Raw genomic sequence first — 55,597 nt, 5'->3', positions numbered from 1 at the left:
GCGCCTATGGACCGATGCTGTGGCGGGACTTTGCCATCTTCTCGTTCCTGGTTCTGCTGCTCGTGCTGACACGCAGGGAGCAGTTTCAGCCCTGACTTGTCCGCCTGATCAAGCCTTCGACCAGCGATCCCAACCGGCGGTCATTGAGACCAGCGGTCCCTTGCGCTGTCGTCGTCATCCTTGGCGCTGACCCAGCCACCGGTGCTGCCATCGGCTGCATGTTCCTTCTTCCAGAACGGGGCTGCGGTCTTCAGAAAATCCATGATGAAATTGGCGCCGTCGAAGGCTGCCTGCCGGTGCGGCGAGGCGGTGACGACGAGGACGATGTTTTCGCCGGGTGCGATTCTGCCGTAGCGATGGATGGCGGTCACCGCCTGCAGGGAAAAGCGGGCGGCGGCCTCGTGGCAGATCCGGGTGATCTCAGCGGTGGCCATGCCGGGATAGTGCTCGAGTTCAAGGGCGCTGAGCGTGCCCGCCTCGTCGCGGCAAAGGCCGGAAAAGGTCACGACAGCCCCGATATCGTGGCGGCCGGAGGACAGCGCGCCGGCTTCCGCAGCAAGATCGAAATCGCCGCGCTGGACGCGAACCGTGACAGGCACGCCGCTCAATGTCTCAGCCCCCGGTCATCGGCGGGAAAAGCGCGATTTCCCGCGCCCCGGCGATGGTTTCGTGGTGCTCGACATGTTCCTGGTTGATGGCCACGCGGATGACGTTTTCATGTTCGAGCGCCGTCTCGTATTCCTCGCCAAGCGTCTTCAGATGGGTCAGCAGATCGCCGGCGGTGACGACGGTGTCGGGAAGCTCCAGCGTTTCCTCGCCCCGGCCGATCCGCTCACGCACCCAGGCGAAATAGACGAGGTTGACGCTCGCCATCAGTCGACCATGTGCTTGAGGCCGGCGCGAAAATAATCGTAGCCGGTGTAAAGCGTGATGGCGGCAGCCAGCCAGAGAAGGCCGATGCCCATTTCGGTCGTGTAGGGAAGCACCTTATCGCCGGCGGGGCCTGCCAGCAGGAAGGCGATGGCGACCATCTGGATGGTCGTCTTCCACTTCGCAATGCGGGTAACCGGCACGCTCACCTTCAGCGCGGCCAGATATTCGCGCAGGCCCGACACCAGGATTTCACGGCACAGGATGATGATCGCAGCCCAGATCGACCAGCCGGCGATCGTGCCGTCGGCAGCCACGAGCAGCAGCACGGACGCGACGAGAAGCTTGTCGGCGATCGGATCGAGCATGCGGCCGATATTGGAGGTCTGCTGCCAGATCCGCGCCAGATAGCCATCGAAGAAATCGGTGATCGAGGCAACGGCGAAAAGCCCCAGCGCCGTCCAGCGGGCGGTATCCGAGCTCTGCAGCCTGCCTTCGATGAAGAAACACAGGACGATCAGCGGCACGGCTAGAATACGGCCATAGGTCAGGAGATTGGGAATGTTGTAGGCGGCAGGCGTGGTGGACATCGATTCGGGTTCTCTGCGAGTTCTTTGACGACAGATGAAGGACTTTGTGACAGCGGCGTCAACCGGTCATTAGAGATCGGCTTGAATTATGGCGGAATTCGTCTGAACGCAGTGTGAACTAAACCCCCTATTTTTAGTGGGTTTGACGCATTGTCCTTGGCAAAACCGCTATCCTTAGGGCACTATCGAATAAATGCTCCAACAAAGAGCAGATAATGTCCGATGCGATGACGCTGATCGACCGAATCTACGAAGCCGCCGTGATCCCCGAGCTGTGGCCGGACGTCTGCGCCAGCCTGGCCGAGGAAATCGGCAGTTTCTCCGCCGGCATCATGACCATCGATACGGATTCGACGCTCCGCTGGGTCTGTTCGCCCAATATTGCCGAACAGATGGATCTCTATGCGGCGAGCGATCTGAAATTGCCCAATCCTCGTCCCGAGCGCTCGATGCAATTGTCGCCGATGGCATTTGCCCGCGATATCGACCTGATGACCCCGGAGGAAATTGCCGCCGATCCCGTCTATAACACATATCTGCGGCCGAAGGGACTGGGCTGGAGCATGGGGGCGGTCATGGTGGAGCCGTCCGGCCACACGCTGATCTTCGACATGATCGGCCGCAGCAGTGACGGGCCTTTCTCGGCCGGCGCGCTCGAGCGTGCCAACAGCCTGAAAGGCGACCTGTCCCGCGCCGCGTTGATTGCGTCGCGCATGGTGTTCCGGCAGGCGGAAAGCATCGCGGCAACGCTTGCATTGATCGGTCTTCCCGCCGCAGTTCTTGGAAGCGACAATCGGGTTCTGGCGATGAATGCGGATATGGAGGCGCTGTCGCCGCGCATTCGCACCGGTGCCGGCGACAGGATTTCCCTGAAAAACCCGACGGCAAACAGCCTGGTTCTGGCGGCACTGGAGCAATTGGTGCTGGCGCCGGCCTCCAACGTCCAGTCCATCCCGCTTTCGGCGGAACAGGGCCTGCCGGCGCTGATCCTGCATCTGCTGCCGGTCCGGCGAAAGGCCCGCGATGTCTTTTCCAGGAGCCTTGCGGTGCTGATCGCAACCCCGGTCGGCCAGGCCGGTCCGCCCGATATGCGGGTGCTGAGCGGCCTGTTCGATCTGACACCCGGCGAGGCAAGGGTCGCCCGCGAACTGGCTTCCGGGGTCAGCCTGGAGGCCGTGTCGATCAAGCTCGGCCTGAAGCTGGAAACGGTCCGGACCTACCTGAAGCGCATCTTCCTCAAGACCGGCACCCGCCGCCAGGCGGAACTGACCTATATGCTCTCGGGCCTCGGGCGGCTCTAATCTTAGACTGCTGACAAACCGTGAATAGAATTATTTGCAAGAGGGATACCCACTCGCCCTCATCCTCGCCCTTGTGGCGGGGATCTAGCGACCCGACGTCCGTCGGGTCAAAAGACTCTTTCAGCTCAAGGACTTGAGCTAACTGGGTCCCCGCCACAAGCCCTCGGGGTAAACCCGAGGGGAGGAAGAGGGAGAGTTTGGCAATCCGCTCAGTTTCCCGAGTGACCTGCAGGATTGCTAGATAATGCTTCTGTCAGCAGTTTGAGGCGCGCCGTGCCTATTTTTTCGCGCTGTCCTCATGGAAATGGTCATAGACCAGCCGCGCCACCGCCTCCGAAATACCCTCGACGGATGTGAGGTCGTTGATCCCGGCGCGTGACACGGCCTTGGCGGTGCCGAAATGATGCAGCAGGGCGCGCTTGCGCGTCGGGCCGATGCCGCCGATCTCGTCGAGCGGGTTTTTGATCATTTCCTTCTTGCGCCGCGCCCGGTGCGAGCCGATGGCAAACCGGTGCGCCTCGTCGCGCATGCGCTGGATGAAATAGAGCACGGGATCGCGCGGCGGCAGCGAGAAACCGTCGCGGCTGCCCGCCGGCGGAAAGAACCGCTCGCGTCCGGCCTCGCGATCGACGCCCTTGGCAACGCCGATGGCGATGACGCAATCCTCGATGTCCAACTCTTTCAAAATGGCGCGCACCGCCGTCATCTGCCCCTGGCCGCCATCGATCAGGATCACATCGGGCCAGGCCGGAAACGCGCTATCCTCGTTGGTCTCGATGCTGCGGTCGGGCTTGCCCTCTTCCTTCAACAGGCGTGAAAACCGCCGCATCATCACTTCCTTCATCATTCCGAAGTCGTCGCCGGGAGTGATGTCGGTCGATTTGATGTTGAACTTGCGGTACTGGCTTTTGACGAAGCCTTCCGGTCCCGCCACCACCATGCCGCCGACGGCATTGGTGCCCATGATGTGGGAGTTATCGTAGACCTCGATGCGGCGCGGCGTGCGCTCAAGCTTGAACGTCGTGGCAAAGCCCTCAAGCAGCCGCGACTGCGAGGCGGTTTCGGCCAGCTTGCGGCCATGCGCCTCGCGGGCATTGGCAACGGCATGATCGACCAGATCCTTCTTCTCGCCACGTTGCGGCACCAGGATCGCGACCTTGTAGCCGGATTTTTCCGTCAGCGCCTCGCCGAGCAGATCCTGTTCCTCGACGGTCTCGCAAAGCAGGATCTGCCGCGGACAGGGTTTGTCGTCGTAAAACTGGGCCAGGAAGGCGCTGAGCACCTCGGCCGATGTGAGCGTCGGGTCGGCTTTCGGGAAATAGGCGCGGTTGCCCCAGTTCTGGCCGGTGCGGAAAAAGAACACCTGGATGCAGGAGACGCCGCCCTCGTGGTGGATGGCGAAGACATCGGCCTCCTCGACCCCGGAGGGATTGATGCCCTGGTGGCTCTGGACGTGCGAAAGCGCAGCCAGCCGGTCGCGGTAGAGGGCGGCCCGCTCGAAATCGAGATTTTCAGACGCCTCGCTCATCGCAGCCGAAATCGTCGCCTTCACCGCCTGGCTCTTGCCCGACAGGAAATCCTTGGCCTCGGTGACGAGCTCGGCATAATCGGCGTCGCTGATCTCATGGGTACAGGGCGCGGCGCAACGCTTGATCTGGTGCAGCAGACAGGGGCGGGTGCGGCTTTCAAAGACGCTGTCGGTGCAGGTGCGCAGGAGAAAGGCGCGCTGCAGCGAATTGATGGTGCGGCCGACGGCGCCGGCGGACGCGAAGGGGCCGAAGAAATCGCCCTTGCGGCTGCGCGCGCCGCGATGCTTGTAGAGTGCGGGTGCCCGGCTGTCGCCCGTCACCAGAATATAGGGAAACGACTTGTCGTCGCGCAAAAGCACGTTGAAGCGCGGCCGCAGGCGCTTGATCAGGTTGGCTTCGAGCAGCAGCGCCTCGATCTCGGTGCGCGTCGTGACGAATTCCATATGGGCGGTTTCGCGCACCATCTTGGTCAGCCGGTTGGAATGCAGCCGGCCTTGCGCATAGTTGCTGACGCGCTTCTTCAGGCTGCGCGCCTTGCCCACATAGAGAACGTCGCCCGCCTCGTTGAACATGCGGTAGACGCCGGGGCTGTTGGGCAGGCGCTTGACGAAGGCCTGGATCAGGTCGGCGCCGCGCAGACCGTCGGGAATGGCGCTGGTCTCCGCCCAATCGAGAATGGGCGCCGGCGCAGCCGCGTCCGGCACTTCAATCAGGTCTTCCTCGTCGCTGGCATTTTCATCATAGAGAATGCCGCCATCATTGGGCACGCGCCCGTTCATTCCACAATCTCCAAAATATCCGGCGTTTGCCAGGCCAGATGCTGGCCGCCGTCAAGGGCGATCATCTGCCCGGTGATCGACGGTGTCTCAAACAGAAACCGGATCGCCCGGCCGAATTCGTCCAGTTGCGGCCCGCGCTTCAGGATCAGCGTCTCCACCTGCTTGTCGAAATCCACGCTATTTTGCCGTTCGTTCGGCAAAGTCGGGCCGGGCCCGATGCCGTTGACGCGGATCGCCGGTGCCAGCGTTTGTGCCATGGTTTTCGTCGCCGTCAACAGAGCCGACTTCGACAACATATAGGAATAAAATCTCGGATTGGGAGCCCAGACCCGCTGATCGATGATATTGACGATCAGCCCGGAATGGTCCTGCGGCAACTGGGCGGCAAAATCACGCGCGAGCAGGGACGGCGCTTTGACATGGACGGCAAAATGCCGGTCCCAGATCGTCTCGTCGAACTCGTCAAGGCTATCCTTCTTGAACAGCGAGGCATTGTTGACGAGAAGGCCGACCGGTCCGAGCGCGGCATTGGCCTTTTGCAGCAGCATCTGCGTCGAGGCGCTATCGGCAAGATCGGCGGCCACTGCCGCAGCCTGACCACCGCGCGCGCGAATTCCGTCAGCCAGCTCTTCAGCGTCTGCCAGCGACGTATTGGCGTGGATGGCGACGGCAAAGCCATGCGCCGCCAGATCCTCGACGATAGCCTTGCCGATGCGCCGGGCACCGCCGGTGACCAGCGCCGTCTTCAAGGGTGTCCTCATCTTGCCAATGTGCGATTCGTCGTTGTGCATGCGTGAAGGATATAGGAGGCGCAACGTTATTGCGAAACCGGTGGAGTGCATTCGTTTCGGAAAAATTAATGCAAAAGCGGTAAATTGAATTATTTCGAGTTGTTATAGTATATATTTCATTAATACTGTTTCATAGTTAATAATTACCCTGTGGCTTTGAAGCAACAACGAACTTTAGCCATGCTTCTGCCTTTAAAATTTCACATTTTAGCTCTTGAGAATCCGCATTTGATTGGCAATTTCTCCATCAACCGGGCGGGGTTATCTAGAAATTTCCCGATGTATCAGTTTGGGACCGCGAGGGTCCGGAACATCGGTTCGTAAAGGAGACTTTAATGCGTACTCTCATCACCACTCTTATGGCATCTGCCGTATCCCTCATCGCTTTCTCCGCCGTTCAGGCCGCTGATGCGATCGACGAAGTTCCGGCGGCTCCGGCTGCCGAATACAATGAACCGGCCATCAAGAACTGGTCGGGTGCCTATGTCGGTGGTACCGCCAACTGGGCCCGCGGCGAGTATGACGCAACCGGCGGCCGTGGTGCGGCTGGCTTCGGCGGCGGCCTCTATGGCGGCTACAACATGCAGAGCGGCAATATCGTTTACGGTGCGGAAGCCGATGTCAATTACGGCGACAACGACACCCGTAACAATGCCCGCCGCATGGAACAGGGCGTCAATGGTTCGGTCCGTGGCCGCGTCGGTTACGACCTGAACCCGGTCCTTCTCTATGGTACGGCCGGTGTGGCCGCCACCAGCGTCAAGGCAACTGCCAATGGCGGCGGTTCGGACAAGAACACGCTGATTGGCTGGACAGCCGGTGCCGGTGCCGAAACATTCGTCACCGACAACGTCACGGCCCGCGTCGAGTATCGCTACTCCGACTACGGTTCGAAGAACTTCAACACCGGCGGCAGCCGCGTTTCGTCGGGCTACGACGAACACAGCGTTCGCGTCGGTATGGGCGTAAAGTTCTAATCCATCCGATATGACTGACAAAAAGGCCGGAGCGATCCGGCCTTTTTTGCGTTTCAGGCGCTGAGCGGCCGCCGCATCTCGAAGGTGGGGCACAGAATGCTGTCGATGACAACGGGCGCGCATGGCAGCATGCCGATCTTGGTCAGGACCCGCTGCGATGCCGCGTTATCAGGATGGGTAAACGCGATGAAGCGATCCGAAAATCCTTTCTCGAAAAACCAGTTTGCCAAGGCCCCGGCGATCTCTGTCGCATAGCCCTTGCCCCAGGCTTCGTGACGAAGGGAATAGCCGAGTTCATAGGCATCGCCGAGCAGGGAAAATCCCGCCCGGCCAATGAACGCGCCGTCTGCGCGGGCAAGTAGCTTGTATTTGCTCGTGCCGTCGCGTTCGGCTTCCTTGAACCAGGTCTGCAGGCGTTCCTGCGCGCGCTCGCGGCTCCACGGGGCGGCACCGGACAGATAGCGTGTGGTCTCGATCGAGGAATGCAGCGCCTGGATCAGCCCGGCATCGTCCGGCTCCCATGTCACCAGGCGCAGGCGCGGCGTTTGAAGGATGATCTCAGCCATGGTTCCCTTTCATGGCGCCGCTCCCGGTGATCCACGGATCAGATCTTGAACTGCGCATAATCCGGGAAGAACTTTTCGAATTTCTGCGGCCAGTTCTTCAGCTTCGGGCGGCCTTTTTGCCATTCGCCGGCAAAGCGCAGCTCGAGATAGCGCAGCAGTGCCGCCAGTGCGAAATGGCCCGCATGCAGCTTGGCGCCGGTTTTCGGCATGTTGGCATTGAGGAGGTCGAGGCCACGGCCGGCCTTTTCCCATTGCCTGTCGATCCAGGGCTGGTGAACCTTTTCCGGCGGATGGAAACGCTTTTCGTAGACGATTGCCAAAAGGCAATCGCAGACGCCGTCGCACAGGGCTTCCAGCAGTTCCACGTCGGTGCGCTTGCCGGGATTGCGCGGATAGAGCTTGCCCTTGGTCTCGCGGTCGATGAAATTCATGATGACGCGGCTGTCATAGATCGCCTTGCCATCGGGTGTAACCAGCGTCGGAATCTTGCCGAGCGGATTGCTGGCGATCAGGTCCTGCGGATTGCCGTTGGTGTCGGTCAGCACGCTTTCGGTGGCAAGACCCGCATAATGGGCCGCCATGCGCACTTTGGTCGAATAGGGCGAGGTGGGGGAATAGAAGATCTTCATGCGAGCTTTCTTTCGCTGGATGGCAGTTCTTGAAGTTTAAGGCGTGGCCGGAAGGCTGAGGCTTTTGACCTTGCAGCCGCCACGATCGATCTCTTCGCAGGCGCGGAAGCTGAGATCCTTGTTGAGGCAGATGCGGACTTCATCGACGCGGCCGGACGTGCAGGTGACCGCGAGTGCGTCCGTGCGCAGGCCCGGATTGGCCGATGTCAGCGCCGTCTCGATCTGCGCCGCACTGGTCCGCTGGTCCGAGGCGACCGATTGCAGCGCCGGAGGGATCACCAGCTTTTCGCGGGCAGCGCGCACAACGGTGAAATAATCCTTCTGGCCCAGTCCCGAGCAGGAGCCGTGTTTGCGCCATTCATGGCCGATCAAGCCCATCGACGGCATGATGTCGAACAGGGTCCGGCCGAGCGCGTCGGGCACCCGGTCGGGGTCCCGCGTCCGGCAGAATTCCGGATAGCCCTTGCTGTTTTGCGGCCAGAGCCCGTGAACGATGAAGCCATGCTTGTTATCGGGGTCGCATTGCATCGAGCGCCCGGACGGATCATTGTCCAGGCACCAGCTCGGCGACCAGGACAGCGACAGGACGTAGAAATCAAAGCCGCTGCCCAGTGGCACCGGGGCCGGGGGTGCCTTGTTGCCCGTGCCCGTTGCCTTCGTGCCGGCAATCGGCGTGTTGGCGGCCGTGGTCTCTACGGCGGGCGCGTCTTTTTTCGCCGCAGGGGTTTTCTCCTCGCCACTGCACGCCGCAAGCGCCAGAAGCCCGGCAAGGGCGGGGATCACAAGGCGGAAACGCGGCATTGCAGCCGTCACCGCAACGAGGCGCATTGCGCACCATAGACATACCAGGGATCAAGACCGCTCACGCAGAACTCGATGTTCGAGCCGACACCGGCAAAGCCGAAGCCGCGTTCGATCAGATACCAGAGTGCCCGCTTCTGGCCATCGGTGGTGAGCGCCGTGGCATGGCAATATTCGCGCTCGACCGGGTGGGTTTCGTCGCGCAGCACAAGGCGTGCCTGCCGCATGCCGCGGATTTCGGCGATGGCAATGTCCATGTTCAGATAGGTGGCGGCACGGCTGCCGAAATCCGAGGTGATGAAGCCAAGGACCTGCGGGCTACGGCAGGCATCCGAGATGCGTCCTATTCCGGAGTCGAGCGGGCCGGACGCCGCAACCGGTACCGCGCTGAATGCCATCACGAGCGAGACGATAACGGTGCGCGCAAGCTTTCCTGTCATGATCCTGTCTCCCGGCTATCCCGCAGAGTGCGTCTCTTGCGGGCGAACCGTCAAGCCCCGTTTCCTTGCCTCCTGTCCGGCGTCCGCTCAGTCGCGCTCCAAAACCTCCTCGCCGCGCAGCCAGAAGGCGCGGGCGGATGCATGACGGTCCTGTTTCAGCCGGTCCTTGAGGAAGGGAAGCAGGATATCCAGTTCGCCCTTCAGCGTGAACGGCGGATTGACGATGATCAGGCCGGAACCGGACAGCCCGGCCGTGTCGCGGTCGCTGCGCACCGACAGTTCGGCACACAGCATCTTGGGGATTTCCAGGGCCTGCAGCGCGGCATGGAATTCGGCGATCGGCGCGCCCTGCTTCAGCGGATACCACAGGCAGAACGTGCCGCCGGAAAAGCGCCGGTAGGCCTTGTGCAGACCATCCGCCAGCCGTTCATATTCGCCGGCAATCTCGAAGGGCGGATCGACGAGCACGATGCCGCGCTTTTCCTTGGGCGGCAGATGGGCGCCGAGCGCCAGCCAGCCGTCGAGCTCGGTGATGCGGCTCTGGAAATCGCCGTCGAACAGGCGGTGCAGCGTCTCGTAGTCGTCGGGATGCAGCTCCATTGCCGACAGGCGGTCCTGCGGCCGCATCAGCATGCGGGTGAGCTTTGGCGAGCCGGGATAGAGCGTCAGGCCACCACCCGGATTGAGATCGCGGATGGCCGTAAGGTAGGGTTCGAGGATCGCTTTTGCCTTGGCCGGAATATCGGTGTTGAGAATGCGGCCGATGCCATCCACCCATTCGCCGGTCTTTTGCGCTTCTTCGCTCGACAGGTCGTAAAGGCCGATGCCGGCATGGGTGTCGAGCACGCGAAACGCCTTGTCCTTCTGCGCCATATAGACGATCAGCCGGGCCAGCACGGCATGCTTGAGGACATCGGCGAAGTTTCCGGCGTGGTAGATGTGACGGTAATTCATTCGCGTCCCTTACGTCCCGATGAAAAATTGGAATGGATGGTGAAGGGGACTGTGAGACCCTTTCGCGATGCCATATAGAAAAGCCATGAACGTTGCGACCCCCATCAAACCACAAATGTCCGTCGGCCACACTGTCTGTCCGCACGACTGTCCCTCCGCCTGCGCGCTGGAGGTCGATATCACGCAAGAAGGCCGGATCGGCCGGGTGCGGGGTGCCGGCGCCAACACCTATACGGCCGGCGTCATCTGCGCCAAGGTCGCGCGCTATTCCGAGCGGATCTACCATCCCGGCCGCCTGATGGTGCCGCAGCGCCGCAAGGGCGAAAAGGGCGATGGCAACTGGCAGCAGCTGTCCTGGGAGGATGCGCTGGACGAGATCGCCGGTGCCTTCGTCAAGGCCGAGCAGCAACATGGCTCCGAAGCCGTCTGGCCGTATTTCTATGCCGGGACGATGGGGCAGGTGCAGCGCGATTCGATCGACCGCCTGCGTCATGCCAAACGCTATTCCGGCTTTTTCGGCTCGATCTGCACCAACCTTGCCTGGACGGGGCTTGCCATGGCGACCGGTTCGCTGCGCGGCCCCGATCCGCGCGAGATGGCGAAATCCGATTGCGTGGTGATCTGGGGCACCAATGCGGTCTCGACCCAGGTCAACGTCATGACCCACGCGATCAAGGCCCGCAAGGACCGAGGCGCCAAGATCGTCGTCATCGACATCTACGACAACCCGACGGTCAAGCAGGCCGATATGGGACTGGTGCTGAAGCCCGGCACGGATGCGGCCCTTGCCTGCGCCGCCATGCATATCGCCTTTCGCGACGGCTATGCCGACCGTGCCTATCTCGCCCGATATGCCGATGATCCGGCAGGGCTGGAAGAGCACCTGAAGACGCGCACGCCGCAATGGGCCTCCGGCATCACCGGGCTGCCGGTCGAGGAAATCGAGGCGTTCGGCCGGCTGATCGGCACCACGCCGAAAACCTATTTCCGCCTCGGCTACGGCTTTACCCGCCAGCGCAACGGCGCGGTCGCCATCCACGCCGCCGCCTCCGTTGCGACCGTGCTTGGCGCCTGGCAGCACGAGGGCGGCGGCGCGTTCCACACCAACAACGATATCTTCAAGTTCGACAAGCGCGAACTGGTCGGTTCCGCGATGATGGATCCGGAGATCCGCATGCTCGACCAGTCGCAGATCGGGCGGGTCCTGACCGGCGATGCCGAAGCGCTGCGCCATCGCGGCCCGGTGACGGCCATGCTCATCCAGAACACCAACCCGGTCAATGTCGCCCCCGAACAGCGGCTGGTGAAGCGCGGTTTTCTGCGCGATGATCTTTTCGTTGCCGTGCACGAGCAGTTCATGACCGACACGGCCAAGCTCGCCGACATGGTGTTGCCCGCCACCATGTTTCTCGAGCATGACGATCTTTATCGCGGGGGCGGGCACCAGCACATCCTGCTCGGCCCCAAGGTGGTCGAACCGCCATCGACCGTGCGCACCAACCTGTTCGTCATCGAGGAGCTGGCAAAGCGCCTCGGTGTCGCAGAGAAACCCGGCTTTGGTCTGACCGAGCGCGAGCATATCGACCATATCCTCGTCAACCACGGCACCGATTTCGAAGGGCTGAAGCGGGACAAGTGGCTGGATATCCAGCCTGATTTCGACACGGCCCATTTTATCGGCGGTTTCGGCCATCCCGACGGAAAATTCCGCTTTAAGGCGGACTGGACGGGCACACCGGCCCCGAACCGTCCGCCAAAGGCGCTTGGCGTCTTCGGGCCGCATGCGCAATTGCCAAAGTTTCCCGACCATGTCGATCTCATCGAGGTGGCCACCCCGGCACATCCGTTCCGGCTGGCGACATCACCGGCCCGGTCGTTCCTGAATTCCACCTTTGCGGAAACGCCGTCCTCGCTGCAGAAGGAAGTCCGCCCGCAGGTGATGATCCATGTGGACGACGCCGAAGCTCTCGGCGTTGCCGAAGGCGATATCGTGCGGATCGGCAACGGGCGCGGCGAAATCCGCCTGCATGCCAAGCTTGGCGGCGGTGCGCGCCGCGGCGTGGTGATCGCCGAGGGGCTCTGGCCGAACGACGCGCATCTGGACGGCGAGGGCATCAACGTGCTCACCGGCGCCGACGCGGCCGCTCCCTATGGCGGAGCCGCCTTTCACGACAACAGCGTATGGATGCGCAGGGATTAGCAGGCGATGACGAAATTTGAAAATGCCGGGGTCGAGATCCTCAAGGATGAGACCCTGTCGAAGAACTGGTACCATCTGCGCAATGTCACCTTCAATTATACCGGATCGAACGGCACCACCACGACGCTGAAGCGGGAGGTCTATGACCGCGGCAACGGCGCCACCATCCTGCTCTACGATCCCCGGCGTGACAGCGTCGTCCTGGTGCGGCAGTTGCGCATCCCCGCCTACCTTAACGGCCATTCCGGCTGGCTTCTGGAAACACCGGCCGGCCTGCTTGACGGCGACCAGCCGGCCGAAGCGATCAAACGCGAGGTGATGGAAGAGACCGGATATCTGGTGACGGACGTAAAACCGCTCTTCCACGCCTTCATGTCACCCGGCGCCGTCACCGAAACCGTCCATTTCTTCGCCGCCGTCATCGACGTGACCGTGCGCGCCGAGGACGGCGGCGGGGCAGCGCACGAGGACGAGGATATCGAAGTGCTGGAAATCCCGCTCGATGAGGCCATGACAATGATCGGCACCGGCGAGATCTGCGACGGCAAGACGATCATGCTGTTGCAATGGGCGATGCTGAACAGGGCGGAGCTGGGCTAATCAAACGCCGTCAATCCTGATACACGCGCTGCTGCATCAAGCTTGCGGTCAAGGGTGACGAGCGGGGCGTTTTGAGCGATGGCCAAGGCAAGATAGGTTGCATCATAGCCTGAAAGCCGGTGCTCCCTGGCCAGTTTTAGGATACCGGAATCCTCATTCATACTGGTAATGATGAGTGGAACTTTTCGTAGTGCCACCAGGATACTGACGGACCCGTCGGCGGTAATGCGGTTGCGTCTTTCAGCAATGACTAGAATATTACGAATTTCGTGCAGGAGCAGGTCGGGAGCGAGCGCATCTTCGCTTGTCATCGCCAAGCGTGCCCGCTCGGCCAGTTCGTTGCTTTCATCCGGAAGAAGCCAAGCCGCAACGATGGAGGCATCGACAACGAAGCTCATCGTCAGTGGCGGCCTTCTTCACGCCATTGGCGGATTTCTTCGCTGGTCACGGGTTTGTTGCGCGCCCGCGCCGCTTTCAACGCTTCGATGGTTGCGATCCGCTCTTCCCGCACGTCGATCCGGATGAGGCGGGCAACCGGCTCGTCTCCACGCGAAATCACCACGTCTTCTCCGGCCTCCACCTTGGAAAGCAACTCGGTAAAATGCGTCTCGGCATCTGCAATTTTGACTTCGATGGTCATGGGGCTTCTCATCGTTGACCCGGTTGGGTTTCAACAAGATAAGAATGATCGTCAAAAGGGTCAAGGTGATGAGCGGATCACGAGGGATCGTTCACAAAGCCGCCTTCGCCGCCCGAACCACCTTGCCGCCATCCATCCGCACCTTGCCCTCGGCCATCAGGCGCAGCGCCTGCGGATAGGATCTGTGCTCTTCGACCAGCACGCGTGCGGCCAGCGTATCCGCCGTGTCGCCCGGCAGGACCGGGACTTTTGCCTGCAGGATGACCGGGCCTTCGTCCATGCCTTCGGTGACGAAATGCACGGTGCAGCCGGCCTCGGTCATGCCGGCGTCGATGGCGCGCTGATGGGTGTGCAGGCCGGGGAAGAGCGGCAGGAGGGAGGGGTGGATATTGATGATCCGGCCTTCATAGGCGTTGATGAAGGTGGCAGTCAGCAGGCGCATGTAACCGGCCAGGCAGATGATATCGGGCGACAGGATCTCAAGCGCCGACAGGATGGCGGCTTCGTGGGCGTCCTTGCTGTCGAAATCCTTGCGGACGAACGAGAAGGTGGCGATCCCGAGCGCTGCCGCTTTCGCCAGGCCTCCCGCATCCGCCTTGTCGGCGATGACGGCGACGATGTCGGCGGGGTAGTCTTCCGCAGCCGTTGCCCGGACCAGCGCCAGCATATTGGAGCCGCCGCCGGAAATGAACACCACGACCCGCTTGCGGGCCGCTTTCGACGTCCCGTTCATAGAGTGAGCGTGCCCTTGTAGATCGTGCCGGCAGCGCCTTCGTCGCGGGCGACCATGCGGCCAAGGGCAAACACGGTCTCGCCTTCGGCCTTCAGCACCGAGGTCACCTGATCGGCATCTTCGGCGGCCACGACGACGATCATGCCGACGCCGCAGTTGAAGGTGCGCAGCATTTCGTTGGCGGCAACGCCACCGGTCTTGGCAAGCCAGGAGAACACGGCCGGTGCCTGGATGGCGCCAAGGTCGATTTCGGCGGCGAGATGCTTGGGCAGCACGCGCGGGATGTTTTCCGGAAAACCGCCGCCGGTAATATGGGCGAGCGCCTTCAGCTTGCCGGTCTCGCGGATCGCCTTCAACAGCGGCTTCACATAGATGCGTGTCGGCGTCATGAGAACGTCCGCCAGCGTGCCTTCGCCGAACGGGGCAGGCGCGTCCCAGGCAAGGCCCGAGAGCGAAACGATCTTGCGCACCAGCGAATAGCCGTTGGAGTGGACGCCGGAGGAGGCGAGGCCCAGAATGACGTCGCCTTCGGCGATATCGCCGGCCGGCAGCAGCTGGCCGCGCTCTGCAGCGCCCACGGCAAAGCCTGCGAGATCGTAGTCGCCGCCAGCATACATGCCGGGCATTTCGGCGGTCTCGCCGCCGATCAGCGCACAGCCTGCCTCGCGGCAACCCGCCGCAATGCCGCCGACGATGGCCGCACCCTGGTCGGGGTCGAGCTTGCCGGTGGCGAAGTAGTCGAGGAAGAACAGCGGCTCGGCGCCCTGCACGACGAGGTCGTTGACGCACATGGCGACGAGGTCGATGCCGACCGTGTCGTGCTTGTTGGCGTCGATGGCGATCTTCAGCTTGGTGCCGACGCCGTCATTGGCGGCAACCAGGACCGGATCCTTGAAACCGGCCGCCTTCAGGTCGAACAGGCCGCCGAAGCCGCCGATCTCGCCATCGGCGCCCGGACGGCGCGTCGAGCGCACATGCGGCTTGATCTTTTCCACCAAAAGATTTCCGGCGTCGATATCCACACCTGCATCGCTGTAGGTCAGACCGTTCTTTCCTGGCTCGCTCATGGCTTGATCTCCGCCGGCTCGTCATATTTGGATTGCGATTGGCATGGTGGTGGCGCAAGTGCAAGCATATTGCCCGGATTACTCCCGCTTTTTTGATGTTTTGCCCGTGATTGCCGGCCCTTTTGCGCCACAGGCTTGACCATGGTCGGTGCCCCATCCTATCTCCAGCACTGGAAGCAGCGCCCGGCAGCGTCTGCGGCAAGCAATCGGAACAGCGGCATGGTCAACAAATTGAGCGGCAGCGGGCTGCAGCGCCAGATCATCTTCTGGCTGCTTTTCCTCGCCGGGTTTATCGCCTTCCTGATGGTGTTCTCCACCATTCTCCTGCCGTTCATCGCGGGCATGGCGCTTGCCTATTTCCTCGATCCCGTCGCCGACAGGCTGGAGCGCATCGGATTGAGCCGGCTGATGGCGACGGTGGTGATCCTGATCGGTTTTGTCGTCGTCTTTGCGCTATCGCTGGTGGTGATCATCCCGATCATCTTTACCCAGGCATCCGACTTCATCCAGAAGATGCCTGGGTACGTCTCGAAGCTGCAGGAATTCCTGACCAGCCCCGATGCCGCCTGGCTGCCCGACTGGGTGTCCGGCCAGATGGACACGATCAAGCAGAATTCCGCCAAGCTGCTCGAACAGGGTGCCGGCTTCCTCGGCACGCTGTTTCAGCAATTGTGGAATTCCGGCCTGGCGCTGCTCGATATCATCTCGCTCTTCGTGATCACGCCCGTGGTCGCCTTCTATCTGCTGCTTGATTGGGATCGCATGGTGGAACGGGTCGATAGCTGGATCCCGCGCGATCACGTTGCCACCGTGCGCCAGATTGCGCGCGACATGAACGCCACCATTGCCGGTTTCGTGCGCGGGCAGGGCTCGCTCTGCATCATTCTCGGCCTGTTCTACGGGATTTCGCTGACCTTTGCCGGCCTGAATTTCGGCCTGCTGATCGGCCTGTTTGCCGGCATGATCAGCTTCATCCCCTATGTCGGCTCGATGGTCGGCCTGGTGCTGGCCGTTGGCGTGGCGCTGGTGCAGTTCTGGCCGGATTACCTCAATATCATCATCGTCGCGGCAATCTTCTTTGCCGGCCAGTTTATCGAGGGCAACATTCTGCAGCCGCGGCTGGTCGGCAAGAGCGTCGGCCTGCACCCGGTCTGGCTGATGTTTGCGCTGCTCGCCTTTGGCGCGCTGTTCGGGTTTGTCGGGCTTCTGGTGGCGGTGCCCTGTGCTGCCGCCATCGGCGTTCTCGTCCGCTTCGGTATCGGCCGCTATCTCGATAGCGCGCTCTATCACGGCCACCGCCACATCCTGACGATCGAGCCGGAACATCATCGGACGCAGCATCAAAGCCCCGAGTTCAAGCTTCCAGAGTAACCGCGTATGGTCCGCAAGTTCGAACAGTTGCCGCTCGTTTTCAAGCACGAGCCCCAGACCGGCCGTGACGACCTTCTTGTGTCCGAACGGCTGAAGGCGGCTGTCACCATCATCGACAGCTGGCCGCGCTGGCCGTCGCCGGTGGTGATCCTGGCCGGTCCCGTCGGATCCGGAAAGTCGCATCTGGCAGCGATCTGGCGGGAAAACAGCGCGGCCGTCGCCATTCATCCGACCGTTGATAGCAATGCCGCCGAGATCGCGGCGGCAAATGCCGTCCTGTTCGAGGATGCCGATCGTCAGGGCTTTGACGACCGGGCGCTGTTTCATGTCATCAACAGCGTGCGCGAAAACGGCACCAGCCTGTTGATCACCAGCCGGCTCTGGCCGATGTCCTGGCCGGTCGAACTGCCGGATCTGCGCTCGCGCCTGAAGGCGGCAACGGTGGTGGAGATCGGCGAACCCGATGACGAGCTCCTGGCGCAGGTTCTGGTCAAGCTTCTGGCCGACCGCCAGCTGGCCGTCGATGACAGGCTGATCGGCTATATCGTCGCCCGCATGGAGCGCTCGCTCGAAGCCGCCCAGACGATCGTCGAGCGGCTCGATCATCTGGCATTGGCGCGCGGCACGCGCATCAACCGGGCGCTCGCGCTGGAAGTGCTCGACACCCTTGGAAAGACACGCGAAATCGATTGACTGTCATAGTTAGGTCGTCAAACTGAGCTAGCTGCTTCGAGAAAAGCAAAAACGCAGATCAAAGCAAAAACGCAGACCAAAGCAAGAAAAGCGGGCCAAGGCGGAATCGGGGATATGGACAGTTTGACATCTGCAACGACTGCAAACGCGCCGGTGGCCGAAGACATCGACCTGATGAACAGCCCGGAGCGCTTCATCAACCGCGAATTTTCCTGGCTTCAGTTCAACCGCCGCGTCCTTGAGGAAACCCTCAACACCGCCCATCCGCTTTTGGAGCGGGTGCGCTTCCTGTCAATTTCGGCGGCCAATCTCGACGAGTTCTTCATGGTGCGCGTCGCCGGTCTCGAGGGCCAGGTTCGCCAGGGCGTCGTCGTGCGCAGCCCGGATGGCAAGACGCCGGTCGAGCAGCTGCAGGATATCCTGAAGGAGATCGACAATCTGCAGATGGAGCAGCAGGCGTCGCTCGCCGTGCTGCAGCAATATCTCGCCAAGGAAGACATCCTGATCGTGCGGCCGATCTCGCTGTCCGCGCAGGATCGTGGATGGCTTGCAACCGAATTCGATCAGGCGATCTTCCCGGTCCTGACGCCGCTGTCGATCGATCCCGCCCATCCGTTCCCGTTCATTCCGAACCTTGGCTTTACCATGGGCCTGCAGCTTGTCAGCACGCGCGGCCGCGAGCCGATGACGGCGCTTTTGCGCCTACCCGTGGCACTCGACCGGTTCATCCGTCTGCCCGATGCAAAATCGGTGATCCGCTATATCACGCTGGAGGATGCCGTCAGCCTGTTCATCGAACGGCTGTTTCCGGGCTATGAGGTCAAGGGGTCCGGCACGTTCCGCATCATCCGCGACAGCGATATCGAGGTCGAGGAAGAGGCGGAAGATCTGGTCCGGTTCTATGAGACCGCGCTCAAGCGCCGCCGGCGCGGATCGGTGATCCGCATCGAGATCGATTCGGAAATGCCTCTGGAACTGCGCCAGTTCGTCGTTGGCGAACTCGGCGTTCCGGAAAACCGCGTCGCCGTCCTGCCGGGGCTTCTCGCCCTCAATACTCTCTCCGAAATCACAAAGGCGCCGCGCGAGGATTTGCGCTTCGAGCCGTACAATGCGCGATTTCCCGAACGTGTCCGCGAACATGCCGGAGACTGCCTCGCCGCCATCCGCGAAAAGGACATGGTCGTCCACCACCCCTATGAGAGCTTCGACGTGGTGGTCCAGTTTCTGCTGCAGGCTGCGCGCGATCCGGACGTTCTGGCGATAAAGCAGACGCTGTACCGCACCTCCAACGACAGCCCAATCGTGCGCGCCCTGATCGATGCGGCCGAGGCCGGTAAATCGGTGACGGCGCTGGTCGAGCTGAAGGCCCGGTTTGACGAGGAAGCCAATATCCGCTGGGCGCGCGATCTCGAGCGCGCCGGCGTGCAGGTCGTGTTCGGCTTCATCGAACTGAAGACGCATGCCAAGATGTCGATGGTGGTGCGCCGCGAAGAGGGCAAGCTTCGCACCTACTGTCATCTGGGCACCGGCAACTATCACCCGGTGACGGCGAAGATCTACACCGACCTGTCCTTCTTCACCTGCAATCCGAAGATTGCCCATGACATGGCTAATATCTTCAATTTCATCACCGGCTATGGCGAGCCGGAAGCCGGCATGAAGCTGGCGATCTCTCCGCACACGTTGCGCCCGCGCATCCTGCAGCATATCGGCGAGGAAATCGTCCATGCGGAGGCTGGCCGTCCGGCCTCTATCTGGATGAAGATGAATTCGCTGGTCGATCCGGAGATCATCGATGCGCTCTACCGCGCCAGCCGCGCCGGCGTCGAGATCGATCTGGTGGTGCGCGGCATCTGCTGCCTGCGGCCGCAGGTTCCCGGACTATCCGACAAGATCCGCGTCAAGTCGATCGTTGGCCGCTTCCTCGAGCATTCGCGCATCTTCTGTTTCGGCAATGGCCATGGGCTTCCATCCGAGCACGCGCTCGTCTATATCGGTTCGGCGGACATGATGCCGCGAAATCTGGACCGGCGGGTGGAGACCCTTGTGCCTCTCATCAACCGGACTGTGCATGAACAGGTCCTGTCGCAGATCATGCTGGGTAATCTCATCGATAACCAGCAGAGCTACGAGATTCTTCCGGACGGAACATCGCGGCGCATGGAAGTCGCCAAGGATTCCGAACCGTTCAATGCACAGGTCTATTTCATGACCAATCCCAGCCTGTCCGGGCGGGGAGAGGCTTTGAAATCCAGCACGCCGAAGGTAATTGCCGGCTGGGATAGTGGCCGCAGAAGATAAACTGGAATTGCATGGTAGAGTCTGAAGCCCAGGGGCGTTTGCCTGGAATTGCCCCGGTCTCCGTCGTGGACATTGGGTCGAACTCGATTCGTCTGGTGATCTATGAGGGACTGAGCCGGTCGCCGGCCGTTCTGTTCAACGAAAAAGTCATGTGCGGCCTCGGCAAGGGCATCGATGCCACCGGCCGGATGGACGCCGAAAGCGTCGAACGGGCGCTGAAGGCGCTGCACCGGTTCCGGGCCTTGTCGACGCAGGCGCGCGCCTCCACGGTCTTCGTCCTGGCGACGGCGGCTGCGCGCGACGCATCGAACGGCCCCGATTTCATCCGCAGGGCCGAAATCATCCTCGGCCAGAAGGTCCGCGTCCTGACCGGCGAGGAGGAAGCCTATTTCTCCGCGCTGGGGATCATCAGCGGCTATCATGATCCCGACGGTGTCGTCGGCGATCTCGGCGGTGGTTCGCTCGAACTGGTCGATGTCATCGGCCCCAAGGTCGGCAAGGGCATCACCCTGCCGCTGGGCGGCATCCGTCTGTCGGAACATGCCGAGGGATCGGTCGTCAAGGCGCGCAGCCATGTGCGCCGCTACCTGAAGGGCGCGCAGGTGCTGCAAAACACCAGCGGCCGTACCTTCTACGCCGTCGGCGGCACCTGGCGCTCGATCGCCAAGCTGCATATGGAGCTGCGCAACTATCCGCTGCACATGATGCAGGGCTATGAAATTTCCTACGACGAGGCCATGGCGTTTTTGCCGGAGGTGATCGAGCCGAAGGATATCAAGTCGCCGGCCTATGCGCATATTTCCAAGAGCCGCCGCGCCCTGCTGCCATTCGGCGCCGTCGCCCTGCAGGAAGTCATCGCCCAGATGAAGCCGTCGATGATTTCGTTTTCAGCACTCGGCGTGCGCGAAGGTTATCTCTATTCGCTGCTGTCGGACGCGGTGCGCGCTCAGGATCCTCTGCTGGTCGCCGCCCGCGAGATCGCCATCCTGCGGGCACGCTCGCCCGAACATGCCCGCGAGCTTGCCGAATGGAGCGGCCGGATGGTGCCGCATTTCGGCATTACCGAAACCGACGAAGAGGGGCGCTACCGCCAGGCAGCCTGCCTGCTGGCCGATATCAGCTGGCGCGCCCATCCCGACTATCGCGGCCTGCAGGCGCTCAACATCATCGCCCACAGCACCTTTTCCGGCATCACCCATGCCGGCCGCGCCTATATCGCCCTTGCCAATTATTACCGTTTCGAGGGCCTGAACGACGACGGCGCCACCGAGCCCCTGGCTGCGATCGCAACGCCGCGGCTTCTCGAACTGGCAAAGCTCCTGGGCGGCCTGCTGCGCGTCGTCTATCTCCTGTCGGCATCCATGCCCGGCATCGTCCGCAACCTGAATATCCGGCCCTCGGCGTCCCCAGACCTCGACCTCGATTTCATCGTTCCCTCCGCCTATTCCGAATTCGCCGGCGAACGCCTCGACGGCCGCCTGCAGCAGCTTGCCAAGCTGACCGGCAAGCGGATCGGGTTCCGGTTCGAGTAGCCGCCGGAATACGCATGACCGGGAGTGTGGTTTCGCTCCCGTCAAATGATCATATTTTGGATGTGTCAGCAGAATGACCCCGCAACTTCAGTTGCGGGGTCATTCTCTTCGATCAGGCTTACTTCGCGTTCAACAGCTCGCCGACTTCGAGCAGGACGAACTCGTTGTCATCAGCCTTGTCGAGCGAGCGGCCGGCTGAAAACGGCAGGTTGTTGTCGTTGCCGACGATGATATGGGTGTCATCGACGCGGTCGACATTTTCGATGGTGACGAACGGCATGTCGTAAAAGCCTTCGCCGCCGCCCTGGCGCTTCTTGTTGTCGGGATCGGCGATCTTGAGCAGGTCGATATAGCCGATCTTGCGTACCGCCTTGCCGGCGTTCTCGTCGGTCATTTCGATCTTGTAGACGCGCTTGACCTTGGAGCCGACGGCAAAGCAATCCGGCGTCGGGGCCTTCGGGTCGGCGCAGGCTTTATCGACGGTACCTGCGCCATTGTCGCGTTCGATCACCAGAGCTGTCGTGGCGTCGAGCATGTTGAAATCGCCGATGGCTTCGCCGCCTTCGGCCAGCGGATAGAGCCAGCTGCGGCCGGTCCAGGCCTTGGAAGCGACGTCGAGTTCGATGATGCGCAGCGCTGGGCGGCCTTCGGCCTGTTCGACATTTTCGGCATCGGTCCAGAGCGGGCCTTCGAGCAGGCCGTAGAGCTTGGTGCCATCCTTCGACAGGGCGAGGCCCTCATAGCCGCCGGAGCGCTTGACGTTCAGCGCCGGCATTGGCTTGGACGGATCGGCCTGAACGGCCAGCGTCGGATTGTCGGGCGACAGGACCGGCTTGCCGTTGACGGTGGTGGCGATGACGTCGGTCAGCTTGCCGTCGAGATCGAATTTCAGGATATAGGGGCCGAACTCCTCGCCGACCCAGAAACCGTCGGCAACGGGCTGGATGGATTCGACGTCGAAATCAGCGCCCGTCAGGTAGCGCGTTGCGGCACCTTCCATGACGATCGGGAAGGGGGCCTTCTTGCCGGGATCGGAGAGGAACAGCGTCTTGACGGCTTCGACCTTGCCGGCATCCCAGTCGATCTTGATATTGTGCAGCATCAGCATGGTGTCGGACGAGTTCAGCTTGGAGCCGAAGCCGTTGTCCGACATGCTCCAGAACGTGCCGTCCGCCATGGTCTTGATGCCGGAAAAACCCTGCATCGGCTGGCCGTCGAAGGGAAGCGACAGGCCGGTCAAGCGAACGCCGTCCTTGCCGGGAACGGTGCCGAGCGCTTCGGTGCGCTTGCGGTCGGCGGTCGTGAACTTGCCCGACGTTTTCAGGTAATCGGCCGCATCGGCAGGGGCGGCGATGATCGTGTTGGCGGGCAGGATGGCGTGGGCGGCGAGCTTGGCCGGGAAGACCGTGTCCTCGGCAAGCGCGGCCGATGTCATCAAAAGGCCGAAAGCCACGGAAGTCAAAAGAGCGTTTTTCATCATGTCCCCATTGAGCGGTTGAAACGAGACGTTCCGCTTAGCAGGGCATTGATGTCGGTGAATTGACGGCTGGATGAAGCTTTGGTGACGGCCACCGTATGAGCCGCAAGCTTTCGCTATTCGGCCGGGACCGGCAGCGGCAATCTTTGCACCACTTCGACTTTTTGCAGCTGTTTCAAAGCCATGACACCCAGCGTCTGGCCGCGGCCCTTGACCGCATGGGCGCCGAGATCTTCGATATCGAGCGTCTTCGGCAGCTTCATGCGCTGCGCAAGCTCACTCGAGATCAGCACCTGTTTGCCCAGCGACTTGCACAGGGATTCCAGCCGTGCGGTCGTGTTCACCGTATCGCCGAAAAAAGCGATCTTGTGATGATCGACGCCGATTTCCGCCGTGATGATGACGCCGCCGTGCAGGGCGGCGCGCAGCCTCGGCACCTGGCCGAAACTCGCGCGCCACTTGGCCTCATTGGCCTCGATGTCGTCGAGAATATCGAAGACGCAGCGGATGCAACGGGCCGATTTGATGCCTCTTTCCAGCGGCCAGGTGACGATTGCGGCATCGCCGACATAATCGTCGATCGCGCCCTTGTGGCGCCGCACCGGCTCGGCAAAAGCGGCAAACAGGGCTTTGAGATATTCCTGCGCCCGCAGGTCGCCGTGTTTTTCGGCAAAGGAGGTGGAATCCGCGAGGTCGATGAACAGGAATACCCGTTCCTCCTTCACCGGCCGCCGGTAGCGGCTGATCAGCATGCTGGTAAAGACTTCGCGTCCCAGGAGGTCGCGGACCCGCAGGATGAAGACGATCAGCGCGCAGACGGCCAGCGCATAGAGGAAGACATGGAACGGCATGATGAGGATGTCTGAAATGGCCTTGGGGTTGACCAGGTTCAGCGACCACAATAGCAGGCCTGCGATCGCATAACCGGCGCTCATCAGGAGTTCGTAGATCAACAGCGCGACGATAATATAGGCCAGCGTCGGAAGCCGCTCGATGCGCCGGTGGAGCGGCCGCAAAAAGATACGCCGCTCAAACGCGATCATCGGCAAGCCCATCAGGACGGCAAAGACCGCGCCGATGATCACCGGTTCGCCGGGAAAAGCAATGAGCCCGTAGATCACGCCGCTCAGCGCCATGCTGAGCGTGATCAGCAGCCAATTCTCTGTCGAGGATATTTCTCTCATGAATCGGCTCCTCGCCCCGGATACATGCGCGTTATTGTTGCCCATGCCTGCCTTGGGTCAAGCATTTTTGTGTATCAATCTGTCGCCATTTCTACCAAGGCCCGTCTTGCAAACAGCGCGCTAAGCCCTGCGGCAAAGGCTCTCCCAGCGTCCGGGCGTCATTCCGTGCGCCTTCTTGAAGTGCCTGTTAAAATGCGCCTGATCGGAAAAGCCGGTTTCAAGCGCGATCTCGACGAGGCTCCTGCCGCTGCCGATCAGGCCACGGGCTCTCTCAAGCCGGCGCATGACGAGATAGCGGTGCGGGCTGGTTCCAAGACTTGCGCGGAATTGCCTAGATAGCGGGAAACGGTCAAGGCCGGTGACGGCTTCGAGTTCATCGGAGTTTAACTGGCGGTCAAAATGCACCTGCAGGAAGTCGCAGGCCCGGCGGATGGCCGCCTGGTCGTATGTCCGGCCCCGTTTTGTCGCATCCCCATCCGCATGCCGCACCAGCGCGTCGGCAATGCCTGTCAGCACGTCATTCAGCTGCAAACCGTCGATTACGCCATCGAGATCGCGCATCGCGTCCGCAAGGCTTGCGGCAAAGGCACGGTCGGCAATGACGGGCGAGGGGACGAAGGGCAGGCCGGACCGCTTGTCCCCCAGCGCATCGATTAGCATTTCCGGCGGCAGATACATCATCCGGTAGCGCAGGCCTTCCTCTGTCCCGGCAGCGCCGTCATGCAGCTCGTCCGGATGCAGAACGATGACATTGCCGGGCTGGCTGTAGCGTACCAGCCCGCGATACCGGAACGACTGGATGCCCTGTAGCGTCAGGCCGAGCGCATAGGTGTCGTGCCGGTGCGGCTCAAAGGCCTCGCCGCGAAAATGTGCCTCGATCCGCTCGATGCCGCCGGTGGCCGGCGCAACCTTGATACCGTCGGAGGCGACCGGCATGCACGAACGTTCAAGATCGCTGCCGCCCTCTGCGGCTAAGCAGGCGTTCGACGTCGCAAGCGTCCTGTTTCCCAAAATGGAGTTGGCATTCATGTTCGAGACCAAATTTGCAATCGTGCTGCGCGAGGACCTGGCCGTCTGGCAAAAGCTCAACGTCACCGCTTTTTTGACAAGCGGCATCGTCGCTGAAAAGCCCGGCCTTATCGGCGAACCCTACCGCGATGCCGATGGCAACGTCTACAATCCCTTGAGCATCCAGCCGGTCATCGTGCTGTCAGCCGATGAAAAAACCATGGCTACAATTCACCGCCGGGCGCTGGAGCGCGGGGTGAAGACGTCGCTCTATGTCGAGGACATGTTTGCAACCGGCCATGACGCGGCCAACCGCGAGGTGTTCGCCCGGTTCGGCCCGGATGATGCGAGAGTTGTCGGCATTGCGCTTCATGCCGACAAGAAGATCGCTGACAAGATCACCAAGGGTGCCAAGATGCACCCCTAGCGAATATCCTAGAGAAGCGCTCTAAAGTTCAACCGCTTCGATCTTGCGATCGATGAAGCGCAGGGCGACTTCGCCGTTGATCAGCTTCAGCGCGGTGTCGCCGAACAGCTCGCGGCGCCAGCCTTTCAGCGCGCCGACATCGGCTTTCGGGCCTTCCGAGGCGATCCGTTCGAGATCGTCGCTATTGGCGATGATCTTGGCGGCGACGCCCTGTTTTTCGGCGATCAGCTTCAACAGGACCTTGAGCATTTCGCCGGCGGCCTGGGCGCCTTCCGGGGCCTGGTTCTGGCGCGGCAGCTTGGGCATGTCGGCCTTGGGCAGTTCCAGTGCTGCGTTGACCGCCTCGAGGATCGCGGTGCCGGCAGCCGAGCGTTCCCAGCCCTTGGGGATGGTGCGCAGGCGCGACAGCGCTTCCACGTCCTTTGGCTGCTGCTGGGCGATTTCATAGAGGCCGTCATCCTTGAGGATACGGCCACGCGGAACGTTGCGGTTACGCGCCTCGCGTTCGCGCCAGGCGGCGACCTTCTGCAGGACGGCGAGCTCGATCGGCTTCTTCAGCCGCATCTTCAGCCGCTGCCAGGCGTCGTCCGGATGGATGTCGTAGGTTTCCTTGGCCTCGAGAATGGCCATTTCCTCGGTCAGCCACAGCGAGCGGCCTTCGCGCTCCAGCTCGGCCTTGAGGTGCAGATAGACATCGCGCAGATGGGTCACGTCAGCCAGCGCATAGTCGAGCTGCTTTTCAGACAGCGGCCGCCGGCTCCAGTCGGTGAAGCGCGAGGACTTGTCGATATGGACGTTCTTGATGCGGCTGACCAGCTGATCGTAGGAAACGCTGTCGCCGAAGCCGCAAACCATGGCGGCGACCTGCGTATCGAAGATCGGATGCGGGATCAGCTTGCCAAGATTATAGATGATTTCGATGTCCTGGCGGGCCGCATGGAACACCTTGACGACATCCGTATTGGCCATCAGCGCGAAGAACGGCGCAAGGTCGATGTCCTTGGCCATCGGATCGACGATCACGGCAATGTCCGGTCCGGCCATCTGGATCAGGCAAAGCTGCGGCCAGAAAGTCGTCTCGCGGAGAAATTCCGTATCGATCGTCAGGTAATCTCCGCTGGCCAGCGTTTCGCAGGCGGCGGCAAGTTCGGCGGTTGTCTCGATCATCAAACTTCAATCACTGTGGCGGAAATGCGGCCGTTAAAACTCACCCGATGTATCGCTTCACGCCCGGTGCCACAACGAAAAAAGCTCAAACCACCCGGAAATATGCCGACATTCCGGTCTTCTGGTGCTCGATGATATGGCAATGGAGCAGCCAGTCGCCGGGATTATCGGCGACGAGACCGAGTTCGGCCTGCTCGTCCGGCAAAAGCAGGATCGTATCGGTGGGGGGCGGAAGGATGGTGCGCTTGTTGGAACTGAGGATGCGGAAGCTCAAGCCATGCAGATGGATCGGGTGCGCATGCGGGGTACGGTTGCGCACCTGCAGCACATAGCTTTTGCCCAGTTTCAGCTCGGAAACCGGAGCGCCGGGATCGGGCGTGTCGCCCTGCCACGGCACCTTGTTGATGGCCCAGAACGTATAGCCGATCGTGCCGCAGATGCTGGGGACCGGCGCGTGTTCGGCGGTTGCGGTAAATTCGAGCGGAATGCGCGTCGCCGCCGACAGATCGGCTTCGGCGATCGGATTGGCAGGCAGCGCCTTCACATCGCGGAGATCGCGCTTGAGCGAGGTGCCGGTTGCGCGCAGTGCCGCAACGGTGAAGGGATTGGAGCCACGCAAATTGCCGAGCTTGACCTCCGCGCCTTCCTCATCCGGCATACGCACGACCAGTTCGACGCGCTGGCCGGGGCCGATATCGAGCAGATCGAGCGGATAGGGCGCATCGACCGGATTTCCATCCAGTGCGATGACCAGCGCCGGCGCCCCGTCTGCGGCAAGCGAATAGATGCGCGTCACGTCGGTGGCGGCAATCCGGATCCGCACAAGGCCGCCCGCCGGCGCATCATAGCGCGGCTGCTGCTGCCAGTTGGTGGTGCGCACCGTGCCATAGGTGCCGCCGCGCGCGGCATCGCGCGGCTTAAACGGGGCAATGAAGGCGCCGCCGGTGCCAAGCCGCCAGTCGCGCAGGTTGAGCACGATTTCGGCATCGAACACTGGATCGGCCGGGTCCTCGACGACGATGACGCCGGTCAGACCGTGGCCCATCTGCGTCAGCGTGTTGCAATGCGGATGATACCAGAAGGTACCGGCATCGGGCGGCGTGAAGGCATAGTCGAAGCCGTCGCCGGGATAGACGTAGGCTTGAGTCATCTCCGGCACGCCGTCCATGGCGTTGACGATGCGCAGGCCATGCCAGTGAACCGTGGTCGGCTCGTCCAGCGCATTCATGAGCCTTGCGGCAAAAGGCTCGCCCTTTTTCATGCGGATGACCGGCGGCATGCCGGTGGCCGGCGCCTCGCTTGTGCCGTAGGTCATGACTTTCGGGGTGACGCCGTCATTGGCCAATGCCGCCTCGGTAAACTGCGCCTTAAGCAGCAGCGGTGTGGGTGCCGCGATGCTGTTGCGCGCCGCAAGACCGCCGCCGATCGCAAAGGAGGCTGCGGCCGCAGCCGATCCCTTCAAAAGTGTGCGGCGGTCGATGATTGGCATGGGCAGGTTTTCCGGAGAGTGCGATGGCCCGGTTTAAACTTGATGACGGCAATCATCAATTGGCATTTGCGCGCATCTTGCCGCAGCCGCTGTTCTTCTAGTCCTGAGGCTTGTCCTCGGGCCGTGCCGCCAGCTTGTTGAAGAAAGAGGAGGTGCGCAAAAGGTTGCGAAACCGCATGGAGCGTTCGCCGGTGGGCACGCCACTGCGGGCCCTCATCCGCTGCAGCGTATAGAGCATGAAGGCGGCAAGGACTGCGGCCGTATAGATGAACAGCGCCTGCGGCCCGAAAATATCGAGCATGAACGAGGCAAATAGCGGCCCGATAATCGCCCCGCAAGACCAGAAGAACAGCATGCCGGCCGAAACCAGCGCATGCTGCCCTTCGGCGGCATGGTCGTTGGCATGCGCCGAGCAGAGCGAATAGAGCGGCATGGCAAAGGCGCCGAAGATGAAGATGCCGATGAAATTCAGCCATTCGTCGCTGCCGGCAAAGAGCGCAAGATAAAGCCCCGCAAGCAGCGAGCCGAACGTGGCAAACAGAATGATCAGCCGCCGGTCCAGCCGGTCGGAATAAAGCCCGAGCGGATATTGCAGCACCACGCCGCCGATGATCCCGACGCTCATGAAGGTGGCAATCGCCGTGATCGACAGGCCGATCCCCTCGGCATAGATCGGCCCGAGCGAGCGGAAGGTGGAGTTTGTAAGCCCGACGACGATGCAGCCGATCGTGGCGAGCGGCGAGATGTTCCACAGCGCCTTGACGTCGAACTTGATCGCTTCCGGCAATCCGGGGCTGGAGCGGTCGGCAAAGGAGATCGGGACCAGCGACAGGGTGAGCGCCATGGACACGATGGCAAACAGCTGGAACCCCTCGATCCCGACGGTCGGGATCAGGTATTGCGCCGCGGTCACCGAACCGAGATCGACCAGGCGATAGATCGACAGGGTGCGGGCGCGGTTGGAATTGTTGACCCGCGCATTCAGCCAGCTTTCGACGGTGGCAAACAGGCTGGCAAAACAGATGCCGGCAATCAGCCGCATCAGGAACCAGGACCACGGATCGATCAGCAGCACCATGGCAAGCGAGGCCGCCGACGCAATCGCCGCCATGGCAGAAAAGGTCCGGATATGGCCGATCGAGCGCAGGATACGCGTCACATAGATGCAGCCGATGGCAAAGCCGATATTATAGCCGGTGCCGACAAGCCCGATCAGCGATGTCGAAAAGCCCTCCTGCAGGGCGCGCAGCGAGATATAGGTCCCCTGCAGCCCGTTGCCGCCAATCAGGATGCCGGCCGTGATGAGGAGGGGGATGAGCGGACGAAGCTGCGACATGGGACATTCCGGATTTCGGCGACTCGGTCATGGTCGAGTCCCGGTTCCCTTGTGTACCTCTCCGGCAGGCGTGGAGACAGCTCAGATTTCGCCTATTTCGTCGCTTCTGAGCGTTGAGCCCTGTTGATTCAAACTGAAGTGAACTGATTGCGGCCGGCCCGCTTGGAGCGGTAGAGGCCGTCATCGGCGCGTTTGAGGATGTCGGTGCAGGTTTTGTCCGTGGCGGAAAACTCGCTGATGCCGCCACTGATCGCGATCGGATGGTTGACCGCTTCCGTCACGCTGGAGGCGATACGCTGGCGCAGGCGCTCGGCGGTAACGCGGCCGTGATCCCCCCGCGTCAGCGGCATCAGGACGACAAATTCATCGCCGCCGATGCGCGCCGCAAAATCGGCGCCGCGCAAAACCTCGCGGCATAGAGTGGCGATGAGGGCGAGAACCCTGTCTCCAGCCGGATGACCATAGGCATCGTTGACATGCTTGAAATGATCGACATCGAACATCAAAGCGACGGTGGGCTGGCGTTCCCGGATGAACCGTTCGAAGTGTTCTTCAAGAACGTCCATCAGCTTGCGCCGGTTGAAAAGCCCTGTCAGGGCATCGGTCTCGCTTTGCAGCCGCAATTGGGTCTCGATGACATTTTTCTGGGTGATGTTGCTGGCAACCCAGACCACCGCATCCTCGCCATCGACCGGAAAATCCAGCGCCTGCACGCGGCCCTCAAACCAGATGGGGTGATCAGGCCCCGCATCTTTCAACCCTTTCACATCGCTGCCGGCAAGGCTGTATTCGACGATGTGCAGGGCCCTGGTGTCCAGCGCATACTGAATTTCCCCGGCAAACCATCGTGCCTTGTCCTCGGCGAGCACGTCGAACACGCTCTGGCCGATCAGCGAGCTGCCGTCATGATAATAGCGGTGGTCCGAACCGCCGAACAACGCGGCGTAGCGGCCGCTCCGCGTCAGGATGAAGGCCGGGTCCGGCAGCGCGGACAAAATGAAATAAAGCTGTTCGCGGGAGAAAAACGTGCCGGTTTTCTCTTGCGGGGCCAAAGCGAGAAGACTTGGCGCAGCGGTCATATCACGGTCTCCAAACGATCGTCGTCAATTTCATTCGCAAGGATTGCGCATCCCTTTCTGCAGCATCCTTGCCGGTTTGAGCTGATGCTAAGCTGAAATTCCTTCCAAACACTCAAGAGCACAGGTTTTCGCGTGATCGATAATGACACGGGCATGGCGGCGCAAAAATGGAATGGCGTTCAACGTCCGGGCGGCCGCCGGATTGCCGGCAGGATCGGGGAAGCGGCGCCGTTCAATCTGCTCCGGCCTTGACAAATCGGCCTCACCATGCGCTTTTCCGCCCGATTTTGACGCTGCCGCAGCGCGCTTTGGCGTGGCCGCGCGGCCCCTTGGTTCCAGGATAATATCATGCATCGTTACCGCAGCCACACTTGTGCCGCTCTTCGCAAAGCCGATGTCGGGCAGACCGTCCGCATTTCCGGCTGGGTCCATCGCGTTCGCGATCATGGCGGCCTGCTGTTCATCGATCTTCGCGACCACTATGGCATGACCCAGATCGTCGTCGATCCCGACTCACCGGCTTTCAAGGCGGCCGAAACGGTGCGCGGCGAGTGGGTCATCCGCATCGACGGCACCGTCAAGGCGCGCTCGGACGAGACCGTCAACAAGCAGATGGCAACCGGCGAGATCGAGCTTTACGCGCAGGAGATCGAAGTACTCTCCTCCGCCAAGGAACTGCCGCTGCCGGTCTTCGGCGAGCCCGACTATCCGGAAGACATCCGCCTCAAGTACCGCTTCCTCGATCTGCGCCGCGAAACGCTGCACAAGAACATCGTCAAGCGCAGCCAGATCATTTCCGACATGCGCTCGCGCATGAACTCGGCCGGCTTTGCCGAATATTCGACGCCGATCCTGACGGCGTCCTCGCCGGAAGGCGCCCGCGACTTCCTCGTGCCGAGCCGCATCCATCCCGGCACGTTCTTCGCGCTGCCGCAGGCGCCGCAGCAGTACAAGCAGCTGTTGATGGTTGCCGGTTTCGACCGCTACTTCCAGATCGCGCCATGCTTCCGCGACGAAGATCCGCGCGCCGACCGTCTGCCGGGCGAATTCTACCAGCTCGACCTGGAAATGAGCTTCGTCACCCAGGAAGACGTCTGGGATACGATGGCACCGATCATGACCGGCGTGTTCGATCAGTTCGCCGAAGGCAAGCCCGTCACCAAGGAATGGCCACGCATCCCCTACGACCAGGCGATCCGCAAATATGGTTCCGACAAGCCGGACCTGCGCAACCCGATCGAGATGCAGGCCGTCACCGAACATTTTGCCGGCTCCGGCTTCAAGGTGTTTGCCGGCATGATCGAACGCGATCCGAAGGTCGAGGTCTGGGCGATCCCGGCCAAGACCGGCGGCAGCCGAGCCTTTTGCGACCGCATGAATGCCTGGGCGCAATCGACCGGCCAGCCGGGCCTCGGCTATATCTTCTGGCGCAAGGAAGAAGACGGCTCGATCGCCGGCTCCGGCCCGCTGGCCAAGAACATCGGCGAGGAGCGCACCGAAGCGCTTCGCACGCAGCTCGGCCTTGATGCGGGCGACGCCTGCTTCTTCGTCGCTGGCGATCCGGCCAAATTCTACAAGTTCGCAGGCGAAGCCCGCACCAAAGCCGGCGAGGACCTGAACCTGGTCGATCGCGAGCGTTTCGAGCTGTGCTGGATCATCGATTTCCCGTTCTACGAATGGAGCGAGGAAGACAAGAAGGTCGATTTTGCCCACAACCCGTTCTCGATGCCGCAGGGCGGGCTTGAGGCGCTGCAGACGCAGGACCCGTTGACGATCAAGGCCTATCAGTATGACGCCGTCTGCAACGGCTTCGAAATCGCCTCGGGCTCGATCCGCAACCAGTCGCCGGAACTGATGGTCAAGGCGTTCGAGCTGGTGGGTCTCAGCCAGGCGGACGTTGAAGAACGCTTCGGCGGCATGTACCGCGCCTTCCAGTACGGCGCGCCTCCGCATGGCGGCTGCGCCTTCGGCATCGACCGTGTCGTCATGCTGCTGCTCGGCGCCAAGAACCTGCGCGAAATCACGCTGTTCCCGATGAACCAGCAGGCCCAGGACCTCTTGATGAACGCACCGGCTCCAGCGATGCCCAAGCAGCTTGCGGAACTGTCGCTGCGCGTCATCCCGCCCTTGAAGAAGGACTGATCAAGGTCAGCACCTCCAATCGGAAGTCATTAACCCGGCGATGCCAATCGCCGGGTTTTTCATGTCTGCGGTTTGGGCTTGAGAGAATAAAAAAAGGCCCGGCGATTTCCCGCCGGGCCTTCTCTGTTCGTTGCTGACCGGCTTTATCAGTCGTTGGCGGTTACCTTGACGCCGAGAACGCTTGGGACCGTGTTTGGAGCGCCCATGGCGGCGCCGATGATCATCGGGAAGGGGACCGGGTTTGCCGGTTCGGCCGAGATCGTCAGGCTCTTTGGCGCATCCAGATAGGTGTTGACGGCGGTCGAGACCTGGTTCTGCAGTTCGGGAACGTTGAGCTGTGCCATCATCAACGGCACCATGCCCTTGAGCGACTGTGCCAGCTGGTCGCCGGAGACGCCCTGCTGCGCGCCGATATAGTCGAGAACGCGCTTGGTGATCGTTGCATCGTCGAAACGGATCGAGGCGCTGTTGAAGCTCAGCTGCTGGATGAGGCCCATCATCGACATGCCCATCGCCTGGTTGGCTTCCTCCTTGTTCGGATTGGCTTCGGCGGCCTTCATGGCTTCCTGCATGGACTTCATGAAATTCAGCGTATAGCCGGAAATATCAAAGGCGATCGCAAGACGGCCGACATTGGCGAAGTCGAACGCATATTCCTCCAGCGCGACATTGCCGGTGGCGACTTCCCAGCTGCCCTTCATCGTCATTTCGCCGGCCAGGTTTTTCAGCCCCAGCTTTTCGATCGCATCCTTCTGCTTGGCATCCTGGACATCGGAGAGATCCGCCTTAATGCCGGAGGCCGTGACGTCGAAATCAAAGCCGGCATCGCTTTCCTGCTTCGTCAGGTTGGCTTCCGATTCCTCCAGCGAAAACACCTGCTTGCCCCTGGTCGTGACGGTCACCGGGCCGGTCGCGGCGGTCTCGTAAAGGACGATGTCGTTGACCGTGCCGCCGGCCGGATTGCCGGGGATGCTCAGCCCGCCGATCGAGAGATCCTTGGCCGCAATCGCGGTTTCGTTCTGCTTGACATCGAGATCCGGCAGCGTGACGGTTTCGGCATAGTAGCCGCCGCCATCGGTTTCCTCGACGCCCTCAAGCGTGACGTCGCCGATCTTGAACTCCTTGCCGGGGGCAGCCGTCGATTTGACGCTGACGCCGGTCAGCGTCACGGTCGTTCCATCCACCGCAACATTCTCATAGGCAACAGTTGCGCCATTGAGGGCATAGGCGGCGTTCAGCTTGGTGACGAGATCCGCGCCGTCGAGCGCGAAAGCCGGACCGGAAAGGCCGATAAAAGCGGCACTCGCCAGCATCAGACGGAGATTGCGGGTAGGCATCATGGACTGTTTCCTCGTTGTAAAGGTCTAATTTCGAAGGCATTTCTAATACGGATTAAGGCCGAAATATATTCGAATTGCTCTGCTCAGCGATGTTTCGTGCGGGCTTGCGTCTTTGGGCAGGAAATTGTTCACGGTCTTCCGGTTTGGCGCTGTGCATCTCATCTCGAGACAGGTCAAAGCTGCGGTCGTTCCGCAGTTTTCCGGGTTACTTAAGCCTCCGGCCCGTTGCGGCAAGGGTCTGCAAGTGTTGATTCGGTCATTCCTGCTTCTGCCGTCGCCTTGCGTGTCAAACACGGAATTTTCAGGCTTTTGCCCTGAGGCCACACAAGCGCGCTGCTGCGCGGGTTCTCCACAGCGCAATGCCCTGCAATCCTTGCCGTTCAGGGTTTGTTGCGGTAGCAAGAAACCATGGGACAGAGCCTTTTGCCGCCGTCGGGCGGAGACGATCATATTCTGCCGGTTGACCTCAAGGCGGCGCTGGAAGAGCGCTATCTTGCCTATGCGCTGTCGACCATCATGCACCGGGCCTTGCCGGACGTGCGCGACGGCTTGAAGCCGGTCCACCGCCGCATCATCCACGCAATGAGCGAAATGGGGCTGCGCTCCAATTCCTCGTTCAAGAAATGCGCCCGTATTGTCGGTGACGTCATCGGTAAGTTCCATCCGCATGGCGACCAGTCGGTCTATGATGCGCTGGTGCGGCTCGCCCAGGATTTCTCGCAGCGCTATCCGATCGTCGATGGCCAGGGCAATTTCGGCAATATCGACGGCGACAGTGCGGCCGCATACCGGTACACAGAAGCCCGCATGACGGATGTGGCGAGCCTTCTGCTCGAAGGTATCGACCAGGATGCGGTGGATTTTCGCCCGACCTATAACGAGGAAGATCAGGAGCCGGTCGTCATGCCCGGCGCGTTCCCGAACCTTCTGGCGAACGGCGCCTCCGGCATTGCCGTCGGCATGGCGACCTCGATCCCGCCGCACAACGCCCACGAACTTTGCGACGCAGCCCTGCACCTGATCAAGAACCCGGGCGCGACAATCGAAGACCTGATGCTCGATCCGAACAATCCGGAGCGGGGCGGCATCGAAGGTCCGGACCTTCCGACCGGCGGCATCATCATCGACAGCCGCGAGAGCATCATCGAGGCCTACAAGACCGGCCGTGGCGGCTTTCGTGTCCGTGCCAAGTGGGAAGTTGAAGACACCGTCCGCGGCGGCTACCAGATCATCATCACCGAAATTCCCTTCCAGGTGCAGAAGTCGCGGCTGATCGAAAAGATCGCCGAACTGCTGATCGCCCGCAAGCTGCCGCTGCTCGAAGACGTACGCGACGAATCGGCGGAGGATGTCCGGCTCGTGCTGGTGCCGAAGAGCCGTTCGGTCGATCCGACGATCCTGATGGAATCGCTGTTCAAGCTGTCGGAACTGGAAAACCGCATTCCGCTCAACATGAACGTGCTGTCCATGGGCCGCGTTCCCAAGGTGATGGCGCTGAACGAGGTCCTGCTGGAATGGCTGGATCATCGCCGCGAGGTGCTGCAGCGCCGCTCGCGCTTCCGGCTGGCGGCGATCGACCGGCGCCTGGAAATCCTCGGCGGCTACCTGATCGCCTATCTCAACCTCGACGAGGTGATCCGCATCATCCGCGAGGAGGACGAGCCCAAGCCCGCTTTGATGGTGCGCTTCACGCTCACCGACCTGCAGGCCGAATCGATCCTCAACATGCGCCTGCGCTCCCTGCGCAAGCTGGAAGAGTTCGAGATCCGCACCGAATTCGAATCGCTGTCGAAGGAAAAGGCGGAAATCGAGACGCTGCTGGCGTCCGACGAAAAGCAGTGGCAGACCGTTGCCTGGGAAATCGGCGAGGTGAAGAAGAAATTCGCCAAGGCCACCGAGATCGGCCGCCGCCGCACGCTGTTCTCCAATGCGCCGGAAGCCGATCTGGAGGCGATCCAGCAGGCGATGATCGAGAAGGAACCGATCACCGTCGTCATCTCCGAAAAGGGCTGGATCCGCGCGCTGAAGGGCCATATTTCCGATGTCTCGACGCTGCAGTTCAAGGAAGGCGACGGGCTGAAACTGTCATTCCCGGCCTCGACCACCGACCGCATCCTCGTCGTCACCACCGGCGGCAAGGCCTATACGCTGGGCGGCGACAAGCTGCCGGGCGGACGCGGGCACGGCGAACCGCTGCGCATCATCGTCGATATGGAAAACGACCAGGACGTGCTGACCGCCTTCGTCCACGATCCCGCGCGCAAACTGCTGATCTCGTCGGCAGCCGGCAATGGTTTCGTGGTCGTGGAAGGCGACATGGCCGCCAATACCCGCAAGGGCAAGCAGATCATGAACGTCGCCATGCCGGATGAGACCAAGCTGGTCATCCCGGTCAAGGGCGATCACGTCGCCATCGTCGGCGAAAACCGCAAGATGCTGGTCTTCCCGCTGGTGCAGATCCCGGAAATGAGCCGTGGCAAGGGTGTGCGCCTGCAGCGCTACAAGGATGGCGGCGTCTCGGACATGCGCTGCTTTGCCATCGCCGACGGCCTCACCTGGGCCGACAGCGCCGGCCGCAGCTTTACCAAGAACAAGGACGAACTGCTCGAATGGATCGGCGACCGCGCCACAGCGGGCAGGGCCGTGCCGAAGGGGTTTCCGAGAAGCGGTAAGTTTACGGGGTGATGGATGTGCGGGCGGTTGGGTGGTTCAATAGCCCAACCTTCAGAAATCACAGGGAACGGTGTGATCCCGCAGGAAACGCGCGGTACCGGCCTCGTCAATCTCTCCGGCGGCAACGGATAGAACGAAGGCGATAACATCGGCCTGTTCCGTTTCGATCAAAAGGCCATTGATCAGCAGGAAGGTAAACGCTGCGAGCCAGCCAGTCCTTTTGTTGCCGTCGGAAAAGCCGTTGTTTCGCACGATGCCGTAAAGATAAGCGGCGGCGAGGACATGGATATCGTCCTCGCCATAGGCCGCCTTGTTCACCGGACGCGCCAACGCGGACTCAAGCGCATTTGCATCCTTGAGGCCCGGCAAGCCGCCGTGTTCCACCATCTGTTCGTGGTGAATGATCTCGATAGCTTCGCGAGACAGCCACTTGACGGAGGTCATTTCGCCAGTTCACGCAGCGCGACGTGATATTTCTTCATGCCAATCCTGGCTGCCCGCAGTTGTTCTGCGAGATCGTCCTTCTGGGGCGCCAGTTCAAGAGTATTTCCCGTTTCCTTCAATTCAAACTCGTCGCCGGCCTTCAGCCCCAGGCGGTCAAGCACCTCCTTCGGGATGATGACGCCCTCGGAATTGCCGATCTTGCGGATGGTGATGTTCATGGCAAAACTCCAATGTTATAATCGTGTTATAACATTGGTTTTGCGTTTCAGCAATTGCCTGTGAACGTGACCCCGTAAACGGAAATTCGGTCACGGCATCCACGGCCGATTTCTTCCGCATCTGCCAGACGGAATGCCCGACCAGCGCCAGGATCAGCACGGCGCCGCCGACGAGTGTCTGGGATGTGGGGACTTCCAGGAAGACGATCCAGATCCAGAGCGGCGCAAGGATGGTTTCGAGCAGATAGAACATGCCGACCTCCGGGGCCGATAGGTGGCGCGGGCCAGTGGCGAGACAGAAGAAGGCGAGCGGGATCATGATCAGGCCGTCGAAGACGATCCAGCCGGGATGGGCGATGGCAAGGCCTTCGGCTGGCGACAGGAGGTAGCCGATGATGGCGGGGAAGATCGCGGTTGCAAGCGGCACCAGGCCCATGTCCTTGCCGCTGGCGCGGCTGACGGTGATGGCGCAGGCCAGCATCAGCGCCGAGCAGACCGCCATCGCATCGCCGAAGAAATTGCCGCTCTTCAAGCCGTCCTGAACGATCAGCCCGACGCCGAACACCATCACGGCCATGGTCACCAGCGTGGCGTTGGACGGACGCTCCTTGAGGAAGATCCAGGACAGGATGGCAGCGAACATCGAGGTGAAGGCGACGATGAAGACGACATTGGCGGTCGCGGTATTGAAGACGGACAACAGGAAGGTGAAGGATCCAAGGCCGTAAAACAATCCGGCAAGCAGTCCCGCCTTGCCCGGAACGAGCGCGATCTTCCGGCCGAGGACTTTGTTGAGCACGGCCCAGGCGACCAGCGCAACGGTAAAGGTGCAAAGACTGCGCACGGCCAGCAGCGACCACACTTCGCCATCGGCGGAGCGGATCAGCGGAATGTCGAAGGAAAGGGCAAGGCCGCCAAGCCCGGTGATGAGAAGTCCGCGGCGGTGATGGGCGGCATCGATGGCTTCACTCAAGATTTCGTCCTGTCCGGTGGCTGCGCTTTACTCTGTATAGCGCTCCCAGCCCTGGGCCATAAGGTGCTCCTGCGGCAGAAACTTTGTTTTATAGTCCATTTTGCGCGATCCCTTGACCCAATAGCCAAGATAAACGTGCGGCAGGCCGCGTTCCTTCACTTTGCGGATATGATCGAGAATCATGAACGTGCCGAGCGAACGATCGGCGAAATCCGGGTCGAAATAGGAATAGACCATCGACAGCCCATCGCCCATCTTGTCGGTCAGCGCTGCCGAAATCAGTGGACCCTTCGCCAAGCCGATCCCGTCGCCTTCGACCTTCAGGCGGTACTCGATGATCTTGGTGTTGACATGGGTATCCTCGACCATCATCGCGTAGTCCAGCACCGACATGTCGGACATGCCGCCCTTCTGGTGGCGATGATCGAGATAGCGGCGAAACAGGCTGTACTGCTCGCTGGAGGGCTCTGCCGGATATTCGGTCGAAACCACGTCCGTGTTCAGCGCCATAATGCGCCGCATCGAGCGGGTTGGCGTGAATTCGCCGGCGACGATGCGCACGGAAACGCAGGCCCGGCAGCTTTCGCAGGCCGGCCGGTAGGCGATATTCTGTGACCGGCGGAACCCGCCCTGGGTGAGGAGATCGTTGAGCTCAGGCGCCCGCTCGCCCACCATATGGGTAAACACCTTCCGCTCCATCTCCTGCGGCAGATACGGGCAGGTCGCCGGTGCGGTCAGGTAGAATTGCGGAGACGGTGTCGTTTGCGTGTTCATATGCTGCGGAGATCGCTCTTCTTGGCCGCTCGGAAAACATTAGCATGGCGCAAGATTAGAAAAGGTCAATCGCGACTTTTTGAACCGTCGCGTCAGGGTGTCGCAAGCCTGTCATTTTCAGGTGATCAGTTCAGCGACAGCGGCGGAATGACGCAACGCACTCTGCCGCAGGCCGATAAAAGATCATATGCCGCCGAATCAATAGGCGTCGCGGCGCACGGTGACCGTGCCGATCAAGAGGTCATGCAAGAGGCGGCCGCGATCGGTGAAAAGGCCGACAAGCAGCACCAGCGGCGTGAGAATGGCATTGCCGATCCAGAAGATCACCAGATGAACGATGGCCGTCAGAAAATCCATCGGTCTGCCGTCGGTGCGGGCAATGGCCAGGCCCATCATGTTCATGCCCGGCGATGCCTGCTTGGGGCCGCCGACCGTCACGCCGAAATAGAGCATGGCCAGACCGGCAAACAGCACCGGATACAGGAAGAAGCCGAGGCCGAACGTCAGGATGCCGAGAAAGAAGACGATCACGGCCGCGGGAATCCACAACAGCGCGACGATGGCATAGTCGATGATGAACGCCATGACGCGGCGGCTGAGCACGCCCTGATAGGCGCGCCAGTCATTGCTCGGAATTCGAAGGTTTTCGTCCTGCACGCTCATGTCCGTTTCTCCAGTTCTTCCCCTGATATGGGAAGTGGCAGCAAAAATGCAAATCCATGGGCGGCCAGATATATGGCCAAGGAGAGTGCGCCGGCATCAGCCTTTGGCTTTTGAGCCGCCAGCATTGATGCAACCCCTCATCACGGTCTCTCAGCCATCCTTGTCGATGGTCTTTGTGCGACGGCCCAGCACGGCAAAACTGGGACGCTCACCCTCATAAAAAGCATTGTCTTCTCTCCCGTTTGTCGAATAGCATCAGTGACTTGCGCAGTTCAATGGTTCCTTCACATGCCCCTCAAATTCCATAGTTATAGCGATAGTGGCCGGCTTGGTGGGCTTCGCGGCCGTCTCTGGTTCATGGCGGTTTTGGCCATTATCTGCACACTTCTGCTCGCCACCTCGACCATATCGGACTCCGTCGATGCCTTCCGCAACGCCCAAGCCGGTGCGGAAAACATGCGCCAGTTCACGGCCATTTTCGATGCGGCAAACCTCATATCCGCAGAAAGAGGGCCGGCAAATACGTTGATGACCGCTGGAGATGCCGAGCGGGCCGACGCGCTGTCGAAATGGAAGCAGACCGTCGAGAATACCAACGCAGCGCTGGATGAGCTGAAACGGCGCGATATGCCGGATGTGATGATCGATGGTGTGCGCGCCCGGCTGACATCCGCGCGCGGGCTGATCGACGCGATCCTGAGGCAGCCGCGCCAAGGCCGCCGGTACGAGGAAATCCACGCGGCCATTGGCGCCATGTTTGCGGCCAGAGATTCCTACCGGCGGATCATCGAATGGCAGAGCGGCCAGATCCTGATGCGTGATCCCGATCTCGCCGCCATCGTCGTTCAGGGCATCGCGCTGAGCGATCTGCGCGAATATGCCGGGCGTCTGGGCTCCTATATGATTGCGCCGATGGCGGCGGGGACCGCGTTGACGCCGCAGGACATCGCCGCCAGCAATGCCGCGCGCGGCAGGCTGCTCGAAGCCTGGGATCTGGTCGGGCCGCGCTCTGCGTCGCCGGTATCGGACCTGATCCGGCTGAAGCGTCAGGAGGTGGAAGAAATCTTCATGCGCTTGGGCATGGCGCTGATCGATGAGCAGATGGCCCTCGGCAGCCGCAGTGGCCGTTTCTCGACGGATGGCGCGGCCTTCACGCAGCGTTACGTCATGCTGATGCAGCCGCTGGAAGAGTTGAGAAAATTCTATCTGGCCGAGATCGTCGCCGAGTTCGAGGCCGGCGAGCGGCAGGCGCTATTGGCACTCTATCGCAGCGGACTGGCAACGGCCGTGCTTTTGCTGCTGGTTCTCGGTCTCGTCGCGGCCGTCCAGATCTACATCCTGCGGCCCTTGCTGAAAGGGGCGCAAGCCGTCATCGCGCTGGCCGAAGAGCGCCCCGCCGATCTTGCGGCGGCAACTGGCGAAGTCCCGGAAATCATGCGGCTCTACAGCGCCATCGGCATTCTGGGACAACGGCTCGGCGAACGGGCGGTGCTGACCCGCAAGCTCGAAATCCTCGCTGCAACCGACGGGCTGACGGGTCTTCTCAACCGCCGTGCGCTGGAGAACCATGCGGCCAAGATGGAGACGGGCAGGGCGCGCTACCTCATCCTGCTGGATATCGACCACTTCAAGTCGATCAACGACCGCCACGGCCACCCGTTCGGCGATCTCGTCTTGCGCGCCATCGCCGATTTGATGCGCCAGTCCACGCAAAGCTCCGGTTATGCCGCCCGTTTCGGTGGTGAAGAGTTTGCCATCCTTTTGGCCGCCGGCTCGCTGGCCGAGGCCGCCTGGGGTGCCCGCAAGCTCAGGATGGCGCTGGAGAAAAGCCCGCTGAAAGCACCCGATGGCACAATGCTGATCGTGACGGCAAGTTTTGGCGTGGCGGATGGCACCGGCCGGACCTGGAGCGACATTCTCGTCCAGGCCGACGCCGCCCTTTATCGGGCCAAGGATGCCGGCCGCAACCGGGTCCGCATTTTTCGCACGGCGAACTGACGGCACGCTACGTTTTTAAGCAGATCGGTGGCAGCGGCGTTACCGCTTGGCGAGAATGCGGGCCACATCGACAGCGAAATAGCTGAGAATGCCGTCGCAGCCGGCACGCTTGAAGGCAAGCAGGGTTTCGAGCATGACGCGTTCGCCGTCGATCCAGCCATTGGCGGCAGCGGCCTTGATCTGCGCATATTCGCCGGAGACCTGATAGGCAAAGACCGGCAGTCCGAAGCTTTCCTTCATCCGCCAGCAGATATCGAGATACGGCAGGCCCGGCTTGACCATCAGCATGTCGGCACCTTCCTCGACATCGAGCGCCGCATCGCGCATCGCCTCGGTGCCGTTGGCGGGATCGATATAATAGGTCTTCTTGTCGCCCTTGAGCAGGCCGCTGGTGCCGATCGCCTCGCGGTAGGGGCCGTAGAAGGCGGAGGCGAACTTGGTGGCATAGGCCATGATGCCGACATTCTGGTGGCCTGCCGCATCCAGCGCACGGCGGATGGCGCCGATGCGGCCATCCATCATGTCTGACGGTGCGATGATGTCGGCGCCGGCATCGGCCTGCATCACGGCGGCGATGGCGATCTGCGCCACCGTCTCGTCATTGACGATTTCGCCGTCGCGCAGGATGCCGTCATGGCCATGGCTGGTGAAGGGATCGAGCGCCACATCGGTGATGACGCCGATATCGGGCACGGCCTTCTTGATGGCCCGCGTCGTCTCGTTGATCAGGTTGTTCTCGGCAAGGCTGTTGGAGCCGGTATCGTCGCGCAGCGAAATATCGACATTCGGAAAGGTCGCAAGGGCAGGGATGCCGAGATCGGCAGCCAGCTTTGCCGCCTCCACGGCCTTGTCGATGCTCATCCGGTTGACGCCGGGCATGGCCGCGATCGGCTCGACGATATTCGTGCCGGGAACAACAAAGATCGGCCAGATCAGATCATCCACCGTCAACCGGTTTTCTTGCACCATCCGGCGGGTCCAGTCGGCCTTGCGGTTGCGGCGCATGCGGCGGTGGCCGGTGATGAGATCCACGGCATGGGTCTTGTCGGTCATGATATCGTCTTTCGTCAGCTTGGTCCTATCTCGTCGCGGTTTATCATGGGCGATGCGCAAAGGAAAATAATTGGGGTGCGGCGTTTCATCCTTGCCGTTTACCCTGCCCTCGAGGACGATATAACGCTCCCTCTTCTCCCCAGCGGGGAGAAGGTGCCCGAAGGGCGGATGAGGGGGCGGTACGGCACAAACTTGAAGTCTTCGGGCGCAGTTGCCTTAGTTTTGTGGGTTCATGTTTTCTATGAATGTGCGTGTGGCCCCCTCATCCGGCCCTGCGGGCCACCTTCTCCCCGCTGGGGAGAAGAGGGAGTGTGCGGCTTCCTCTGGGGTGCCAGGGTTATGAACGTAGGGATGCTCAGCAGCCAAAAAAGGCCTCCCCCGGGGGGAGGCCAAATATCAAGTTCTGGCGTGCCCGGTCAGACTGCCAAGCGGCCGGGTGTGGGATTTTTTTCTCAATGAGGGTCTTCTTACAATTAACTTTGTTAAATGCCGCAGACTTTTTTGAGAGAGGGACGGCAGCCATAGAGTTCAAAAATATCCGTCTGGCAAAGCGCCTGCCTGCGGCCTATCTTCGCCGCCATGGCCCTTGATTCTGTCAAAATCCCCAAATTGTCGCTGACCGAAACACTGTTCGGATTTTTCCTGCGGCTGGTGGCGGTGTCTTGTTTCTGGTTCGGGCTGAACTACTGGGCGATGCTGATCGGCTTTTCGTTTGGCGGCGGCGGGCGGTTTGATCTGTTGCCGGTTCCGTGGCGGGTGGCAGCGACGGCGCTGGCCGTCATTTATCCCGTGGCGGCGCTGGGATTGTGGCTTCTGGTGTCCTGGGGGCCGGTGATCTGGGTGGTGGCAGCAGGCGCGGAAATCGTCATGTTCAAGGTCTATCCGCAGATTTTCGGGGCCAAGCCGCTGATCGTCATTCTGCATGCCGCAGTGGCCGTCACCTTCGTGCTTTTCCGGGCCGCGATCCTGCATCAGCGGGCCCGCCTGGCCAAGGCCGCAAGAATTGATTTACCCTGAGACAAAGGCTGTGGATAGTAAGGCGCTGTTAAGGCTGGTGTTTAAGTAGAATTTTATACGTATTCGATAGTGTCTACCTCAAGGCGGGAAGAGAAACATACACCGCCAAACAAAACAGTGAGGCAGTCATCATGAACACCAAAATGAAACCGCAGGCCGTTACCGTCAAAGATCCCCACGAAGATGCGATCCGTTCGCTCTACATGGAATCCCTTCACCTGGTTGAGCGTCTTCACCGCCGCCTGCTCGACGTCGTCAAGGACGAATTCGACCGCTCGGGCCGCTCCGACGTCAACGCCGTCCAGGCGCTTCTCCTCTTCAACATCGGCAATTCGGAACTGACCGCCGGTGAACTGCGTTCGCGCGGTTACTATCTCGGCTCCAACGTATCCTACAATGTTAAAAAGCTGGTTGATCTCGGCTTCATCAATCACCAGCGCTCGCGCGTCGATCGCCGCTCGGTCCGCATCAGCCTGACCGACGAGGGCCAGGAGATCGCCGAAACGGTTGCCAAGCTCTATGAACGCCATATCGGCTCTATCCAGAAGGTCGGCGGCATCGGCACCGATGAGTTCGGCCAGATGAACAAGCTCCTGCAGCGCCTCGACCGCTTCTGGAACGACACCATGTTGTACAAGCTCTAAGCAATGACTTCCTGACTGCTGTTTCTGCTCTCCTGCGGCTTTGCGGCCGCAGGACGAGAAGCGGACAGGGTGGCAGGCGCCACCTTGATGAACCGATGCCATCGCCCGGATTGAAGCTTTGCTCTCCGGGGTGCTGCACATCATTGCCCTTGGCGGCCTCCGGCCGATCCGGCAGCACCTTTAAGCCCGATATTCCCTTTATCCATCTGTTATCGACAGAAAACGGCATGGCGTCTTGCCACCGTTTCACGTCAAGCGAGCGCGGCGGGCAGTGTCTCCCGAATGCCGCGCCGGCAAACGGCCGATGCAGCGAAGTCCGCTGCTGCCTGCCGGTGACACGAATCGGCCATATTACTATGACAGCGACGATGCCAGAGAATGCGGGTTTTGCGTTGCTTCTGTCGCTGATCGGCGATTGGCCGCTCTTTGCGTTCGTCATCTCACAAATGTGAACGGCGGGCAGGAAACTGCAGGTCACAGTTTACGTTTGTTAACCGTGTTCGTGATAGCTCTGCGGTTTGCGTAGCAGCATTTGAATGGTAGGAAACATGTCGAAGAAAACCGGAATTGATGCACTTTCGCGCCGCGGCTTCCTTGGTTCGGTAGCAGCTTTCGGCGCTGCAACATGGGCCGGCGGCGCTTTGGCGCAGGACGCGCTCGACGACATCATCAATGCGCCGCGCCGCGGCACCTGGGACGACCAGTTCGATGCCAAGGCTTCGCGCTCCGCCACGGCCGTCGTGTCCAACACACCGATCTTCGGCATGGATACGCTCGCCAACACCCAGAACGCCATCGGCCAGTATCAGCAGATCGTCTCGGCCGGCGGCTGGCCGCAGGTCAATTCGCCGGTTCGCCTGGAAATGGGCGTCTCCGATCCCTCCGTACAGGCCCTGCGCCAGCGGTTGATCATTTCGGGCGATTTGCCGCGTTCCGCCGGTATTTCCAATTCCTTCGACAGCTATGTCGATGGCGCGGTCAAGCGCTTCCAGGCCCGTCACGGCCTGCCGTCCGACGGCGTGCTCGGCGAATATTCGGTGAAGGCGCTGAACATTGCTGCCGATGTGCGGCTCGGCCAGCTGAATACCAATATCGTGCGCCTGCAGTCGATGTCGGGTGATCTGGGCGAACGCTACGTGCTGGTCAATATTCCAGCCGCCTATATCGAAGCCGTCGAAAATGGCCGCGTTGCGACGCGCCACACTGCCGTTGTCGGCCGGATCAGCCGCCAGACGCACATCATCAACTCGAAGATCTATGAGGTTATCCTCAACCCCTACTGGACATCGCCGCGTTCGATCGTCGAAAAGGACATCGTTCCTTTGATGCGCAAGGATCCGGAATATCTGAAGAAGAATTCGATCCGTCTCATCGACGGCAAGGGCAACGAGGTTGCGCCTGAAACGATCGACTGGAATGCCGAGAAGGCACCGAACCTGACCTTCCGCCAGGACCCCGGCAAGACCAACGCCATGGCGTCCACGAAGATCAACTTCCACAATCCGAACAACGAATATATGCACGACACGCCGCAACAGGGCCTGTTCAACAAGCTCGCCCGGTTCGAAAGCTCGGGTTGCGTGCGCGTCCAGAACGTCCGCGACCTGACGACCTGGCTGCTGCGCGACACGCCCGGCTGGTCGCGCCAGCAGATCGAGGCAACGATCCGCGCGGGGCAGAACTCCCCGATCAAGCTTGCGGTCGAAGTGCCCGTCTATTTCAAATATATCACTGCCTGGGCTGCAACCGACGGCGTCGTGCAGTTCCGCGACGATATCTACGAGATGGATGGCGAGCAGGAACTGGCGCTGCAGACCACGACCGGCATCGAGCAAGCGGCAGGCTCCGTCGAGCGCGACAACCTGCCGCAATAACCTTATCTGCCGACATCGAGACAGGCCGCGTTCCTTTGACAGGGGCGCGGCCTTTTCTTTGCCTGCCGGGCGCGGCGAATGGGGGAAATGGCGCAAATCGCACAGCCCGTATTGCCCTTGCCATGCGAGGACGGTAAACACCGTGCCACCGCCTCTTAAGGAGCTTTGAGAATGAGCGCTTCCGTCGTCAACCCCGATGTTTTCTTCAGCCGTTCGCTGGCCGACACCGATCCGGATATTTTCGGTGCGATCGAAAAGGAGCTGGGCCGCCAGCGCCATGAGATCGAACTGATTGCGTCCGAAAATATCGTTTCGCGCGCCGTGCTCGAAGCCCAGGGCTCGATCATGACCAACAAATATGCGGAAGGTTATCCGGGCAAGCGCTATTACGGCGGCTGCCAGTTCGTCGATATCGCCGAAGAGCTCGCCATCGAGCGCGCCAAGAAGCTGTTCGGCGTCAATTTCGCCAACGTCCAGCCGAATTCCGGCTCGCAGATGAACCAGGCCGTGTTCCTGGCGCTGCTTCAGCCGGGCGACACGTTCATGGGTCTCGACCTCAACTCGGGCGGCCACCTGACGCATGGTTCGCCGGTCAACATGTCCGGCAAGTGGTTCAACGTCGTGTCCTACGGCGTGCGCGAAGGCGACAACCTCCTGGATATGGACGCGGTGGCCGAATCGGCCCGCACGCACAAGCCCAAGCTGATCATCGCCGGCGGCACGGCCTATTCCCGCATCTGGGACTGGAAGCGTTTCCGCGAGATCGCCGATGAAGTCGGCGCCTATCTGATGGTCGATATGGCCCATATTGCAGGCCTGGTTGCCGGCAATCAGCATCCGTCACCATTCCCGCATTGCCATGTTGCCACCACCACCACGCACAAATCGCTGCGCGGCCCGCGCGGCGGCATGATCCTCACCAATGACGAGGATCTGGCAAAGAAGTTCAACTCGGCCGTCTTCCCCGGCCTGCAGGGCGGCCCGCTGATGCATGTCATCGCCGCCAAGGCCGTGGCGCTCGGCGAAGCGCTGCAGCCGGAATTCCAGGATTATGCAGCCCAGATCGTCAAGAACGCCAAGGCATTGTCGGAAACGCTGGTTGCCGGTGGCCTCGATATCGTTTCGGGCGGCACCGACAACCATCTCATGCTGGTCGACCTGCGCAAAAAGAACGCCACCGGCAAGCGCGCCGAGGCAGCTCTTGGCCGCGCCTATGTCACCTGCAACAAGAACGGTATCCCGTTCGATCCAGAAAAGCCGTTCGTCACCTCCGGCGTCCGTCTCGGCACGCCGGCCGGTACGACGCGCGGTTTCAAGGAAGCCGATTTCCGCGAAATCGGCAACCTGATCGTCGAGGTTCTCGATGGTCTGAAGGTCGCCAATTCCGATGAAGGCAATGCGGTGGTCGAAGCCGGTGTGCGTGAAAAGGTTGTCAAGCTGACCGACCGTTTCCCGATGTATCCCTACCTGTAATCGACGACCTCTGATGAAGGAGCTCGAATGCGCTGCCCCTATTGCGGATCGGAAGACAGCCAGGTGAAGGACAGCCGCCCTGCGGAGGATGGCGCCGCCATCCGCCGCCGGCGCATCTGCCCGGATTGCGGCGGCCGCTTCACGACCTTCGAAAGGGTGCAGCTCCGCGAGCTGATGATCCTGAAGAAGACCGGCCGCAAGGCGCCGTTCGACCGCGACAAGCTGCTGCGGTCGTTCGAGATCGCGCTGCGCAAGCGGCCGATCGATCGTGACCGCATCGAGCGGGCGGTGTCCGGCATCGTCCGGCGGCTGGAAAGCTCCGGCGAGACGGAAATTCCGTCCGAGGAAATCGGCCTGCAGGTGCTCGAGGCCTTGAAGGGGCTCGATGACGTCGCCTTCGTCCGCTACGCCTCGGTCTATCGCGATTTCTCGCATGCGGACGATTTCGAGAAGGTCATTGCCGAGATCAGCGCCAAGATCGCACGTGATCCCGGCGCCTGACGCCAAGGACTTGCGCCGCCCGAAAGGGCGGCGTTTGACGTTTGCAGGGTGAGGGATGGCATCGACATGACGGAACTGGCTGACGACGAGCGTTTTATGGCCGAGGCACTGCGCCTGGCACACCAGCATCTGGGTGCCACCGGTTCCAATCCGTCCGTCGGCTGCGTCATCGTCCGCAACGATGGCGAAGGCGCCAAGATCGTTGGCAGCGCGGTGACGGCCATTGGCGGCAGGCCGCATGCCGAGACGCAGGCGCTTGCCGCCGCCGGCGAGGCCGCACGCGGCGCAACGGCCTATGTGACGCTCGAACCCTGTTCCCACCACGGCAAGACGCCGCCCTGCGCCGATGCCCTGATTGCCGCCGGCATTGCCCGTGTCGTCGTGTCCGTCGTCGATCCGGATGAACGTGTCTGCGGACACGGTCTGGAAAAGCTGCGCGATGCCGGTATCGAAGTCGTCACTGGCGTGCTGGAGGAAGAGGGCGAGCGCGAGCTTGAGGGCTACCTCATGCGCAAGCGCAACAACCGGCCGTATGTGACTCTGAAACTTGCCGTTTCCGCCGATGGCATGATCGGTATCAAGGGGCAGGGGCAGGTGAGCATTACCGGCGCTCCCGCCCGTGACATCGTGCACCGGCTGCGATCGGAAACCGATGCGATCCTTGTGGGTATCGGCACCGCCATTGCCGACGACCCGGAACTGACCACGCGGATTGCGGGGCTGGAGCATCGCTCGCCGCTGCGCATCGTCATCGACGGCGATCTCAACCTGCCCGTGACCTCCAAGCTGGCAACAACGGCACGCACCGTCCCGGTCCTGATCGTCACCGGCGAAAGCGACGGCTCGGTCGCCTTTCTCGAGCGCCAGCAGGAATTGGAGGCAGCCGGTGTCGAGGTCGTGGTCTGTGACCCGAAGGCGCCGGCCGATCTGCTTGCGGCGCTTGCCACGCGCGGCATATCCTCGCTTCTGGTCGAAGGCGGCGCGCGCACGGCGCAGCAATTCCTCAATGACGGGCTGGTTGACCGGATTCTTCTGTTTACCGCACCGCTGACCCTTGGCGAACAGGGGGTGCCATCCCCACTTGACCGCAAGCTGATCCCGGTGGGCTTCGTCCACCGGCGTACAGACACGTTCGGCGACGACCTGCTCGACACCTATGAATACGAAAGAACGCTCTGATGTTTACCGGCATTATCACCGATATCGGCACAGTCGAAACCATTACGCCGCTGGATGAGGGCATCAAGCTGCGCATCGCCACGGCCTATGATCCCAAGGGCATCGACATCGGCGCCTCGATCGCCTGTTCCGGCGTCTGCCTGACGGTCACCACGCTGCCGGAAGACGGCGCAAACGGCCGCTGGTTCGAGGTCGAGGCCTGGGAAGAGGCGCTGCGGCTGACCACGATTTCAAGTTGGACGGCCAGCCAGAAGATCAACCTGGAACGCTCGCTGAAGATCGGCGATGAACTGGGCGGCCATCTGGTCTCCGGTCATGTCGATGGCAAGGCCGAAATCCTCTCCGTCGAGACGGAAGGCGAGGCGACGCGTTTTCGTCTGCGCGCACCCGATCATCTGGCAAAATTCGTGGCCCCGAAGGGTTCCATCGCTCTGGACGGTACGTCGCTGACGGTCAATGCCGTCAATGGAACGGATTTCGACGTGTTGCTGATCCGGCATTCGCTGGATGTGACGACCTGGGGTCAGCGCAAGGCTGGCGATTTCGTCAATTTCGAAGTCGATACGATGGCACGCTACGCGGCCCGGCTGGCGGAATTCCCGGCACCGAAGGCCGAGTAGTAGCCTGCGCCGCAGATATCTGCTGCAATCGAAAGGCGATCCCTTGGACGATGCATGCGGTGGGCAAAATCTGCCGTATGCATCCCGTGCTCCAGTTCACAGGATGAAATAGCCCTTCGTCAGAACGACCGCATCATCCAGATGGATGGCAAAGTCGGCTTTCCCGTCGCCATTCGTATCGCCGTAAATATAGGTGTCGGATGCCTGCTTGCTGTATTTCAGCTCGCCCGCCTTACCGCTGAACGCCGCCGTCCCGATGAAGGTGAATGCCTGGTCACCGGATAGAAGGGAATTGGCATCGATGGCGGACAGGTTGATCCGGTCGCCGCCGGTGCCGGAAAAGTCCAGGATCGTATCGCGGCCGCCTGCAGCCACCGTTGTCTCCGGGAGAGACTTGAACACGAACGTATCCGCACCTGCGCCGCCTGTCAGAGTGTCGGCGCCGAGGCCGCCATACAGCGTGTCGTTGCCGCCATTGCCCGACAGGACATCGTTGCCCGCCGCGCCGGACAAAATATTGGCGCCGGCATTGCCAGAGAGCTTGTCGGCAAAGGCCGTGCCGCTCAGGTTCTCGATGGACACATAGACATCACCCTTTGCGTCGCCGGTATTGCCGGCCGCATTGGCAAGGCTCGCCACGACGCGGGCCGTCGCGCCCAAATAGGATGCGGTATCTGCGCCTGCGCCGCCGTCGAGCCTGTCGCCGCCCGCGCCGCCGATCAGGATATCGGCACCGGCACCGCCGGACAGGAGATCGTTGCCAGCCCCACCGGACAATTGGTTGGCAAGAGCGTTGCCGTAGAGCTTGTCGGCAAAGCGCGAACCGTCCAGGTTTTCGATCGAGACATAGGTGTCGCCCTTGGCATCTGCGGTATTGATAGCCGCATTGGCAAGGCTTGCCGTCACGCCCTTCGTTGCCGTCGCATAGGATGCAGTGTCGATGCCGGCACCGCCATCAAGCTTGTCGGCACCGGCGTCGCCGCTCAGCCAGTCGGCGCCATTGCCACCGCTCAAAGTGTCGTTTCCGGCGCCTCCGAACAGGATGTCATTGCCATCGTTGCCAGTCGCCACGTCATTGCCGCCGAACAGCATGACGTAATCGGCACCATCGCCGCCGTCGAACCGGTCGGCTCCGGTCAGGGCGCCGGCAATGAGGTTGAGATCGTCGGTGGTGGAGGCTGTATTGGCCGCTGCAAAAATTCCGGCGAGGGACACATTGATGCCGCTGACGAGGAAGGCCTGCGTGGCCTGATACCAGGTGGAAAAGCTGCTGACGGTGCCGCCGGTGGGTCCGCCCATTCTGTCGTAAACAAAGCCGGTGCCGAAGAATTCTTCCCGGCCCATCGCATAGTTAGCAATAAAGCTGGTGGCATTGCTGGTGTAGGATACCGCAGCGAGGATTTCGCTGAAATCGGTGTCGCGGATGTCAAAACCGAAGCCGCTATATACTTTGATATTCGCCATGTTGGTTCCCGAACGTAAACTGGCAGTCATTCCACCTCTTGACGCCCCCACGTTGACCGGGATGCGCAAACGAAGCCCCTGCGGTGCCGCTTCAACCTCGCGGAGATGCTCCAATCAGCGGAACTTCGGCAGTGTGACAGGCTTTGAAAATAGCACATTGCAGCCGCAGGAAAGGTCGGCTGCCCTACGCCTTCCTCGGTACTGCAGCCTTCTCATTTCGGCGCTGCCGGATGCTGCGGCTCGATCTTGGGATGACGGAAAGGTGGCCCGGCTCGTGGCGTGCGGGCACGCGGGAGGTCTGCCGTTCATTGTGGTGTCTGCGTAACCGGCGGATCAGCGTTCCAGCATGACCACATTCGCCCCGTGATAGGTCGTGCGGCCGGTTTCCCTAAAATTCAGCTTCGAGGCCACTCGGAGTGAGGCGCGGTTGCTGATATCGATGATGCAGGTCTTCTTCAGCGACGGAAATTGCTGGTCGCCCCATTTCATCGCTGCGCTGACGGCCTCGGTCGCCAGTCCATGGCCGTGTGAGCGCGGCGAGAGCGCCCAGCCGGTTTCCATCGTGCCTTCGAGCGAGGGCGTGATGCTGCGATGGACATCGTGAAAACCGGCCTCGCCGATGAACTGGCCGGTTTCGCGGTCCTGCAGGGCCAGAAAGCCGAAGCCGAAATAGTGCCACATGCCGACCTGGCGCAGGAAGCGGGTCCAGGCCTGCTCGCGCGAAAACGGCACGCCGCCGATAAAGCGCGTGACTTCGGGATCGGCGAAAAGCGCGGCATAGGGTGTAAAGTCGTCGCGGCGGTAGGGACGCAGGATCAGGCGTTCTGTTTCAATGGTAGGGACGCTGTGCATGGGAAGGTCCGTGTGAAATGGCGATGCCGGTATTTGATCAGATTCCTGGCTCGCCGTCCCAGTAATCTGTTGCGCTGTCGGCGCGCCCGACAAAGCGGAAGACGGGCTTGCCGCCGGGCGTGGCGCGCGACTTGGCGAGGAACTTGCCGGAATCCGGATATTCGACGATTTCAGCCTTGGCGTTGGCCGAAATGGACAGATAGGTCAGCGGGACGGTGCCGGTATTGATCAGGTGATGGGCGGTCTCCGGGCCGCCGGCCGGTGCTCCCAGCACGTCGCCGGGCTTGACCGGATAGCGGTTGGCGCCAAAGCGGTACTCGCCTTGCCCGCTGACGATGACGAACAGCTCTTCCTCGATATGGTGATTGTGGAACGGGCAGCTGGATTTTCCCGGCGGCACCTCGCTATAGCCGATGCCGAGGTCCTGGAGGCCGAGTTGCACCCCGAAAGATGCGTCACGGGATTCAAAGAACGTGCCGTTTTGCGAATGTTCAAGCGTAAGCTCCGCCGGATTGACGACGGGTTTCTGCATCTTTGTCATGTTTTTCTCCACCTCGACAAAACCTCTATAGAGATGCCATCAGGTTGAAAAGATGGCGGCAATTGCGGTATTATCGGCTGCAACCATGCGTGCCCGCCCGCTCAAATCGGCCAGGGCCGCGAAAATTGCTTGCCAACCGGGCTCCGGCGTGATTTGACCGCCGCCTGCGCTGGAGATGTCCGGCCCCCAATTTCAGACAGGTGACAAATGTCAGATACCGAAAAACCACATATTCTGATTGTGGAAGCGCGTTTCTATGACGATATGGCCGACGCATTGCTCGATGGCGCCACATCGGCGCTGAAGGAAGCCGGCGCGACCTATGACGTCGTGACCGTTCCAGGTGCACTCGAAATTCCGGCGGCAATCGCCATGGCTTTGGATGGCATCGACAATGGCGGCACCGAGTATGACGGTTTCGTCGCGCTCGGCATGGTCATCCGTGGCGAGACCTACCATTTCGACATCGTCTCAAACGAATCCTCGCGCGCGCTGATGGATCTGACCGTCAGCGAAAGCCTGGCCATCGGCAACGGGATCCTGACCGTCGAAAACGACGCGCAGGCCTGGGCCCGCGCCAAGAAGAGCGAAGGCGACAAGGGCGGCTTTGCGGCCCGCGCGGCGCTCACCATGATCGACCTGAAGATCAAGCTGGGCGGCGAGCAGTGAGCGATACTCCGACCAATCCGCCGGCCGAGCAGCCGATCAAGCAGGCAAACCAGCGTGGGGCGGCGCGTCTTGCCGCCGTTCAGGCGCTCTACCAGATGGATGTCGGCGGAACCGGCGTTCTGGAGATCGTCGCCGAATACGAGACCCATCGTCTCGGCCAGGAGATCGACGGCGATACCTATCTGAAGGCGGATGCCTCCTGGTTCCGCTCGATCGTTGCCGGCGTCGTGCGCGACCAGCGCCTGCTCGATCCGCTGATCGGCACCGCCCTTCAGGACGACTGGGCCCTGTCGCGTCTCGATTCGACCGTTCGCGCCATCCTGCGCGCCGGTACGTTCGAGCTGCGCGAACGCAAGGATGTTCCGGTCGCCGTGATCGTCACCGAATATGTCGAGATCGCCAAGGCGTTCTTCGAAGATGATGAGCCCAAGCTCGTCAACGCCGTGCTCGACCGGATCGCCCGCACGATCAGAACCGACGTCAAGAAGTAAGCGTCGCGATGACAGATGAGGCAGGCGAAGGGCAGGGCATAGATCATGACCTGCGCGGTGCCCGCCGCAATGTCTATCTGCTGACGGCAGCGCAAGCCATTCTCGGCACCATCGGCCCCATCGTCTTTTCCGTCGGCGGGGTTGCCGGCTACCAATTGCTCGGCGAGGACAAGTCGCTGGCGACGGCACCGCTGACCGGGTTCAATGTCGGCGTGGCGCTCGGCGCGATCTTCGTCGCGGCCATGTCCCGGTTTCTGGGCCGCAAGGCAGCCTTCATGACTGGTGCGCTTCTAGGGGCCGGGGGCGGCCTGATGGCCGCCTATGCGCTGTTTCAAAGCGATTTCTGGCTTTTGGCGCTCGGTTTCTGCATCTGTGGCATCGCCGGCGGCTTCACCCAGAAACTGCGCTTCGCCGCTGCCGATGCGTCGCCTTCGTTCTACAAACCACGGGCAATCTCCTGGATTCTGGCGGGCGGCATGGTTTCGGCGGTGCTGGGCCCGCAACTCGTCATCCTCACCAGGGACGCGCTGGCACCGGTCTTCTTTGCCGGCGCTTTCATTGCGCTGGTTCCCACCTGTCTTGCCGCAATCGCCATTTTAGCATTTCTGCGTTTGCCGGATCAGCGCCCTGCCGCAGGCGCGCTATCCCTGGGGCCGGTGCGCCCGTTGCGCGAGATCGTTCTGACGCAGCGTTTTCTCACCGGCATGATTTGCGGCATCTCCACCTATGCGCTGATGACCTTCATGATGACCGGAGCGCCGATCGCCATGGTGGTCGGTTGCGGCTTCTCGCAGGACCTCGCGACGCTCGGCATCCAATGGCATGTGCTGGCCATGTTCGCGCCAAGCTTCTTCACCGGCATGCTGGTCAGCCGCTACGGGGCGGAGAGGGTGGTCGCCGCCGGGCTGGTCATCCTGATGGCGTGCGCTTTGGTGGCGCATGCGGGGATTGCGCTGTGGAATTTCTGGGGCGCGCTGATCCTGCTGGGCGCCGGCTGGAACTTCGGCTTCATCGGCTCGACCGCGATCGTCGCCTCCAGCTACCGGCCGCAGGAGGCCGACATGGTTCAGGGTTTTCACGATATCATCCTGTTTACCGCCGTTGCCATTGCCTCCTTCGGCTCCGGCAAGGTGCTGACCGCCTATGGCTGGGACATGCTGAGCGCCGCCGTCTGGCCGGTGACGGCATTCTGCCTTTTGCTGCTCGTTTCGCTGTTTGCCGCCGAAAGACGGCGCGCCGCCTGAGATTTATCTCCAAAAGTTGTATCGCCGACCGGTAAGCCGCCGCCAACCTACCGAAAAACGTGGGTTTTTCCTTTTATGGCGGCTTGACGATCCCGATTCGCCACAGCACTCTGCAGCCACGTATGCAGCCCGCGCTTGAAGAGGAGGCTTGGTCTGCAGCGCTTTTTGGGGGCCTGTGGAACGGAGTGAGCCCGCAGGCTAAACGGAGGAAATCGCGAA

Annotated in this window: 54 protein-coding genes and 1 pseudogene (1 of these 55 only partly in view); 24 read left to right on the top strand and 31 right to left on the bottom strand. The window is 61.4% G+C overall.

Annotated features, from left to right (window positions below):
* Positions 1 to 95 carry the 3' end of a branched-chain amino acid ABC transporter permease gene (locus tag ASD32_RS28090; RefSeq protein ID WP_060641316.1) on the top strand. 802 nt of this gene lie to the left of the window's left edge, so only the last 95 of its 897 coding nucleotides appear in the window; the start codon falls outside the window, past its left edge; the stop codon is at positions 93 to 95.
* 45 nt (positions 96 to 140) lie between these two features.
* Here ASD32_RS28090 and ASD32_RS28085 read toward each other — a convergent pair whose 3' ends face one another.
* Genes ASD32_RS28085 through pgsA form a run of 3 tightly spaced genes read right to left on the bottom strand, consistent with a single transcriptional unit; the run spans position 141 to position 1,460 of the window.
* Positions 141 to 608 (bottom strand): molybdenum cofactor biosynthesis protein MoaE, encoded by a 468-nt coding sequence (locus ASD32_RS28085; RefSeq protein ID WP_060641315.1) that lies wholly within the window; start codon positions 606 to 608, stop codon positions 141 to 143.
* Positions 609 to 612: 4 nt separating this feature from the next.
* Positions 613 to 873, bottom strand: a complete 261-nt coding sequence (gene moaD / locus ASD32_RS28080; protein ID WP_060641314.1) for a molybdopterin converting factor subunit 1 — start codon at positions 871 to 873, stop codon at positions 613 to 615.
* Complete coding sequence (gene pgsA / locus ASD32_RS28075) at positions 873 to 1,460, bottom strand: CDP-diacylglycerol--glycerol-3-phosphate 3-phosphatidyltransferase (RefSeq protein ID WP_060641313.1); 588 nt, start codon at positions 1,458 to 1,460, stop codon at positions 873 to 875. Before pgsA ends, moaD begins: the two co-directional genes overlap by 1 nt.
* Positions 1,461 to 1,675: 215 nt before the next feature.
* On the opposite strand from pgsA, the gene ASD32_RS28070 reads away from it, so the two are divergent.
* Positions 1,676 to 2,761 (top strand): helix-turn-helix transcriptional regulator, encoded by a 1,086-nt coding sequence (locus ASD32_RS28070; protein ID WP_060641312.1) that lies wholly within the window; start codon positions 1,676 to 1,678, stop codon positions 2,759 to 2,761.
* A gap of 277 nt (positions 2,762 to 3,038) precedes the next feature.
* Here ASD32_RS28070 and uvrC read toward each other — a convergent pair whose 3' ends face one another.
* Together uvrC and ASD32_RS28060 are read right to left on the bottom strand one after the other, a co-directional pair.
* Positions 3,039 to 5,069: an excinuclease ABC subunit UvrC gene (gene uvrC, locus ASD32_RS28065; RefSeq protein ID WP_060641311.1), complete on the bottom strand. Its 2,031-nt coding sequence runs from the start codon at positions 5,067 to 5,069 to the stop codon at positions 3,039 to 3,041.
* Positions 5,066 to 5,830, bottom strand: coding sequence for an SDR family oxidoreductase (locus ASD32_RS28060; protein WP_060641444.1), 765 nt, complete (start codon positions 5,828 to 5,830; stop codon positions 5,066 to 5,068). Before ASD32_RS28060 ends, uvrC begins: the two co-directional genes overlap by 4 nt.
* 365 nt (positions 5,831 to 6,195) lie before the next feature.
* Here ASD32_RS28060 and ASD32_RS28055 point away from each other — a divergent pair, with 365 nt between their 5' ends.
* Positions 6,196 to 6,837, top strand: coding sequence for an outer membrane protein (locus ASD32_RS28055; RefSeq protein ID WP_060641310.1), 642 nt, complete (start codon positions 6,196 to 6,198; stop codon positions 6,835 to 6,837).
* Between the two features lie 53 nt (positions 6,838 to 6,890).
* On the opposite strand, the gene ASD32_RS28050 is transcribed toward ASD32_RS28055, so the two are convergent.
* The 5 genes from ASD32_RS28050 to ASD32_RS28030 all read right to left on the bottom strand — a co-directional run bounded on the left by ASD32_RS28050 (position 6,891) and on the right by ASD32_RS28030 (position 10,227).
* Positions 6,891 to 7,403, bottom strand: a complete 513-nt coding sequence (locus ASD32_RS28050; RefSeq protein WP_060641309.1) for a GNAT family N-acetyltransferase — start codon at positions 7,401 to 7,403, stop codon at positions 6,891 to 6,893.
* A gap of 38 nt (positions 7,404 to 7,441) precedes the next feature.
* Positions 7,442 to 8,032 carry a glutathione S-transferase gene (locus tag ASD32_RS28045; protein ID WP_060641308.1) on the bottom strand — a complete coding sequence of 197 codons (591 nt, stop codon included), beginning with the start codon at positions 8,030 to 8,032 and terminating at the stop codon, positions 7,442 to 7,444.
* 36 nt (positions 8,033 to 8,068) lie between these two features.
* On the bottom strand, positions 8,069 to 8,833 hold the full coding sequence (locus ASD32_RS28040; protein WP_060641443.1) for a ribonuclease: 765 nt from the start codon (positions 8,831 to 8,833) through the stop codon (positions 8,069 to 8,071).
* A gap of 8 nt (positions 8,834 to 8,841) precedes the next feature.
* Complete coding sequence (locus ASD32_RS28035) at positions 8,842 to 9,273, bottom strand: hypothetical protein (protein ID WP_060641307.1); 432 nt, start codon at positions 9,271 to 9,273, stop codon at positions 8,842 to 8,844.
* Between the two features lie 87 nt (positions 9,274 to 9,360).
* Positions 9,361 to 10,227, bottom strand: a complete 867-nt coding sequence (locus tag ASD32_RS28030; RefSeq protein ID WP_060641306.1) for a 23S rRNA (adenine(2030)-N(6))-methyltransferase RlmJ — start codon at positions 10,225 to 10,227, stop codon at positions 9,361 to 9,363.
* Positions 10,228 to 10,294: 67 nt separating this feature from the next.
* Between ASD32_RS28030 and ASD32_RS28025 the strand changes: the two genes are divergently transcribed.
* Both ASD32_RS28025 and ASD32_RS28020 read left to right on the top strand, forming a co-directional pair.
* Entirely contained in the window at positions 10,295 to 12,427 is a 2,133-nt protein-coding gene (locus ASD32_RS28025) for a molybdopterin oxidoreductase family protein (RefSeq protein ID WP_060641305.1), read from the top strand.
* A 6-nt stretch (positions 12,428 to 12,433) separates the two neighbouring features.
* On the top strand, positions 12,434 to 13,027 hold the full coding sequence (locus ASD32_RS28020; protein WP_060641304.1) for an NUDIX domain-containing protein: 594 nt from the start codon (positions 12,434 to 12,436) through the stop codon (positions 13,025 to 13,027).
* Here ASD32_RS28020 and ASD32_RS28015 read toward each other — a convergent pair.
* The 4 genes from ASD32_RS28015 to purM all read right to left on the bottom strand — a co-directional run bounded on the left by ASD32_RS28015 (position 13,024) and on the right by purM (position 15,467).
* Positions 13,024 to 13,425 carry a type II toxin-antitoxin system VapC family toxin gene (locus ASD32_RS28015; protein WP_060641303.1) on the bottom strand — a complete coding sequence of 134 codons (402 nt, stop codon included), beginning with the start codon at positions 13,423 to 13,425 and terminating at the stop codon, positions 13,024 to 13,026. The two genes, ASD32_RS28020 and ASD32_RS28015, sit on opposite strands and share 4 nt — an antisense overlap.
* Before the next feature lie 2 nt (positions 13,426 to 13,427).
* A complete protein-coding gene (locus ASD32_RS28010; RefSeq protein ID WP_060641302.1) occupies positions 13,428 to 13,667 on the bottom strand; it encodes a type II toxin-antitoxin system prevent-host-death family antitoxin in 240 nt (79 codons plus the stop codon).
* A 91-nt stretch (positions 13,668 to 13,758) separates the two neighbouring features.
* Positions 13,759 to 14,400, bottom strand: coding sequence for a phosphoribosylglycinamide formyltransferase (gene purN, locus ASD32_RS28005; protein WP_060641301.1), 642 nt, complete (start codon positions 14,398 to 14,400; stop codon positions 13,759 to 13,761).
* Positions 14,397 to 15,467: a phosphoribosylformylglycinamidine cyclo-ligase gene (gene purM, locus ASD32_RS28000; protein ID WP_060641300.1), complete on the bottom strand. Its 1,071-nt coding sequence runs from the start codon at positions 15,465 to 15,467 to the stop codon at positions 14,397 to 14,399. The genes purN and purM overlap by 4 nt, the downstream gene beginning before the upstream one ends.
* Before the next feature lie 219 nt (positions 15,468 to 15,686).
* On the opposite strand from purM, the gene ASD32_RS27995 reads away from it, so the two are divergent.
* The 4 genes from ASD32_RS27995 (at position 15,687) to ppx (ending at position 21,364) form a co-directional block, all read left to right on the top strand.
* Complete coding sequence (locus ASD32_RS27995) at positions 15,687 to 16,838, top strand: AI-2E family transporter (RefSeq protein WP_060641299.1); 1,152 nt, start codon at positions 15,687 to 15,689, stop codon at positions 16,836 to 16,838.
* A 6-nt stretch (positions 16,839 to 16,844) separates the two neighbouring features.
* Positions 16,845 to 17,531: a DnaA regulatory inactivator HdaA gene (gene hdaA / locus ASD32_RS27990; RefSeq protein ID WP_060641298.1), complete on the top strand. Its 687-nt coding sequence runs from the start codon at positions 16,845 to 16,847 to the stop codon at positions 17,529 to 17,531.
* A gap of 114 nt (positions 17,532 to 17,645) precedes the next feature.
* The gene (locus tag ASD32_RS27985) at positions 17,646 to 19,832 is read left to right on the top strand and encodes an RNA degradosome polyphosphate kinase (protein ID WP_060641297.1); all 2,187 of its coding nucleotides are present in this window, start codon (positions 17,646 to 17,648) and stop codon (positions 19,830 to 19,832) included.
* Between the two features lie 11 nt (positions 19,833 to 19,843).
* On the top strand, positions 19,844 to 21,364 hold the full coding sequence (gene ppx, locus ASD32_RS27980) for an exopolyphosphatase (RefSeq protein ID WP_060641296.1): 1,521 nt from the start codon (positions 19,844 to 19,846) through the stop codon (positions 21,362 to 21,364).
* A gap of 118 nt (positions 21,365 to 21,482) precedes the next feature.
* Here the strand turns inward: ppx and ASD32_RS27975 are convergent, their stop codons facing one another.
* The 3 genes from ASD32_RS27975 to ASD32_RS27965 all read right to left on the bottom strand — a co-directional run bounded on the left by ASD32_RS27975 (position 21,483) and on the right by ASD32_RS27965 (position 25,054).
* Positions 21,483 to 22,841, bottom strand: coding sequence for an esterase-like activity of phytase family protein (locus ASD32_RS27975; RefSeq protein ID WP_060641442.1), 1,359 nt, complete (start codon positions 22,839 to 22,841; stop codon positions 21,483 to 21,485).
* 116 nt (positions 22,842 to 22,957) lie between these two features.
* Positions 22,958 to 24,025, bottom strand: a complete 1,068-nt coding sequence (locus ASD32_RS27970) for an adenylate/guanylate cyclase domain-containing protein (RefSeq protein WP_060641295.1) — start codon at positions 24,023 to 24,025, stop codon at positions 22,958 to 22,960.
* 120 nt (positions 24,026 to 24,145) lie between these two features.
* Positions 24,146 to 25,054 carry an AraC family transcriptional regulator gene (locus tag ASD32_RS27965; protein ID WP_082546966.1) on the bottom strand — a complete coding sequence of 303 codons (909 nt, stop codon included), beginning with the start codon at positions 25,052 to 25,054 and terminating at the stop codon, positions 24,146 to 24,148.
* Here ASD32_RS27965 and ASD32_RS27960 point away from each other — a divergent pair.
* A complete protein-coding gene (locus ASD32_RS27960; RefSeq protein WP_060641441.1) occupies positions 25,053 to 25,460 on the top strand; it encodes a DUF2000 family protein in 408 nt (135 codons plus the stop codon). The two genes, ASD32_RS27965 and ASD32_RS27960, sit on opposite strands and share 2 nt — an antisense overlap.
* 21 nt (positions 25,461 to 25,481) lie before the next feature.
* Here the strand turns inward: ASD32_RS27960 and rnd are convergent, their stop codons facing one another.
* The 4 genes from rnd to ASD32_RS27940 form a co-directional block, all read right to left on the bottom strand.
* Positions 25,482 to 26,627, bottom strand: a complete 1,146-nt coding sequence (gene rnd / locus ASD32_RS27955; RefSeq protein WP_060641293.1) for a ribonuclease D — start codon at positions 26,625 to 26,627, stop codon at positions 25,482 to 25,484.
* Positions 26,628 to 26,712: 85 nt separating this feature from the next.
* On the bottom strand, positions 26,713 to 28,116 hold the full coding sequence (locus ASD32_RS27950; protein WP_060641292.1) for a multicopper oxidase family protein: 1,404 nt from the start codon (positions 28,114 to 28,116) through the stop codon (positions 26,713 to 26,715).
* Between the two features lie 97 nt (positions 28,117 to 28,213).
* The gene (locus ASD32_RS27945) at positions 28,214 to 29,452 is read right to left on the bottom strand and encodes an MFS transporter (RefSeq protein WP_060641291.1); all 1,239 of its coding nucleotides are present in this window, start codon (positions 29,450 to 29,452) and stop codon (positions 28,214 to 28,216) included.
* Positions 29,453 to 29,580: 128 nt separating this feature from the next.
* Complete coding sequence (locus ASD32_RS27940) at positions 29,581 to 30,531, bottom strand: sensor domain-containing diguanylate cyclase (protein WP_060641290.1); 951 nt, start codon at positions 30,529 to 30,531, stop codon at positions 29,581 to 29,583.
* A 348-nt stretch (positions 30,532 to 30,879) separates the two neighbouring features.
* Here ASD32_RS27940 and aspS point away from each other — a divergent pair, with 348 nt between their 5' ends.
* On the top strand, positions 30,880 to 32,673 hold the full coding sequence (gene aspS / locus ASD32_RS27935; protein ID WP_060641289.1) for an aspartate--tRNA ligase: 1,794 nt from the start codon (positions 30,880 to 30,882) through the stop codon (positions 32,671 to 32,673).
* Positions 32,674 to 32,819: 146 nt separating this feature from the next.
* On the opposite strand, the gene ASD32_RS27930 is transcribed toward aspS, so the two are convergent.
* Entirely contained in the window at positions 32,820 to 34,013 is a 1,194-nt protein-coding gene (locus tag ASD32_RS27930) for a hypothetical protein (protein ID WP_060641288.1), read from the bottom strand.
* 408 nt (positions 34,014 to 34,421) lie between these two features.
* Between ASD32_RS27930 and parC the strand changes: the two genes are divergently transcribed.
* Positions 34,422 to 36,698 carry a DNA topoisomerase IV subunit A gene (gene parC / locus ASD32_RS27925; RefSeq protein WP_060641287.1) on the top strand — a complete coding sequence of 759 codons (2,277 nt, stop codon included), beginning with the start codon at positions 34,422 to 34,424 and terminating at the stop codon, positions 36,696 to 36,698.
* 39 nt (positions 36,699 to 36,737) lie between these two features.
* On the opposite strand, the gene ASD32_RS27920 is transcribed toward parC, so the two are convergent.
* The 5 genes and pseudogenes from ASD32_RS27920 to ASD32_RS27900 form a co-directional block, all read right to left on the bottom strand.
* Positions 36,738 to 37,130 (bottom strand): type II toxin-antitoxin system death-on-curing family toxin, encoded by a 393-nt coding sequence (locus tag ASD32_RS27920; RefSeq protein ID WP_060641286.1) that lies wholly within the window; start codon positions 37,128 to 37,130, stop codon positions 36,738 to 36,740.
* Positions 37,127 to 37,348, bottom strand: a complete 222-nt coding sequence (locus ASD32_RS27915) for an AbrB/MazE/SpoVT family DNA-binding domain-containing protein (protein ID WP_060641285.1) — start codon at positions 37,346 to 37,348, stop codon at positions 37,127 to 37,129. Before ASD32_RS27915 ends, ASD32_RS27920 begins: the two co-directional genes overlap by 4 nt.
* 103 nt (positions 37,349 to 37,451) lie before the next feature.
* A pseudogene (locus tag ASD32_RS27910) lies at positions 37,452 to 38,321 on the bottom strand (DMT family transporter); the annotation flags it as partial.
* Positions 38,322 to 38,348: 27 nt separating this feature from the next.
* Positions 38,349 to 39,095, bottom strand: a complete 747-nt coding sequence (locus ASD32_RS27905; protein ID WP_060641284.1) for an arginyltransferase — start codon at positions 39,093 to 39,095, stop codon at positions 38,349 to 38,351.
* Between the two features lie 198 nt (positions 39,096 to 39,293).
* Entirely contained in the window at positions 39,294 to 39,758 is a 465-nt protein-coding gene (locus ASD32_RS27900) for an RDD family protein (protein ID WP_060641283.1), read from the bottom strand.
* Between the two features lie 288 nt (positions 39,759 to 40,046).
* On the opposite strand from ASD32_RS27900, the gene ASD32_RS27895 reads away from it, so the two are divergent.
* Positions 40,047 to 41,756 carry a GGDEF domain-containing protein gene (locus ASD32_RS27895; protein ID WP_082546964.1) on the top strand — a complete coding sequence of 570 codons (1,710 nt, stop codon included), beginning with the start codon at positions 40,047 to 40,049 and terminating at the stop codon, positions 41,754 to 41,756.
* 39 nt (positions 41,757 to 41,795) lie between these two features.
* Here the strand turns inward: ASD32_RS27895 and hemB are convergent, their stop codons facing one another.
* On the bottom strand, positions 41,796 to 42,809 hold the full coding sequence (gene hemB, locus ASD32_RS27890) for a porphobilinogen synthase (protein WP_060641440.1): 1,014 nt from the start codon (positions 42,807 to 42,809) through the stop codon (positions 41,796 to 41,798).
* Positions 42,810 to 43,388: 579 nt separating this feature from the next.
* On the opposite strand from hemB, the gene ASD32_RS27885 reads away from it, so the two are divergent.
* The 8 genes from ASD32_RS27885 to ASD32_RS27850 all read left to right on the top strand — a co-directional run bounded on the left by ASD32_RS27885 (position 43,389) and on the right by ASD32_RS27850 (position 50,117).
* Complete coding sequence (locus tag ASD32_RS27885; RefSeq protein ID WP_060641281.1) at positions 43,389 to 43,826, top strand: DUF6163 family protein; 438 nt, start codon at positions 43,389 to 43,391, stop codon at positions 43,824 to 43,826.
* A gap of 131 nt (positions 43,827 to 43,957) precedes the next feature.
* The gene (locus ASD32_RS27880) at positions 43,958 to 44,470 is read left to right on the top strand and encodes a MarR family winged helix-turn-helix transcriptional regulator (RefSeq protein ID WP_060641280.1); all 513 of its coding nucleotides are present in this window, start codon (positions 43,958 to 43,960) and stop codon (positions 44,468 to 44,470) included.
* A 149-nt stretch (positions 44,471 to 44,619) separates the two neighbouring features.
* Positions 44,620 to 44,922: a hypothetical protein gene (locus tag ASD32_RS30500; protein WP_060641279.1), complete on the top strand. Its 303-nt coding sequence runs from the start codon at positions 44,620 to 44,622 to the stop codon at positions 44,920 to 44,922.
* A gap of 96 nt (positions 44,923 to 45,018) precedes the next feature.
* Positions 45,019 to 46,344, top strand: coding sequence for a L,D-transpeptidase family protein (locus tag ASD32_RS27870; RefSeq protein WP_060641278.1), 1,326 nt, complete (start codon positions 45,019 to 45,021; stop codon positions 46,342 to 46,344).
* Between the two features lie 171 nt (positions 46,345 to 46,515).
* Positions 46,516 to 47,817: a serine hydroxymethyltransferase gene (glyA, locus tag ASD32_RS27865; protein ID WP_060641277.1), complete on the top strand. Its 1,302-nt coding sequence runs from the start codon at positions 46,516 to 46,518 to the stop codon at positions 47,815 to 47,817.
* Positions 47,818 to 47,844: 27 nt separating this feature from the next.
* Positions 47,845 to 48,318, top strand: coding sequence for a transcriptional regulator NrdR (gene nrdR, locus ASD32_RS27860; protein WP_037107514.1), 474 nt, complete (start codon positions 47,845 to 47,847; stop codon positions 48,316 to 48,318).
* 66 nt (positions 48,319 to 48,384) lie between these two features.
* Entirely contained in the window at positions 48,385 to 49,497 is a 1,113-nt protein-coding gene (ribD, locus tag ASD32_RS27855; protein WP_060641276.1) for a bifunctional diaminohydroxyphosphoribosylaminopyrimidine deaminase/5-amino-6-(5-phosphoribosylamino)uracil reductase RibD, read from the top strand.
* Entirely contained in the window at positions 49,497 to 50,117 is a 621-nt protein-coding gene (locus ASD32_RS27850) for a riboflavin synthase (RefSeq protein ID WP_060641275.1), read from the top strand. The genes ribD and ASD32_RS27850 overlap by 1 nt, the downstream gene beginning before the upstream one ends.
* A gap of 96 nt (positions 50,118 to 50,213) precedes the next feature.
* On the opposite strand, the gene ASD32_RS27845 is transcribed toward ASD32_RS27850, so the two are convergent.
* From ASD32_RS27845 to ASD32_RS27835, 3 genes are all read right to left on the bottom strand, one after another.
* Positions 50,214 to 51,581 (bottom strand): calcium-binding protein, encoded by a 1,368-nt coding sequence (locus tag ASD32_RS27845; RefSeq protein WP_060641274.1) that lies wholly within the window; start codon positions 51,579 to 51,581, stop codon positions 50,214 to 50,216.
* Positions 51,582 to 51,914: 333 nt separating this feature from the next.
* Positions 51,915 to 52,433: a GNAT family N-acetyltransferase gene (locus ASD32_RS27840; RefSeq protein WP_060641273.1), complete on the bottom strand. Its 519-nt coding sequence runs from the start codon at positions 52,431 to 52,433 to the stop codon at positions 51,915 to 51,917.
* Between the two features lie 37 nt (positions 52,434 to 52,470).
* The gene (locus ASD32_RS27835) at positions 52,471 to 52,974 is read right to left on the bottom strand and encodes a cupin domain-containing protein (RefSeq protein WP_060641272.1); all 504 of its coding nucleotides are present in this window, start codon (positions 52,972 to 52,974) and stop codon (positions 52,471 to 52,473) included.
* A gap of 207 nt (positions 52,975 to 53,181) precedes the next feature.
* On the opposite strand from ASD32_RS27835, the gene ribH reads away from it, so the two are divergent.
* Genes ribH through ASD32_RS27820 form a run of 3 tightly spaced genes read left to right on the top strand, consistent with a single transcriptional unit; the run spans position 53,182 to position 55,378 of the window.
* A complete protein-coding gene (ribH, locus tag ASD32_RS27830) occupies positions 53,182 to 53,643 on the top strand; it encodes a 6,7-dimethyl-8-ribityllumazine synthase (protein ID WP_060641271.1) in 462 nt (153 codons plus the stop codon).
* A complete protein-coding gene (gene nusB, locus ASD32_RS27825; protein ID WP_060641270.1) occupies positions 53,640 to 54,134 on the top strand; it encodes a transcription antitermination factor NusB in 495 nt (164 codons plus the stop codon). The genes ribH and nusB overlap by 4 nt, the downstream gene beginning before the upstream one ends.
* A gap of 8 nt (positions 54,135 to 54,142) precedes the next feature.
* Positions 54,143 to 55,378 carry an MFS transporter gene (locus tag ASD32_RS27820; RefSeq protein WP_060641269.1) on the top strand — a complete coding sequence of 412 codons (1,236 nt, stop codon included), beginning with the start codon at positions 54,143 to 54,145 and terminating at the stop codon, positions 55,376 to 55,378.
* Positions 55,379 to 55,597 lie beyond the last annotated feature (219 nt).

Source organism: Rhizobium sp. Root483D2 (assembly GCF_001426685.1).
In the GTDB taxonomy this organism is placed as follows: domain Bacteria; phylum Pseudomonadota; class Alphaproteobacteria; order Rhizobiales; family Rhizobiaceae; genus Pararhizobium; species Pararhizobium qamdonense.
This window is presented reverse-complemented; position numbering and strand designations above follow the sequence as displayed.

Bases quoted from the DNA above. Each gene is read 5' to 3' on its own strand.
- moaD (WP_060641314.1), bottom strand. From the start codon at position 873: ATGGCGAGCGTCAACCTCGTCTATTTCGCCTGGGTGCGTGAGCGGATC.
- pgsA (WP_060641313.1), bottom strand. From the start codon at position 1,460: ATGTCCACCACGCCTGCCGCCTACAACATTCCCAATCTCCTGACCTAT.
- ASD32_RS28070 (WP_060641312.1), top strand. From the start codon at position 1,676: ATGTCCGATGCGATGACGCTGATCGACCGAATCTACGAAGCCGCCGTG.
- uvrC (WP_060641311.1), bottom strand. From the start codon at position 5,069: ATGAACGGGCGCGTGCCCAATGATGGCGGCATTCTCTATGATGAAAAT.
- ASD32_RS28060 (WP_060641444.1), bottom strand. From the start codon at position 5,830: ATGAGGACACCCTTGAAGACGGCGCTGGTCACCGGCGGTGCCCGGCGC.
- ASD32_RS28055 (WP_060641310.1), top strand. From the start codon at position 6,196: ATGCGTACTCTCATCACCACTCTTATGGCATCTGCCGTATCCCTCATC.
- ASD32_RS28050 (WP_060641309.1), bottom strand. From the start codon at position 7,403: ATGGCTGAGATCATCCTTCAAACGCCGCGCCTGCGCCTGGTGACATGG.
- ASD32_RS28045 (WP_060641308.1), bottom strand. From the start codon at position 8,032: ATGAAGATCTTCTATTCCCCCACCTCGCCCTATTCGACCAAAGTGCGC.
- ASD32_RS28040 (WP_060641443.1), bottom strand. From the start codon at position 8,833: ATGCCGCGTTTCCGCCTTGTGATCCCCGCCCTTGCCGGGCTTCTGGCG.
- ASD32_RS28035 (WP_060641307.1), bottom strand. From the start codon at position 9,273: ATGACAGGAAAGCTTGCGCGCACCGTTATCGTCTCGCTCGTGATGGCA.
- ASD32_RS28030 (WP_060641306.1), bottom strand. From the start codon at position 10,227: ATGAATTACCGTCACATCTACCACGCCGGAAACTTCGCCGATGTCCTC.
- ASD32_RS28025 (WP_060641305.1), top strand. From the start codon at position 10,295: ATGCCATATAGAAAAGCCATGAACGTTGCGACCCCCATCAAACCACAA.
- ASD32_RS28020 (WP_060641304.1), top strand. From the start codon at position 12,434: ATGACGAAATTTGAAAATGCCGGGGTCGAGATCCTCAAGGATGAGACC.
- ASD32_RS28015 (WP_060641303.1), bottom strand. From the start codon at position 13,425: ATGAGCTTCGTTGTCGATGCCTCCATCGTTGCGGCTTGGCTTCTTCCG.
- ASD32_RS28010 (WP_060641302.1), bottom strand. From the start codon at position 13,667: ATGACCATCGAAGTCAAAATTGCAGATGCCGAGACGCATTTTACCGAG.
- purN (WP_060641301.1), bottom strand. From the start codon at position 14,400: ATGAACGGGACGTCGAAAGCGGCCCGCAAGCGGGTCGTGGTGTTCATT.
- purM (WP_060641300.1), bottom strand. From the start codon at position 15,467: ATGAGCGAGCCAGGAAAGAACGGTCTGACCTACAGCGATGCAGGTGTG.
- ASD32_RS27995 (WP_060641299.1), top strand. From the start codon at position 15,687: ATGGTCAACAAATTGAGCGGCAGCGGGCTGCAGCGCCAGATCATCTTC.
- hdaA (WP_060641298.1), top strand. From the start codon at position 16,845: ATGGTCCGCAAGTTCGAACAGTTGCCGCTCGTTTTCAAGCACGAGCCC.
- ASD32_RS27985 (WP_060641297.1), top strand. From the start codon at position 17,646: ATGGACAGTTTGACATCTGCAACGACTGCAAACGCGCCGGTGGCCGAA.
- ppx (WP_060641296.1), top strand. From the start codon at position 19,844: ATGGTAGAGTCTGAAGCCCAGGGGCGTTTGCCTGGAATTGCCCCGGTC.
- ASD32_RS27975 (WP_060641442.1), bottom strand. From the start codon at position 22,841: ATGAAAAACGCTCTTTTGACTTCCGTGGCTTTCGGCCTTTTGATGACA.
- ASD32_RS27970 (WP_060641295.1), bottom strand. From the start codon at position 24,025: ATGAGAGAAATATCCTCGACAGAGAATTGGCTGCTGATCACGCTCAGC.
- ASD32_RS27960 (WP_060641441.1), top strand. From the start codon at position 25,053: ATGTTCGAGACCAAATTTGCAATCGTGCTGCGCGAGGACCTGGCCGTC.
- ASD32_RS27965 (WP_082546966.1), bottom strand. From the start codon at position 25,054: ATGAATGCCAACTCCATTTTGGGAAACAGGACGCTTGCGACGTCGAAC.
- rnd (WP_060641293.1), bottom strand. From the start codon at position 26,627: ATGATCGAGACAACCGCCGAACTTGCCGCCGCCTGCGAAACGCTGGCC.
- ASD32_RS27950 (WP_060641292.1), bottom strand. From the start codon at position 28,116: ATGCCAATCATCGACCGCCGCACACTTTTGAAGGGATCGGCTGCGGCC.
- ASD32_RS27945 (WP_060641291.1), bottom strand. From the start codon at position 29,452: ATGTCGCAGCTTCGTCCGCTCATCCCCCTCCTCATCACGGCCGGCATC.
- ASD32_RS27940 (WP_060641290.1), bottom strand. From the start codon at position 30,531: ATGACCGCTGCGCCAAGTCTTCTCGCTTTGGCCCCGCAAGAGAAAACC.
- aspS (WP_060641289.1), top strand. From the start codon at position 30,880: ATGCATCGTTACCGCAGCCACACTTGTGCCGCTCTTCGCAAAGCCGAT.
- ASD32_RS27930 (WP_060641288.1), bottom strand. From the start codon at position 34,013: ATGATGCCTACCCGCAATCTCCGTCTGATGCTGGCGAGTGCCGCTTTT.
- parC (WP_060641287.1), top strand. From the start codon at position 34,422: ATGGGACAGAGCCTTTTGCCGCCGTCGGGCGGAGACGATCATATTCTG.
- ASD32_RS27920 (WP_060641286.1), bottom strand. From the start codon at position 37,130: ATGACCTCCGTCAAGTGGCTGTCTCGCGAAGCTATCGAGATCATTCAC.
- ASD32_RS27915 (WP_060641285.1), bottom strand. From the start codon at position 37,348: ATGAACATCACCATCCGCAAGATCGGCAATTCCGAGGGCGTCATCATC.
- ASD32_RS27905 (WP_060641284.1), bottom strand. From the start codon at position 39,095: ATGAACACGCAAACGACACCGTCTCCGCAATTCTACCTGACCGCACCG.
- ASD32_RS27900 (WP_060641283.1), bottom strand. From the start codon at position 39,758: ATGAGCGTGCAGGACGAAAACCTTCGAATTCCGAGCAATGACTGGCGC.
- ASD32_RS27895 (WP_082546964.1), top strand. From the start codon at position 40,047: ATGCCCCTCAAATTCCATAGTTATAGCGATAGTGGCCGGCTTGGTGGG.
- hemB (WP_060641440.1), bottom strand. From the start codon at position 42,809: ATGACCGACAAGACCCATGCCGTGGATCTCATCACCGGCCACCGCCGC.
- ASD32_RS27885 (WP_060641281.1), top strand. From the start codon at position 43,389: ATGGCCCTTGATTCTGTCAAAATCCCCAAATTGTCGCTGACCGAAACA.
- ASD32_RS27880 (WP_060641280.1), top strand. From the start codon at position 43,958: ATGAACACCAAAATGAAACCGCAGGCCGTTACCGTCAAAGATCCCCAC.
- ASD32_RS27870 (WP_060641278.1), top strand. From the start codon at position 45,019: ATGTCGAAGAAAACCGGAATTGATGCACTTTCGCGCCGCGGCTTCCTT.
- glyA (WP_060641277.1), top strand. From the start codon at position 46,516: ATGAGCGCTTCCGTCGTCAACCCCGATGTTTTCTTCAGCCGTTCGCTG.
- nrdR (WP_037107514.1), top strand. From the start codon at position 47,845: ATGCGCTGCCCCTATTGCGGATCGGAAGACAGCCAGGTGAAGGACAGC.
- ribD (WP_060641276.1), top strand. From the start codon at position 48,385: ATGACGGAACTGGCTGACGACGAGCGTTTTATGGCCGAGGCACTGCGC.
- ASD32_RS27850 (WP_060641275.1), top strand. From the start codon at position 49,497: ATGTTTACCGGCATTATCACCGATATCGGCACAGTCGAAACCATTACG.
- ASD32_RS27845 (WP_060641274.1), bottom strand. From the start codon at position 51,581: ATGGCGAATATCAAAGTATATAGCGGCTTCGGTTTTGACATCCGCGAC.
- ASD32_RS27840 (WP_060641273.1), bottom strand. From the start codon at position 52,433: ATGCACAGCGTCCCTACCATTGAAACAGAACGCCTGATCCTGCGTCCC.
- ASD32_RS27835 (WP_060641272.1), bottom strand. From the start codon at position 52,974: ATGACAAAGATGCAGAAACCCGTCGTCAATCCGGCGGAGCTTACGCTT.
- ribH (WP_060641271.1), top strand. From the start codon at position 53,182: ATGTCAGATACCGAAAAACCACATATTCTGATTGTGGAAGCGCGTTTC.
- ASD32_RS27820 (WP_060641269.1), top strand. From the start codon at position 54,143: ATGACAGATGAGGCAGGCGAAGGGCAGGGCATAGATCATGACCTGCGC.